The sequence below is a fragment of the Enterobacter cloacae complex sp. ESBL7 genome (assembly GCF_041679625.1).
Taxonomy (GTDB): Bacteria; Pseudomonadota; Gammaproteobacteria; order Enterobacterales; family Enterobacteriaceae; genus Enterobacter; species Enterobacter asburiae_B.
Genome location: NZ_JBGORN010000012.1, coordinates 57,672 through 99,971, shown reverse-complemented (window position 1 = coordinate 99,971; position 42,300 = coordinate 57,672). Strand labels below are relative to the sequence as shown.

Genomic DNA, 42,300 nt, shown 5'->3' with positions numbered 1-42,300 from the left:
ACACCGGCCCTGCCACGGCGCAACAAGGGCCTGCCGGGTTTTCGGGGAAATGAGGGTCGTGCCGGAAAGGGTAATGGTATCAATGGTGAAGCAGGGCCCGGTGCCGGCTGCAGGCAGAGGCCTGTCAGGCGCGGGACGAGGAATACTCCGCTCCAGCTCTTCACGCTGTTGCTGGTTCTGTAATAAAAGCTGCTGCTGTTGCTGCTGAATAGTATCGCGATCGGCTGGCGACAAGGGTGCAGCGTTAACGCTTGCTGAAAAAAGCGCACCCGATAAGATAAAAATAATATAATTTGCTAATGAAATTATTCTTCTTTCTATTTTATTGCTATTCATCCATGCCACAAAATTTATTCGCAATTAATATTTTCGAAATATAAGAGCATTCTTAATGCGAGTATATCTAATTTGCGTTAAGGCGAAGCAAATAAAATATTTTTTCAGAAAAATGAGAGGTGGATTAAGAAAAAATAAGAAGTGATTTAACTAACCCTTAAATCTTGAGTTAGCCGTAATACACTAGCTGTGAAGACGAAACGTTTTTCTCCATTCCGCAGGGCTCACCCCAAAACGCGCCTTAAACTGCTGTCGCCAGGTGACGGCGGAATTAAATCCCACCAGTTCGGCCACGCGCTCAATCGGCATATTTCCGGCTTCAAGCAGGAGCTGGCTGCGCCGCAGGCGTTCGGCGGTAAGCCAGTCGGCGACGCTCATCCCCGTGGCTTGAATAAAATGACGGGTCAGCGTGCGGCGGCTCATCGAAACCACCTCCGCCAGCGAGTCCAGGCTATGCGGTTCGGTAATGTGCTGCTGAAGATAATCGATCAGGCAGTTAATGCGTCCGTCGCGGGTATCTTTGGGTACCGGCTGGGCGATGAACTGCGCCTGACCGCCCTCGCGGTGGGGCGGAACAATCATCCGACGGGCAATCTGGTTGGCGACCACGCTGCCAAAGCGCTGACGAATGATATACAGGCAGCAGTCCAGCGCCGCCGCGGTTCCGGCGGAGGTGATGATATTGCCGTCATCCACGTAGAGCGCATTGATATCCAGCTGAACGTGCGGGAAAAGGGACTGGAACTGATGCTCGAACTCCCAGTGGGTGGCCGCACGTTTGCCGTCGAGGAGCCCCGCCCAGGCCAGCACAAACGACCCCAGACACAGCCCGACGATTTCCGCGCCGTTGTCTCTCGCCTGCACCAGGCTGTCGAGCAGCGTCTGGGGCGGGCGTTCAAGGACGTGCTGCCAGTAGGGAACGACGACAATATCGGCCTGGCCAATGGCGGTGTAATCCTGCGTAGCGTTGAGGGCAAATCCGTCTTTTGAGGTGAGGAACCCCGGCGTTTCGGCGCAGATCGTCACGTTAAAGCGCTTTTCGCCGGAGACCGAATCGCCAAACAGAATGCAGGGAACGGAGTAGTGGAACGGGCTGAACCCGTCTACCGCGACAATCGCGACGTTGATTAGCGACATCAGTTCCTCCTTTCCCTTTAATGCACTCAGAATATAACGGTTTCGCCATCCTGGGGAATGCTCACTGCGTCACTCACCTGATTGGCTTCAACGTACTCACGCAGCGCGCTGCGGGTCAACAGGCAGTGGTTAATCGCCTCCATATGGATCGCCACAATGCTGGCCTGCGGCAGCAGGAAATGAACGTTGAGCACGTCCTCCTGCCCCATAATAATGGGCCCAAAACCAATGACGTGGGCATAGCCAGCGTTCAGTACCACCACGTCCGGCTGGTGCTTTTGCAGATCGGCCGCCACCTCGTCACGCCAGACGGTATCCCCGGCAAGATAAAGTGTCTTCTCATCGGGATGACGCAGCACCACGCCGCAGGCCTCCCCCAGACGCTCCGCCAGCTCGGGCACGGCGTAAGCGCGATCGGTGCCGTGCTGCCCGCCGTGGGTTTTCGTAATCTGAATATCGCCGAAGAAGGTCGCGTCGGTCATGACCGTCAGGTTGCTGAATCCCTGGCTGCGCAGCAGCGCGGCGTCACGATCGTTTTGCACGTAGATCGGTTTGTCTTTGGCGATCAGCTCCACCGCGGTGCGATCCCAGTGATCGTCATGGGTATGGGTGACGATCACCGCGTCGGCGTCCAGCAGCGTGTTGACGTCAACGGGAAGTTCGACCGTCGGGTTACGGCGTTCGGCATACGCCGTGCCGGGAAAGCCAGGATAAGCCCCCTTCGGGGCCAGCATCGGGTCGATTAAAAGACGTTTTCCGGCGTAGGAAATCAGCTGGGTGGCGTTGCGAATATGGGTAATGTTCATGGGCTATCCTCCGGTTGGTGTGATAAGGAGGATAGCCAGCTGTCGCAATTGGCGCTGTGGGCTAAAGGGCGATTACCGATGGAATCGGGCCAATTTAAGCAACCCGTTTTCCGTCAGATCGTTTACCAGCCCGGCACTGCCCCGCCGTTAAAGATCGTCTCCGCCGCTTTCGCTATTTCAGGCGACTGATACGACTGGATAAATTCCTTCACGTTCTCCGCGTCTTTGTTGTCTTCGCGCGTCACCACGATGTTCACGTACGGCGAGTTTTTGTCTTCAATAAAGACGCTGTCATGCACCGGCGACAGCCCGGTTTGCTGAATATAGGTAGTGCTGATAATGGCGACATCCACTTTCGGGTCGTCCAGCACGCGCGGCAGCTGCGCCCCTTCCAGCTCCATAATTTTCAGCTGTTTAGGGTTGGCGGTAATATCCAGCGCCGTCGGCAGCAGCCCGGTGCCCGGCTTCAGGGTAATGAGCTTCTCCTTTTGCAGCAGCAACAGCGCGCGGCCAAGGTTGGTCGGGTCGTTTGGAATGGCAATCGTCGCCCCGTCCTTCAGGTCAGAGACGGATTTGATTTTGCGGGAATAGCCGGCCATCGGAAAAACAAAGGTGTTCGCCACGGCCACCAGCTTGTAGCCATGCGCCTTGTTATCCTCAGCGAGGAACGGGCGATGCTGGAAGACGTTGGCATCCAGTTCTCCCTGGTTGGTGGCATCGTTGGGCAACAGCGAGCCGCTGAAGCCGACCAGCTCCACGTCCAGGCCATATTTCTCTTTTGCCACCTTTTTGGCGACTTCCGCCACGTCCTGTTCAGCGCCGTTGATGACGCCCACTTTAATGTGTTTGGCATCGCTGCCACTTTGATCGCACCCTGCCAGCAGCAGGCCAGCAAGTACCAGAGCACCCAATCGACGTTTCACAAGACAGTTCCTTTTGCTAAATGTTGTAGTGACTATATCGACAACGAGGCGGTGAAATAAAAACCGAAAAAGAATCAATAAGAAGGATAAGTTATATGCGGGTTTTGCCGGGTGGCGCTGCGCTTACCCGGCATGAGGGATCACGACGTTGTCGTCCAGTCCTCAACGGTAAGCTCCTGCACCATTCTGAATGCACGATCGTTAGTCACAATCGTTGTTCTCCGACTGATAGCATGCGCAGCGATCAGTTGATCGAGATCGCCCATCACTTTTCCTCTCTTCTCCATTGCTGCGCGGAGTTCGCCGTACGTTGCGGCGGCGTCACTGTCCCAGTCGCAAATCGTAATGGTTTTAAGAAATTCCAGTATGGTTTTTTGTAATGTGTCGTTTTGCTTTTTGGCTATCCCATAAAGCAATTCAGCCTCCGTTACGCTTGAAATACACATTTTTTCAGTTGGGGTGCGAGAATATTGTTCCAACACCCCAGGATGTTGTCTCACGAGATGGCTTACCATGTTTGTATCCAACATATGCAGCATATTCTAGAGTCCTTCAAAGGGATCTCTTGTTGTATAGCTCTGATTACGTTCCTCTTTGCTGAGGAATGAATCAGGAACATGGGTCTGCTTCAATAAACGTAAAAAGTTATCTCGATGCCGTTCTTTCTCCGATCTCGCAGTCAAAACGACATTCCCCTCCTCATCCCGCCGGATGTAGACGCTCTCCGTATCAAACGCGAATTCAGCAGGTAGCATTACGGCCTGATTCCGCCCCTTCTTGAAGAGTTTTGCTGTGCGTTCCATTGCCATCTCCATGGTTTACTTGACCAGGCCAAAGCATGCGCCAGGGCCTGAAAAGAAGACAAGCAACACGCTTCAAATTAGGAATGCGACTCGCAATAAATAGCTGAATCCCTAATCACAGAAAAGGATTTAAAGCGCTTTCGCCAGATAATGCCGCTGCATGCCCGGATAAGGATAATCCTGCAAAGACATTTGCAGCTGGTACCCCTGTTTTTCATAGAACGGGCGCGCCTGGAAGCTGGCGGTATCGACCAGCGCGTGCTTGCAGCCTTTGCGTCTGGCTTCCTCTTCGGCCGTTTTGATGAGCTGGCTGCCCACGCCGGATCCGCGCACGGTCTCGCTGACCCAGAGATAGTCGATATTCAGCCAGTCGCCTTTACGCACCCCAATTAGCCCGCCGAGCATGACGCCTTTATCGTCTCGTACGTAAACGCCAATGTCGCCGCTAAAGGTCGCCATATCCAAAAATTGCCCGTTATAGGCTCTTAACCCCACAAATAACTCTTCTTTTTCAGCGGGCGTTACATTATTTGTTATGCTCAGGTGCATTTTTCTCTCCTTATTTTCTATGCAATCTGAATATCTCACAGCTTAACCTCCACAAAAACTCCTCATTCCCTCCATTTTTTAAATACGGAAACATTCCCTCAATATCTAAATAAAAAAGGCCTTTCCAATACGCACCCAAAACGTATACTGAGAACGATCATTCTCACTTTTACACGGTAGCCGACGATGAGTACGAAACTGGAAGAACGACAAAAACAACGTCAGGGCGAGATCATCACCGCCGCGCGTCGCTGCTTTCGCGCCAGCGGATTTCACGCCGCCAGCATGTCGCAGATAGCCAGCGAAGCGAAGCTCAGCGTCGGGCAAATTTACCGTTATTTCAGCAACAAAGACGCGATTATCGAAGAGATGATCCGCCGCATCATCGACTCGCGCATTGAGGAGATGCAGGGTAAAACCCTGGTGGAAGGGATGCCGCAGGCGCTCGCCTGGCGACAGACCCTCAACGAAGATGACGATGCGCTGATGCTGGAAATGTCCGCTGAGGCCACGCGTAATCCGCAGGTGGCGACGATGCTGATCGAAGCCGAATCGCGCATGTTCGCCAACGCCTGTGCGCACCTGAAAAAGCAGTTTCCCCACCTGCGCGACGAGCATATTCGCTGCTGCGTGGAGATTACCGCCGTGATGATTGAGGGAACGATTTATCGTCGATTAACCCCCTTAAAAGTCCCGTCAGAACAATTAGAACCCCTTTATCAGGATATTTTAAATATGCTTTTCTCTGCGAAGTAATCGCATAAGAATAATTAGCGGGAATAAGTAATTCCCCTTTTTTACATCTCTGGCTCAGCCGGAGATGCGGTATCGCTGTGCCTTTAAATAGCCCTCCTCCCCGTTAAGCCATTAACGGGGCAGGCGTCGTTCACCCTGGAAAAAGATTATGAAAAACATAACAACCTCCATCGCGGCATTATTTCTCCTGACCGGGTGCGATAATGCGCAAACATCTGCTCCCCAGCGTCCTCTTCCGGATGTGGGGATTGTCACCCTCATGAGCCAGCCGGTGTCCGTCGTCAGCGAACTGACCGGCCGCACCACCGCCGCCATGAGCGCCGAAGTGCGCCCGCAGGTGGGCGGCATTATCCAGAAGCGGCTGTTCACCGAAGGCGATGCCGTGAAAGCCGGACAGGCGCTGTATCAAATTGACCCTTCCAGCTACCGCGCGGCGTTTGATGAAGCCGCCGCGGCGCTGAAGCAGGCTCAGGCGCTGGTAGCGGCCGACTGCCAGAAGGCCCAGCGCTATGCGCAGCTGGTGAAAGACGACGGCGTGTCGCGCCAGGACGCAGAGGACGCGAAGTCCACCTGCGCGCAGGACAAGGCCAGCGTCGAGTCAAAGAAGGCCGCGCAGGAGAGCGCGCGCATTAACCTTAACTGGACCACCGTTACCGCGCCGATTGCCGGACGCATCGGCATCTCCTCCGTCACGCCCGGCGCGCTGGTGACCGCCCAGCAGGATACCGCGCTCGCCACCGTTCGCGGGCTGGACAGTATGTACGTCGATCTCACGCGTTCCAGCGCCGATCTGCTGCGTTTACGCAGGCAAACCCTTGCCACAAATAGCGATACGCTAAGCGTGTCCTTAATCCTCGAAGACGGCAGCACCTACGGCGAGAAAGGCCGTCTGACGTTAACCGAAGTGGCGGTGGATGAATCAACCGGCTCGGTCACGCTACGCGCCGTCTTCCCGAACCCGCAGCATCAGCTCCTGCCGGGGATGTTCGTTCGCGCCAGGGTGGATGAAGGCGTCATGAACGACGCGATCCTCGCCCCGCAGCAGGGCATCACCCGCGACGCCAAAGGCACCGCCACCGCGCTGGTGGTGAATGCCAGCAATAAGGTCGAGCAGCGTCAGCTGGAGACGGGCGACACCTACGGCGACAAATGGCTGGTGCTGAGCGGCCTCAAGGCGGGCGATAAGCTGATTGTGGAAGGCACCGACAAAGTGACTGCCGGGCAGGAAGTGAAGGCCGAAGAGATGAAAGCCAGCGGAGGAAACGCCTGATGTTTTCCCGCTTCTTCGTGCGTCGCCCGGTCTTTGCCTGGGTTATCGCCATTCTTATCATGCTCGCCGGGATGCTGGCGATCCGTACGCTGCCGGTCGCGCAGTACCCGGACGTCGCCCCGCCGTCGATCAAAATCTCCGCCACCTACACCGGTGCCTCCGCGCAGACGCTGGAAAACAGCGTGACGCAGGTGATCGAGCAGCAGCTGACCGGCCTGGATAACCTGCTCTACTTCACCTCCACCAGCAGCTCGGACGGGTCGGTGAGCATTACCGTCACCTTCGAGCAGGGAACCGACCCGGACACCGCCCAGGTGCAAGTGCAGAACAAAGTTCAGCAGGCGGAATCGCGCCTGCCGACCGAGGTGCAGCAGTCCGGCATTACCGTCGAGAAATCGCAGAGCAACTTCCTGTTGATCATGGGCGTGTACGATAAAACCGATACCGCCAGCAGCTCGGACATAGCTGACTGGCTGGTGAGCAATATGCAGGACCCGCTGGCGCGCGTGGAGGGCGTCGGCAGCCTGCAGGTGTTCGGGGCAGAATACGCCATGCGCATCTGGCTCGACCCGGCGAAGCTGGCGTCCTACTCGCTGATGCCGTCCGACGTGCAGAGCGCGATTGAAGCGCAGAACGTGCAGGTCTCCGCCGGTAAAATCGGCGCGCTGCCCTCGTCGAACGTCCAGCAGCTGACCGCCACCGTCCGCGCCCAGTCGCGCCTGCAGACGGTCGATCAGTTTAAAAACATCATCGTGAAGAGCCAGTCCAGCGGCGCGGTGGTGCGCATCAGCGACGTCGCCCGCGTGGAGATGGGCAGCGAAGATTATACCGCCACCGCGAAGCTCAACGGCCACCCGGCGGCGGGTATGGCGGTGATGCTTTCACCGGGCGCGAACGCGCTCAACACCGCCACGGCGGTGAAAGATAAAATCGCCGAGTTCAAAAAGTCGATGCCGGAAGGCTACGACGTGGCCTACCCGAAAGACAGCACCGAGTTCATCAAGATCTCCGTTGAGGACGTGATTCAGACCCTGTTCGAAGCCATTATCCTCGTGGTGGTGGTGATGTACCTGTTCCTGCAAAACATCCGCGCGACGCTGATCCCGGCGCTGGCGGTGCCTGTCGTTCTGCTGGGCACCTTCGGCGTGCTGGCGCTGTTCGGCTACTCCATCAACACCCTGACGCTGTTTGCGATGGTGCTGGCGATTGGGCTCCTGGTGGATGACGCCATCGTGGTGGTGGAAAACGTCGAGCGTATTATGCGCGACGAGGGGCTGCCCGCCCGGGAAGCTACTGAGAAATCGATGGGCGAAATCTCCGGCGCGCTGGTTGCCATTGCGCTGGTGCTCTCTGCGGTATTCCTGCCGATGGCCTTCTTCGGCGGCTCCACCGGGGTGATTTACCGTCAGTTCTCGGTCACCATCATTTCGGCGATGTTCCTCTCCGTGGTGGTGGCGTTGACCCTGACGCCGGCGCTCTGCGGCTCGATCCTGAGCCACACGGCGCCGCACAAAAAGGGCTTCTTCGGCTCGTTTAACCGCTTCTACAGCAGGACCGAGCGCGGCTATCAGAACAAGGTGCTGCGCGCCCTGCGCCGTTCCGGCGGCATGCTGGTTATCTATGCCCTGCTCTGCGGCGCGATGGGCTTCGCCATGCTTAAGCTGCCGGGCAGCTTCCTGCCAACGGAAGATCAGGGCGAAATCATGGTGCAGTACACCCTGCCAGCGGGCGCAACGACGGTACGTACCGCCGAAGTCAGCCGCCAGGTGCGCGAGTGGTTCCTCACGAAAGAAAAAGCCAATACCAACGTGATCTTCACCATTGAAGGCTTCAGCTTCAGCGGCAGCGGCCAGAACGCCGGGATGGCGTTTGTCTCCCTGAAAAACTGGTCCGAACGTAAAGGCGATGAGAATACCGCTCAGGCCATCGCCCTGCGCGCCACGCAGGAGCTGAGCACCATCCGCGATGCGACCATCTTTGCCATGACGCCGCCCGCGGTGGACGGCCTGGGCCAGAGCAACGGCTTTACCTTTGAGCTGATGGCCAGCGGCGGCACCGACCGCGACGCGCTGCTGAAGCTGCGTAACCAGCTGATTGGCGAGGCCAATCAGGACAGCTCGCTGCACGCCGTGCGCGCCAACGATCTGCCGCAGATGCCGCAGCTTCAGGTGGATATCGATAACAACAAGGCCGTGTCGCTGGGGCTGTCCCTGAGCGACGTTACCGACACCCTCTCCAGCGCCTGGGGCGGGACCTACGTGAACGATTTTATCGACCGCGGCCGCGTGAAAAAGGTCTACATCCAGGGCGACAGCGACACCCGCGCCGTACCGTCGGATCTCAACAAATGGTTTGTGCGCGGCAGCGACAGCACCATGACGCCGTTCTCAGCCTTCGCCACCACCCGCTGGGAGTACGGCCCGGAAAGCCTGGTGCGCTACAACGGCTCGGCGGCGTATGAGATACAGGGCGAAAACGCCAGCGGCGCCAGCTCCGGCACGGCGATGGGCAAAATGGAGCAGCTGGCAAACAGCCTGCCGTCCGGCAGCACCTGGGCGTGGAGCGGTTTGTCGCTGCAGGAAAAACTGGCGAGCGGTCAGGCGATGAGCCTGTATGCCCTCTCCATCCTCGTCGTGTTCCTGTGCCTGGCGGCGCTGTATGAGAGCTGGTCGGTGCCGATTTCGGTCATCCTGGTGATCCCGCTTGGCGTGCTGGGCGCGGCCGTCGCCGCCTCCCTGCGCGGCCTGAACAACGACGTTTACTTCCAGGTGGCGCTGCTCACCACTATCGGCCTGTCGTCGAAGAACGCGATCCTGATTGTCGAGTTTGCCGAAGCCAAAGTCGCTGAAGGGTACTCTCTGACGCGCGCCGCACTGCGGGCCGCCCAGACGCGTCTGCGGCCGATCATCATGACCTCGCTGGCGTTTATCGCAGGGGTTACGCCGCTGGCCGTGGCAACCGGTGCAGGCGCCAACAGCCGCGTGGCAATTGGTACCGGCATTATCGGCGGGACGCTGGCCGCGACGCTGCTGGCGATCTTCTTCGTCCCCTTATTCTTTGTACTGGTGAAACGACTGTTCTCCGGTAAACACGCGAACCGGAGGTCATAATGTTTCGTGTATCTGTTTTAGCGCTAGCCCTGCTGAGCGCGGGCTGTGTGTCGTTAGATCCAACGTATCAACGCCCGGACGCGCCCGTCCCGGCAACCTTGCCCGGCGCGCACGGCGAAGCCACCTCCGTGGTGAGCCAGTGGCAGCAGGTAATGAACGACGCGCGGCTGAAAAGCGTGGTGACGATGGCGCTGAACAGCAACCGCGACGTGCAAAAAGCGATTGCCGATATCGACGCCGCCCGCGCCCAGTACGGTGAAACGCGCTCGTCCCTGTTCCCGACGGTGGACGCGGAGCTGAGCCACACCCGCAGCCGCACGCTGGCAAGCGGCGTCGCGACAAGCGACGAAGCCAACGGCGCGGTCTCCAGCTTCGAGCTGGATCTGTTTGGCCGCAACCAGAGCCTCTCCCGCGCCGCGCGTGAAACCTGGCTTGCCAGCGAGTTCACCGCGCAGAACACGCGCCTGACGATGGTTAGCGAGCTGACCACGGCCTGGGTGACGCTGGCGGCGGATAACAGCAACCTGGCGCTGGCGAAATCCACGATGGAGAGCGCGGCGAATTCGCTGAAGATTGTGAAGCGCCAGCAGGACGTTGGCGTGGCGGCCGCCACGGACGTCAGCTCGGCAATGGCGGTGTACCAGCAGGCGCGCGCCAGCGTCGCAAGCTACCGGACGCTGGTGATGCAGGACAAAAATGCCCTTAATCTGCTGGCGGGCGATACGGTGCCGGACAACCTGCTTCCCGGCACGCTGGAGAGCCTGAGCGACAATGCCATCACGCTGATCCCGGCGGGCGTCAGCTCCAGCACCCTGCTGCGTCGTCCGGATATTCAGGAGGCCGAGCATAACCTGCTGAGCGCCAACGCCAACATCGGCGCGGCGCGGGCCAACTTCTTCCCAACCATTTCACTGACCGCCAGCGCGGGCGTCGGCAGCGACTCGCTCTCCTCCCTGTTCAGCCACGGGATGAAGGTCTGGTCGTTTGCGCCGTCCATCACCCTGCCGCTGTTCAGCGGCGGGAACAATCTGGCGCAGTTGCGCTACGCGGAAGCGGAGAAGAAGGGGCTGATCGCCACCTATGAGAAAGCCATCCAGAGCGCGTTTAAGGACGTGGCCGACGCGCTGGCGCGGCGTGAAACCCTGAGCGAGCAGCTCGACGCCCAGCGCGAATACGTCGCGGCGGAGCAAAAAACGCTGGACGTGGCAACGCGCAGCTATAAGGCGGGCGCGGGGGATTATCTGACGGTACTGACCGCGCAGCGGTCGCTGTGGTCGGCGCAGGAATCGCTGATCGCGCTGCAGCAAACCGACCTGGAAAACCGCATCACGCTGTGGCAGTCGCTGGGGGGCGGTATTCAGTAGCGCTTGCCGGGAAGTTCATGACAGGCGGTGAAGAGAAAATTCATACTTTCGGCTGGCGTCGCTACACTGAATGTAACGATATATTTCATGGGAAGCATGTGACTTCTAAAGGGGGTTGTTGATGAAAGCTGCGCACCTGGTCTGCCTGCTGGTTTGTCTGCTCTTCGCCGCGTTTGTCCATGCTCAGGAAAAGGATGACCCCGCGAAAGAGGCGCAAATAAAGCAGCAGGTCCTTAAAGATATTAAGAAAACCTGTACGCCACAGAAAAAGCAGAGCGATAAAGCCTGGCAGGAGATGATTTTGTCGTCCGAGGCCAATCAGCTGCTGATCAAAAATGCCATCACCGCCGTGAAGCGCGACAACCTGGATGCCTACTGGGGGGCGATTGGTCAGGTGGATTGTATGGAGGATTATTGAGTTCCCGCCGGGTGGCGCTGCGCTTACCCGGCCTGGAAAACATGTTTAACGCTTCCGCATATCCGGAATGATGAGATCCCCGCGCAGAACATAGGACCCGAGCATCTGCGTTTTCTCCGTCAGCCAGCTCACAATCCGCGCCGCCATCGCGTCCATGGAATATTCAATCGCCGGGATCACCGGAATACCCGGCAGGTGCAGCGATCCGGCAAGGCTGAAGACCATAATGTCGTCCGGCACCGATTTATTAAACGCCTGCAGCTGTGGGATCACCCGCTGGGCTTCCTGCTCGTCCGCCACCAGCAGCGCGTTGAAATTCAGGGTGCTGGCGTTGTTAAGCAGCTCCTGCAGCGCAACGGATGAAGAAGTCGCGTCCATAAAGACCAGGCTGCGATTAAAGGGCAGGAAATTTTTCTCCAGCGCGTGCTTGTAGCCAAGCAGCACCTGGTCGGCAAAACCGCTGCCGTGGGGGTGGATCAGCGCAATCTGGCGACGCCCCTGGCTGGTGAGGTAGTTACAGGCGGTTTCGGCGGCAAAGGCGTGATCGAACTGAATGCTGTTGGAATTATCAGACTCCATGCAGTCTACCAGAATGACGTTGTCCATCTCCACGTCCAGCGGGAAACGAGCGCCAATCACCAGGATATCATCGCAGAGTCCGCAGGAGAGTTCTTCAAGGGCGTGCATCACTTCCGCCTTGCTGTGCGCGAAGCGCAGCAGGAGGTGTTTTTGATGCTGGCTGAGCTGTTTTTCCAGCGCGTAGAGATAACCGGTGGTCTGGTTAATATTTTCCTGCGCGCAAATGACTCCAATGCAGCCCGTCGACTGGCTCAGCAGCGACTGGGCAATCACGTTGGGACGATAGTTCAGCTCATCCACGGCCTTCAGAACGGCCTGACGGCTGGCTTCCTTAACGCCACGCGACCCGCTCAACACTCGCGATACCGTGGCTTTAGACACCCCGGCAAGACGTGATACATCATTGATTGTCGACATCTCTTTCCCCTGGCAGGCTTACCTCGCGCCTGCAAATTCCATCACCGCTTCGGCTCACATTATAGCCAGAACGGAGTATATCCGTTTCCGTTTTCCATGGAAACCGATTTTCCGTTTCCACTCAAAATGATGTCAAAACAGCCAAATTATGTGACCCACATCCGGTTAATTAGCCTCATAAGTAAGGGATCTTGATGGTTGTCACACTTCTGTCTTTTATGAATGGAAACCGGTTTCCGTATAATGTCCAATCAACCTCGCAATAACTTTTTACATTTAGAGGATGGTTGTCGATGTTCAAGATTATGCTGTGCTGCTCTGCCGGGATGTCCACCAGCCTGTTGGTCAGCAAAATGGTCGATGTCGCGAAAGAACGTGGTTTGCCGGTGAAGATTGATGCGTACGGTGTTTCCGAATTTGATACGCAGTTTCCGCAATACCAGGTTGTCCTTCTCGGACCGCAAGTGAAATACATGTTAAAGACACTCTCAGACAAGGCGGCTACGAAAGGCATTCCGGTGCAGCCCATCGATATGATGGACTACGGCATGCAGCGTGGCGATAAAGTACTGGACTATGCTCTGTCGCTCATCGAAGCGGCACACTAAAAGGTGTTCACATGAGTTCGTTATATCAATCCATGGTCGCGGTGATTGAGCAGTCAATTACCCCGCTGGCCGCAAAGCTGGGCCAGCAAAAGTATGTGATTGCCATCCGCGACGGCTTTACCGCCGCGCTGCCGTTTATGATCATCGGCTCGTTTATGCTGGTGTTCATCTTCCCGCCTTTCTCGGCGGATACCACCAACAGCTTTGCCCGCGGCTGGCTGGATTTCTCCCAGACCTATCGCGAACAGCTGATGCTGCCGTTTAACCTCAGCATGGGCGTGATGACCTTCTTCATCTCGGTGGGGATTGGCGCGAGCCTGGGGCGTCAGTTCAATCTCGACCCGGTGATGTCCGGCCTGCTGGCCTTTATGGCCTTCCTGCTGGTCGCCGCGCCGTATGCCGACGGCAAAATTTCGACCCAGTATCTCTCCGGCCAGGGCATCTTCACCGCCCTGATCACCGCCATTTACGCCACCCGCGTCTACGCGTGGCTGAAGCAGAACAACGTGACCATTCGCCTGCCGAAGGAAGTACCAACCGGCGTGGCGCGCTCGTTTGAGATCCTGATCCCGGTGATGGTGGTGATCGGCACGCTGCACCCGCTGAACCTGTTCATCGAAGCGCAGACCGGAATGATCATCCCGCAGGCGATCATGCACCTGCTGGAGCCGCTGGTGTCCGCCTCTGACTCCCTGCCCGCCATTCTGCTCTCCGTGCTGCTGTGCCAGATCTTCTGGTTCGCCGGTATTCACGGCTCGCTGATCGTCACCGGCATCATGAACCCGTTCTGGATGGCAAACCTCTCCGCAAACCAGGCGGCGCTGGCGGCCGGCGCGGCGCTGCCGCACGTTTACCTCCAGGGCTTCTGGGATCACTACCTGCTGATTGGCGGCGTAGGCTCTACCCTGCCGCTGGCGTTCCTGCTGCTGCGCAGCCGCGTTACCCACCTGCGCACCATCGGCAAAATGGGCGTGGTGCCAAGCTTCTTCAACATCAACGAACCGATTCTGTTCGGCGCGCCGATCATCATGAACCCGATGCTGTTTATCCCGTTCGTGTTCGTTCCGCTGGTCAACGCCTGCCTGGCGTACGCGGCAACCAAACTCGGCTGGCTGGCGCAGGTCGTCTCGTTAACCCCGTGGACCACCCCTGCACCGATTGGCGCCTCGTGGGCGGCAAACTGGGCGCTGAGCCCGGTGGTGATGTGCCTGGTCTGTATGGTGATGTCCGCGCTGATGTACCTGCCGTTCCTGCGCGCCTATGAGCGTACGCTCATCAAAAACGAAGAGCAGAAGGCCCAGGCAACCGTCGGCGCCGCCGAGACCGCCAGCAATTAAGTCAAAGAGGAAGAGTCATGAAATACGCATTTCCCGATAATTTCTGGTGGGGCAGCGCAAGCTCCGCTCTCCAGACGGAAGGGGCAAGAGAGGGGGAAACCACGTGGGATTACTGGTTTGCCCGCGAGCCAAACCGTTTTCACAACGGCGTGGGGCCGCAGCAGACCTCCACGTTTTATCAGCACTGGAAAACGGATATTCAGCTGTTAAAGCAGCTGAACCACAACAGCTTTCGCACCTCGATTAGCTGGGCGCGCCTGATCCCCGACGGTATCGGTGAAGTGAACCCGGAAGCGGTCGATTTTTACAATCAGGTCATTGATGAGCTGAATGAACAGGGCATCACGCCGTTTATGACCCTGTTCCATTTCGACATGCCGATGGCGATGCAGGAGATCGGCGGCTGGGAAAACCGCGACGTGGTGGACGCCTACGCCCGCTATGCGCAGATTTGCTTTGAGCTGTTCGGCGATCGCGTGCTGCACTGGTTTACCTTCAACGAGCCGATCGTGCCGGTGGAAGGCGGTTATCTGTACGACTTCCACTACCCGAACGTGGTGGATTTTCGTCGGGCAGCCACCGTGGCGTACCACACCGTGCTGGCCCATGCGAAGGCGGTCCAGGCCTACCGCGCCGGGCATTACGCGGGGGAGATTGGCATCGTGCTGAACCTGACGCCGTCGTACCCGCGTTCGCAGAACCCGGCAGACGTGAAGGCGGCGCACATCGCGGATCTGATGTTTAACCGCAGCTTCCTTGACCCGGTCCTGCGCGGCGAATACCCGGCAGATCTCGTAGCGCTGCTGAAATCCTGCGATCAATTACCCGCCTGTAAACCGGAAGACGGCTTCCTGATTGCGGAAGGGAAAATCGACCTGCTCGGCGTGAATTACTATCAGCCGCGTCGCGTGAAGTGTCGCGACAGCGCGGTGAACCCGCAGGCGCCGTTTATGCCGGAGTGGTTCTTCGATAATTACGAGATGCCGGGCCGCAAGATGAACCCGTACCGCGGCTGGGAAATCTACGAGCCGGGTATTTACGATATTCTGGTTAACCTGCGCGACAATTACGGCAACCCACGCTGCTTTATTTCTGAAAACGGCATGGGCGTCGAAAACGAGCAGCGTTTTATTGAAAATGGCCAGATTAACGATCAATACCGCATCGAGTTTATTTCCGAACATTTAGCCTGGCTGCATAAGGGTATTAGCGAAGGGTGCAATTGTCTCGGCTACCATATGTGGACGTTTATTGATAACTGGTCGTGGTGCAACGCGTATAAAAATCGCTACGGATTTATCCAGCTCGATTTAGCGACGCAGAAACGCACCATTAAGAAAAGCGGAGAGTGGTTTGCCGCTACCGCGTTAAATAATAGTTTTGAAAAAGAGTAATGATGATGATCGCATTAGAAGAAGCCGTAATGGAAATTATCGTCAATGCCGGACAGTCCCGCAGCCTGTGCTTTGAAGCACTGCACGCGGCGCGCCAGGGCAATATTGACGAAGCCAAAAGCCTGCTGCGCGAAGCCGACGGCTACGCGCGCCAGGCGCACAAGATGCAGACCAAACTGATCGAGCAGGATGCGGGCGAAGGCCGTCAGCCGATGACGTTAATTATGGTGCACGCGCAGGATCATTTAATGAACTCCTTATTAGCGCGTGAACTGTCCGAAGAAATTATTCATTTATATCAGAGATAGTCTATGGCGAAATAATTACTGTAATACCTCTGTACCCTAAATAGAGATCCACTTGTTCTGATGATAGCGACATACTCTGTCAGATCGGAGCGGGATGGTTATTGTCTGAATAAAATTAAACTATATTGAGATAACCATGAATACGATTAAAAAACTTCCATTAACCATGGCGGTTATCGCCGCGCTTTGCCCAATTTCCGTGCTCGCACAGGAATTCACCCAGGAGCAAATTGACGCCATTGTGGCGAAAGCGGTGGATAAAGCCCTGGCCGAACGTCAGGCTAAAATGGATGCGGCGGTCGCGAAAAAAGCGGACGTGGTGACCGAGCCGCAAAGCGCGGCGCAATCTCCGGATATGGCGATCCCGTTCGGAATTAAATTTACCGGCTACGCCCGCTACGGCGCGCACTTCCAGGCTGCCGATCAGAAATACGTCGCGGTGGACGGCTCGTACAACGGCGCGTCCGCCATTGGTCGTCTGGGCAACGAAGGCAACGGCGGGGAATTCCAGCTATCCAAGGCCTTTAAGGGTGAAAACGGCGCCATCTGGGACGTTAACGTGATGATCGACCACTGGGGCGACGAAGTTAACCTGAAAAAAGCCTACGCGGGGGTGACCAACATTATGGCCTCCAACCCGAACGCCTATTTCTGGGCAGGCCGTGACTTCCACCAGCGTCCGCAGCAGGGCATCAACGATTACTTCTGGATGAACCACGACGGCCAGGGCGCCGGGGTGAAGAACTTCGACATCGGCGGCGTGCAGTTCGACGTGGCCGCCGTCGCGGCGGTAGAATCCTGTAGCCCGGAAGTGATGGAAGATGAAGCCAACCCGTCGCGCATCACCTGTACCGGCGGTTCCGGCACGGGCGACAAAGGCAACTACGCCGCGACCTCAAAAATCCACGGCATGAAGCTTGGCCCGATCGACATGGAGCTGTACGCCAACTACGGCTTTGACTCCAAGGCGGTGGAGAGCGACGAGCGTCTGAACGCCTGGCAGGGCGGCGTAGTGTTGAGCCACACCAACGACAGCGGCGTGAACAAGGTGATCGCCCGCTACTCCGATAACGCGGACAACAGCGTGTTCAACAAAACCGAGGATCTGACCACGGTCTACGCCAGCTTCGAAGGGCTGTACAAATTCACCCAGGCCACGCAGGTGGAGTACATCCTCGCCTTCCACGACTACGACAACAGCCGCGATAAGACCGACAACCGCAAAAACTACAACGCCATCGTGCGACCAATGCACTGGTGGAACGACGTTCACTCCACCTGGCTGGAAGCGGGCTGGCAGCACGTGGATTACGACAACGGCGGCGACAACAAGGGCTGGAAGCTGACCCTGTCGCAGAACATGTCTATCGCCATGGGGCCGGAGTTCCGCCCGATGCTGCGCTTCTACGTGACCGGCGGCAAGGTGGATAACGAACGCACCGCGCGCGTGAACAACACCAAAGACGAAACGCTCGACGACTTCAACGTCGGCGCGATGTGGGAGGCGTGGTTCTAGGCAAGGTAGAAGCAAAACGGCAACGCAAGTTGCCGTTTTTAGTGTTTGCTCCCTCTCCCCGTGGGTGTACGGTCCGGGGTGAGGGCATCAGGCCGCACGCAAGCATGCTATGCTGTTGACCGAATTAACGACAACATCGCAGGGGAGAAAATGGGTTCCACACGTAAAGGGATGCTAAACGTCCTGATCGCCGCCGTTTTATGGGGCAGTTCCGGCGTTTGCGCGCAGTACATCATGGAGAAAAGCCACATTTCTTCGCCTTACCTGACCATGGTTCGCCTGCTGTTTACCGGCGTGATCCTGCTGACGCTCTCCTTCGTTCACGGCGATAAGATTTTCTCGGTCATCAAACATCGCAAAGACGCCCTCAGCCTGCTGATTTTCTCGCTGGTCGGCGCGCTCACCGTGCAGCTCACCTTCCTGCTGACGATTGAGAAATCCAACGCAGCCACCGCTACCGTGCTGCAGTTTCTCTCGCCGACCATTATCGTGGCCTGGTTCGCCCTGGCGCGGAAAAAGCGCCCCGGCGTGTTTGTGCTGTCGGCCATCATGACGTCGCTTGTCGGTACGTTTCTGCTGGTCACCCACGGCGACCCAACCTCGCTCTCCATCTCGCCTGCCGCGCTGTTCTTCGGCATCGCATCGGCGTTTGCCGCCGCGTTTTACACCACCTATCCGTCAACGCTGATCGCCCGCTACGGCACGCTGCCGATTGTCGGCTGGAGCATGTTGATTGCTGGGTTAATGCTGACGCCGTTCTACGCCGGACGCGGGACCACCTTTGTGATTGACGGCAGCCTGCTGCTGGCGTTTTTCTACCTGGTGGTGATTGGCACGGCGCTGACGTTCAGCCTGTATCTGAAAGGCGCGCAGATGATCGGCGGGCCGAAGGCGAGCATTCTGAGCTGCGCCGAACCCTTGAGCAGCGCGCTGCTGTCGGTGGTGTTGCTGGGGGTGGCGTTTACCCTGCCGGACTGGCTGGGCACGCTATTGATTGTGTCGTCGGTGGTGCTGATTTCGATGGATTCGAGAAGACGGGTTCAGACATCGGCGTAGCCTGATGCCCTCACCCTAACCCTCTCCCCACAGGGGAGAGGGGACGGCTCGGTGCTGTCTTTTCACCCTCGCCCCTTTGGGGAGAGGGCCGGGGTGAGGGGGGAAATTGACTTACTTTGCTTTAACCTTCCCCGCCACCAGCAGCGCCGTCAGCAGCATCAGCGTACCGGAGATCACCAGCGGTGACGTCAGCCCAAGGTGGTCGAGCGCCACGCCGCCAATGGCCGCGCCGCAGGTGTTCGCCAGCTGGATCACCGCCACCTGAATCGACCCGGCTTTTTCCGCCTGATCGGCAAGCGAGCGGGTGATCCACGTCGACCAGCCCACCGGCACCAGCGCAAAGGCAAAGCCCCAGATAATCGCGATGGCAGAGGCCACCCACTTATCGCTGCCCCACAGCACCAGCACCGCCGCGCTCGCCGCCAGCACCAGCGGCGCACCCGCCAGCGCCACCTTCAGGGAGCGTTTCAGGAACTGGGAAGACAGCGAGGTACCGACAAAACTTGCGATACCAAAGCTCAGCAGCACCAGCGTCAGGCCGTCCACGTCAAAGCCCGCCATGGTCATAAACACCGGGCGGATATAGGTAAAGAAGGCAAACTGCCCGGCAAAGGACATAAAGATGGCGGTCATCCCCGCCAGCACGCCGGGGCGCTTCAGCAGCGCGAACATGTTCTGTTTGTGGTGCGCCGCTTCGCCCGGCAGGGACGGCAGCGCCTTCCACACCCAAATGATGCAGAGCAGGCCCATCACCGCCGCCGCGTTAAAGACGTTACGCCAGCCGATAATCCCGCCGAGGAAGCTGCCGAGCGGCGCGGCAATCACCAGCGCGATAGAGACCGCACCGAAGATAACGGAAAGCGCTTTTGGCACCGTCCGTGCGGGCACCAGGCGCATGGTCAGCGAGGCCGACATCGCCCAGAAACCGCCGAGCCCCAGCCCCAGGCAGGCGCGCCCCAGCAGCAGCAGGGTGAAGCTTTCCGCGAAGGAGACCAGCACGCAGGAGAGCGTCAGCAGCACGCTGAACAGGATGACCACCTTGCGACGGTCGATGGTGCCAATCACCTGGGTGATAAACAGGCTGGCGAACATCGCCACGAAGGCGGTAACGGTGACGGACTGCCCCGCCACGCCCTCGGAAATGCCCAAATCCTGCGCCATCGGCGTCAGCAGGCTCACCGGCAGAAACTCAACGGTAATCAGGCAGGCGACGCAGAACGCCACGGCGAAAACGGCCGACCAGTTGGGGCGAGAAACCTCTTTGGTCTGCGGTCTGGTCGTGGGCTGGATATGTTCTGTCATGGCGTCACCTGAAGATAAAAACGTGCGGAAAAGTCGCGCAGTTTATCATCAAAAGTGTGACGGATTTAACGATTTGACAACTTTTGTCGTTTTTACAGGGGATCAGTGCAGGTAAAACACGCCCTCTTCCGGCAGGAAGAGCTGGTTATAGCGAAGCTGGAAAGCGTTTAGCTCCTGCGGATCGGGCTCCATCTCGCGCATGAAGCCAAGCGCCAGACGAATTTGCGCATCGGTAATGGGTGCGGCAAGGCGGGCTTTACGCAGCATGCGGTGCCAGGCGTGCAGGTTCTCCTCGCTGCCGTCGACGATGCAAACCTGCCAGATCAGCAGCACCTGCGCCGCGTTTTGCAGATGCGCCTCGTCGGGTCGCTCAAGGTAGCGGATAAACTCATTGCCGGGCGTTTTACCGAACTGGTCGATCATCGACTCGACCGGCATCGGGGTGATCCCCAGACGCTCGCTCAAACGTTTGATGGCGCGGCGGGAATCTGAGGTCAGGACGCGAAATCCCACCACAAACACCACGGCAAGCGTTGCCAGCATTATCCAGACCATGCGTTCTCCTATGAATTGCCGCTCATCATAGCGGGAAACGCAGGGCGTCAACAGCGACAGGCATAAAAAAGCCCGGCATCACACACCGGGCAAAGAAGTTACCTGCACACTCAGGCTGTTTTTAATTTCTGCACGCGATTTTCACGGCGAATTTTACGTTCTTCCAGCACCGCTACCATCGCCATCAGGACGATACAGCCGATGGCTGCCGCATCCAGCGCCGCGAAGGTGCCCGCCCAGCCGGTGAGGCCGAAAATTGGCGTGCCGTCGGCGATCATCCCCAGACCCAGCTTGGCGAAGCTGTCGCCGATCAGGTAGGCGAAGGTGCCTTTAATCCCATCGGCGGCGCCGATCGCTTTTTTCGGTACGAAGCCGACTGCCGCCACGCCGATCAGCAGCTGAGGACCAAACACCAGGAAGCCGAGCGCGAACAGGGACGCCAGGTAAATGTACTGGTTACTGGCGTGCTGGTAGACGCCGAGCGTGGCGATAATCAGCGCCAGCGCGACGCAGGCCACCAGCGCGCGACGACCGTTGGCGAGATCCGAGAGCCAGCCCCACAGCAGGGTGCCGACCAGGGCGCCCACTTCGAACAGGGTAAAGCCCTGAATCGCCACTTCTTTAGAGAGCTTCAGCTCCTGGAAGGCATACACGGTCGACCACTGGTCGATGCCAATACGCACCACGTACAGGAAGATGTTTGAGAAGCACAGCAGCCAGATCACTTTGTTTTTCAGCACGTACTCAACAAAGATCTGCCATTTGGACATCTCGTTTTCTTCGGTCTCTTTGTCCTCTTCGCTGATCTCCTCGCCGAACAGCTCTTCGGCTTTGCCGAGGCCGTAAGATTCCGGGGAGTCGCTGCCGTAGCGCAGGCCGATAAAGCCGACAATCAGGGCGATAATCGACGGGAAGATAAACATGCCGATCACGTGGCCGTCGAACAGGTAGTTTGCGCCAAACAGCGCTACGCCAGCCGCCCCCGCCCCGCCGAGGTTGTGGGAGATGTTCCACATGCCGAGGTACGAACCACGCTTGCGGCGCGGGGTCCATTTGGTGATGGTGGAATAGCTGCACGACCCGCCGGTACTCTGGAAGAAGCCGCTCAGGGCGTAGAAGGCGATCATCATGAACAGGCTGACGGAGCCCGCGCCCATGCTGGCGCTGAAGCCGAGCATACAGATGGCGGAGAGGATCAGCATAAACGGCAGGAACTGCTTGGTGTTTTTGCCGTCCGCGTAGTAGGAAACGACGGTTTTACCCACGCCGTAGGTGATGGAGAAGCCCAGGCCAATCATCCCCAGCTGCGTCATGCTCAGCCCGTAGGTTGAGATCATGTCGTTCTGCGCGATGTTAAAGTTTTTGCGGATCAGGTACATGGTCAGGTAGCCGATGAAGACCACCAGATAGGACTGCATGAACGGTTTGAACCACATCTTGCGCCGCACGTCGAGCGGCAGATCCAGGGTCGGCTTGCGCACCTGGTTGAGGAAGGCCAGCATGGTTTGCTCCTGAGCTGATTTTTACCTGCGAATGGCAGGCATTGTAAAAATCAGCCGGGAGAGATGCCTGAGACAGCGTCCAGGTAAAACCGGGAAAATTTCCTGGTTTTGCGCCACTCGGGGCGAAAAGGTGAGACGCATCACGCTTCGCTCACCTCGCGCGGCGCCTGCGCATGCAGGAAGGGCAGCAGCAGCAGCGCGGAAATCCCCGCCGCGATGGCGATCACCGCAAAGAATCCGCTCCAGTGCCAGACGTCGATCACCCGCGCCAGCGGCCAGCCGGAGAGCGATGCGCCGAGGTAGGCAAACAGCCCGACAAAGCCCGTCGCCGCGCCTGCCGCCTCTTTGTGGGAACACTCTGCCGCCGCCATGCCGATCAGCATCTGCGGGCCAAACACGAAGAAGCCGGTGGTGAAGAAGCACGCCGCCTGCATCACGTAGCTGGCGAACGGCATCAGCCACAGCGAGCCGACGGAGAGCAAAATCCCGGCGGCGAAAATCAGGTTCATCGGGCCACGGTTGCCGTTGAACAGCTTGTCCGAGCCCCAGCCCGCCACCAGCGCGCCGATAAACCCGCCCAGTTCGAACATCGTCACCGCCGAGTTGGCGGTCACCAGATCCACGCCGAGCGTCTCGGACATGTACAGGTTGCCCCAGTCGTTGATCGCCGCGCGCACCACGTAGACCAGCACGTAGCAGAGCGACAGCAGCCAGATGTAAGGGTTTTTCAGCACGTACTTGGTGAGGATCTCCCTGCGGGTCAGCCCCGCGCCCTCCTGCTGCTGGGCAATCTCCATTTCGTCGTGCCGCCAGTCGCCCACCGCAGGCAGGCCGACGGTTTGCGGCCGGTCGCGCAGGCGCCAGCAGAGAAACAGCCCGGCAATTATCGCCAGGCCACCGGCAATCATCATCCCCGCGCGCCAGCCGTAGTGCAGCGCCGCCGCCCCCACCACCATCGGGATCAGCGCCCCGCCGACGTTATGCGCGGTGTTCCAGATTGCCCACCAGCCGCCGCGTTCGTTGCGCGAATACCAGGCGGTGAGCAGGCGGGCGCAGACCGGCGCGCCCCAGCCCTGGAAAAAGGCGTTCAGCGCCCACAGCAGGGCAAAGGCCCAAAGCGACGTCGAGAAGCCAAACAGAATGTTCACCACCCCGGTGGCGATCAGCCCAACGCCCATGAAATAGCGCGCGTTGGAGCGGTCGCTGACGATGCCGGAGACGAACTTCGACAGGCCGTAGGTGATGTAAAACAGCGTCGCCAGCAGGCCGATATCGGTGCGCGTCATCACGCCGCTGGCGAGGATTTCCGGCGCGGCGGCGTTGAAGCTTTTGCGGGTGAAGTAGAACAGCGCGTAGCCGAGCCAGATGGTCATCAGGATATGGCGACGCCAGTAGCGGTAGCGGGCGTCGATTTCCGCTTTATCGCCAATCGGCGCGGCGCTGGCAGGGGTTTTAAACATGGTAACTCCGTAGCGGCAGGCTGACGCTGACGCGCGTCCCGTGGGTGCAGGAGAGGTTCAGCGTGCCGCCCAGCGCCTTCACGCGCTCGCGCATGCCCGCCAGGCCAAAGCCCTGCTGGCCGGAACCCGGCGGCAGTCCGCAGCCGTCGTCTTCGATTATCAGCTTCAGGCTGTCGTCCTGCTGCCAGCCCTGGATGGTAACCGCGCTGGCGCTGGCGTGCTTGACGATGTTGTTCAGCCCTTCCTGACAGACGCGGAACAGCGTCACGCGCTGGCCTTCGCTGAGCGTAGATTCGTTAATGCGCCAGTCGAGATGGCTGACTATTCCGCGGCTTTCCAGCTCCATCTCGCGCATCAGGGAACGCACCGCCTGCTCCAGCGTAAGGTCGTCAAGCTGGCGCGGGCGCAGCCGTCCTAACAGGCGACGAACGGAGTCATAGACGCCCAGCGAAAGCTGTTCGATATGCGCCCCGCCCTGCTTAACGCCCGCGTTTTCCGCCGCCAGGCGCTGGACAATGCCCGCCTGGGTGCGGATAGCGGTGATGGTCTGGCCGATATCGTCGTGCAGCTCGCGGGCGACCTCCTGCCGCACGCTCTCTTCGGTTTCCAGCAGACGCTCCGCCAGACGGCGGTTGCGCGCCAGCTCGGTTTGCAGGGACTGGTTCAGCTCGCGCAGGCGCTGGATGCCCGCGCCGAGCAGCAGCCCGGTCAGGCTCTGGGCCAGCAGGGAAAGCAGTAAATCAACAGGATGATCGTGCCAGGTCTGGCTGGCGATCAGCGCGATGGCGTTCATCAGCGTGGCGATCAGCGCCCCCTGCCAGCCGTAGTGCCAGGCCAGGGCGATAATCGGCAGCGCCAGACAAAACGGCGTGAAGCGTGAAAGCTCGGCGGGCAGGCCAAGCTGGAGCCACAGGCTCACCACAAACAGCAGCAGATACCAGATGAGGTGCCGGGCGCGCCAGTTCACCGGCTGGGAAACCAGCGCCGGGCCGAGCGGCTGCCAGACGGTGCTGGTGAGGTAGTGCCAGATCACCAGACAGGTTGGCGCCAGCGTCAGGCCGCCGGTGAGGGTCAGCAGCAGGGCGTTGAGCATCTCCTTCTCGCCGACCCACGGAAGCGACTGCAGCAGCGCGGCGGCCATCAGCGCCGCCCCCTGCCGCAGCAGCGTGCGCCAGTCGCGCTGGTGGCGGTAGCGGGAAATGAGGGCAACCGGGAGAAGCGTGAGCAGGCTTCCGGTCATCAATAAGGGCAGGTGCGCGAGGGCAACCTCCTGCGCCAGCCAGACCAGCATCAGCCATTCAGCACCGAGCAAAACGGGCCAGTAGGCGCGCGGACACTGGAGCATTAACCCCAGACGCAGGCCGAAGGGGAACAGCAGCACCGCCAGCTCCGGGCGTTCCACCAGGTGCAGGCTGATGCTCCACAGGCAAAACCAGGCGGCGGAGAAGATAAAAAAGCTGGCGACAACGGCGATCAGCCGTGAAAAAGCGGAACTCATTGCCAGCTGTCAAACATGCGGCGCGCCAGCTCGACGTCGTTGCTGACGTTGAGTTTTTCCATCAGGTTGGCGCGGTGGACGTGCACGGTTTTCGGGGACAGATCCAGCTCGGCGGCAATCTCTTTTACCGACATCCCCTGCGCGAGCTTCTCAGCCACCTGGCGCTCGCGCCGGGTGAGCGGATCCTGACGTCCGGCCGCCAGCTTGATGGCGATATCCGGCGTTAAATAGCAGCCGCCGGTGGAGACGGTTCGCACGGCGGCGATCAGTTCGTCGGGGCTACAGCGCTTGGAGAGAAAGCCGCGCGCGCCCGCGTTGAGGGCCTGCTCGACCAGCGCCGGGCTGTCGTGGACCGACAGCATGATCGTCGCCATCCCTTTCGGCAGCTGGCTTAGCAGCTCCAGCCCGGAGAGATCCGGCATCGAGATGTCGCAGATACAGACCTGCACTCCGCGCCCCGGCAGGCCCGCCAGCGCCTCGCGACCGGAGCCAAACTCGGCCACGACCTGAAAATCCGGTTCGAGGTTTAAAAGCTGGGCAAAGCCGGAGCGGACGATAAGGTGGTCGTCGATGAGAGCGATGGTGGTCATGTGTGTTCCTGCGGTCTGAAAACGCCGGATGGCGCTGCGCTTATCCGGCCTGCAAGCGCGACGCCTGCAGGCCGACCAGGGCGCTTACCTTAAGCGATTTATTCGAAAAACACCGCAATTTTGTTAAACATGGTGGGATCGGACTGGTTGCGCGCCACTTTGGTGACGTCTTCCAGCTTGTCGATCTGCGCCATCATCTGCTCCAGACGCTGGTCGTCGTTGACCAGCAGCCAGATGCGGCTGTGCTCGCTGCCCTGAATCGGCAGACAGAGAATGCCTTCCACGTTAAACGCCCGGCGGGCAAAGAGCCCGCAGACGTGGGTCATGACGCCAGGGTGGTTGCGGACGGTGAGTTCCAGAATGACGTTATCATGTTGTTTCTGCATGGCTTATTCTCCCACCATCTCGGTATTTGCCGCTCCCGGCGGCACCATCGGATACACTTTTTGTTCAGGGTCGATACGCACGTGGATCAGCGCCGGGCCGGGGCGAGAAATCGCGTCCTGCAGCGCCGCGTGGGCATCCTCTTCGGCGTTCAGATCGCAGGTGTGCAGGCCAAAGCCGGCGGCAATCTGCATGAAGTTAATCATCCCCGGGTAGGTCGCGGCAAACACGCCCTGCTTGTAGAACAGGCTCTGCTGCTGGTGCACCAGCCCCAGCGCCTCGTTGTTCATCAGGATGATTTTCACGTCTAACTGGTTTTCGGCCGCGGTCGCCATTTCCTGAATGTTCATCATCAGGCTACCGTCGCCGGAGAAGCAGATGACCTTGCGGTCCGGGTTGGCGAGCGCCGCACCCACGGCTGCGGGCAGGCCGAAGCCCATGGTTCCCAGACCGCCGGAGGTCAGCCACTGGCGCGGTCGGTTCAGCGGATAGGCCTGGGCGGTCCACATTTGATGCTGGCCCACGTCGGTGGTGATAATCGCGCTGTCGTCCACGCAGGCGGCTACGGCGTTGATCAGTCCGTAGTGGCTCAGCGGGTCGCCTTCGGTTGGGATGGCGCCCGGGAACTCGCGCTGCAGATCGGCCACCAGCTGGCGCCAGTCGGCGCGGTCGGCTGCGTCCGTCTGCGGGATCAGCTGCGCCAGCACCTCGGCCACGTCGCCCTGAATCGCCACGTGCGGCTGCTTGATTTTACCCAGCTCGGCGCGGTCGATATCCACGTGAATGATTTTGGCGTTCGGGCAGAACTGCTCGGTTTTGCCGATCGCCCGGTCATCAAAACGCGCGCCCATAACAATCAGCAAATCAGCCTCTTGCAGGATGTAGTTGGTGCTGCGCGCGCCGTGCATACCCAGCATGCCGAGAGAGAGCGGGTGCGCTTTAGGCAGCATGCCCAGCGCCATCAGGGTCATGGTGGTCGGCAGGTTGGCTTTCTCTGCAAACTGGCGGATTTCATCCGCAGCGTTAATCGCTCCGCCGCCCAGATAGAGCACCGGGCGTTTGGCGGCGTTAATCATGGCGGCGGCATCGCGCACGCTCTCAGCGCTGAATTCCGGCGCGGGGGCACGCTCGCCCGGCTCCGGCAGGACGTCGATCTCGATCTCTGCGGTCTGGACATCCTTAGGAATGTCTATCCACACCGGGCCCGGGCGGCCGGACTGCGCAATGCGGAACGCATCGCTGATAACCTGAGGAAGCTCGCTGATGTCGCGAACTAAATAGTTATGTTTGGTGATGGGGATAGAGATGCCGTAGGTGTCCACTTCCTGGAACGCATCGGTGCCGATCATCGAGGACGGTACCTGGCCGGTAATGCAGATCAGCGGAATGGAGTCGAGACGCGCGTCGGCGATGGCGGTCACCAGGTTGGTTGCGCCCGGGCCGCTGCAGGCCATACAGACCGCCGGTTTGCCCTGCGTACGCGCCATGCCCTGAGCAATAAAGCCTGCCCCCTGCTCGTGGCGCGCCAGCACGTGGCGGATCTGCGTGCTTTGGCTTAACGCATCGTACAGCGGCAGTACCGTGCCGCCAGGGATACCCGCAACCGTGGTGATGCCCTGCCGTTCCAGCAGATGAACGATCAGCTGCGCGCCAGTAAAACGCGTCGTGGTGGATGTTGTGCCCGAACTTGCCATGCTCCAGTCCTTTTCTTCTGGGCCGACGTTCCGGGGAGGGTCCTAAACGAAAAACCCCGCCCGGTTTGCGCCGGCGGGGTTTTGGATTCGTGTGTTGATCCAGTCCCTACGGCGCATTGCCGACGACCACCACCACACGCACGACGACCACTGCGGCTGGTTGCGCAGTTTTTAGTAGGGTCGAAGTGAAGATGGATGAAGTCATTGGGGACCTGTGTTTGGAATCATTGATGGAATTTATACAAACACAGGTTTTCGGGCGTGACAATGGAAATATTTTCATCTGCGCAAAAATGCGTCAGGGATCACGTTTCGTTTGTTGGGTGATGAAAACAAAAAACCCCGCCGGAGCGAGGTTTTTATCAGGGTTTGCGGTTGGTCGCCGCAGAACACACTGTGTTACGTCAACGCAAAAAGTATACGCGATCGAAGACGAACGCGCAATTCCGGCACGGATTTTGACGTTTTGAGTATGGATCGCCTTCCTGATTTTGTCCAAAAAATACTGTTCATGCATACAGTGTTTATCTATAATGAGGGTGTTCGCAGTGAGCGAGGGGGCCGCAGTTTTACCGGCGCAAAGAAGTCCTGGCTGAAACGGGTGGTGCCGTCAGTGCCTTAACCCCTGAAGTGAGCACACTGTGTTACGTCAATCCAGGTGCTGGCAACAGGCGGCGGAAAGGTACGCCAGCATCGTGCTCCTTTTAACCAAAAGGAGACGCGTATGAGCGTAGTGGATATGGTGATACTTATCCTCAAACTCATTGTTGCTGTACTGCAACTGCTTGATGCTGTCCTGAAATTCCTTCGGTAATTCAGGTTCAAGTCGCACCTGAGAGGGGCGGGCAACCGCCCCTCTTTAATAACGAGGGAATGCTATGTCGCGTCTGTTAATTGAGCCCGTCACACCGGATGAGCCGGGGTATATCGCCCTGAAGGCTGAAAGTATCGCACTGAATTTCAACATGCTGCGCAGGCTGGAAGAGAACTGGCAGCGCGGCGAGAACCGCTTTAACGCGCCGGGAGAAAAGCTGCTGGGCGCGTTTCTCAACGGCAGGCTGGTCGGCGTATGCGGCCTCAACCGCGATCCGTTCAGCCAGCAGCCGCGCGCCGGGCGTATTCGCCATCTCTACGTTAGCGAGAAGTGCCGCGGGCTGGGCATTGGCAAACAGCTTTTAACCGTGGTAATGGCCGATGCCAGCATCTGGTTTGATTTTCTGAATACCCACGCGCCGGACACCGCGTATGGCTTCTATCGCCAGGCGGGTTTTACGCTGGTCTCGGACGAGCCGCGGGTGACGCACCGCCTTTTTTGTGCCGTGTAACCGGCTGGCAGCATCAGGGTGTGAATGTTACAGTTGAGTGACAATTCATCACCCGATACGCCATGACCACCACCGTTTTCTGCATTTTGCTCTTCGCCGCGCTGCTGCATGCCAGCTGGAACGCCATCGTTAAGGCCGGAACGGACAAGCTCTATTCCGCGATAAGCGTCAGCGGATCCGCCACGCTTATCGCTCTGGTCTTACTGCCGTTTTCCCCACAGCCATCTGCTGCAAGCTGGCCGTTTTTGATCGTCTCCTGCGCCTTACAGGTGGTATACACCGTGCTGGTAGCGAAGACCTATCAGGTCTCCGATATGAGCCAGACCTATCCCCTGATGCGCGGCACCGCCCCGCTGCTGGTGGCGCTGATCGGCGTGCTGGCGCTCGGCGATCGTCTCTCCTGGCTCGCCTGGTCCGGCATCGGGGTAATTTGCCTTTCGATTCTGGCGATGGCGATGCATGGCCGCATGCAGTCACGCAAAGGGATCTGGCTGGCGCTGCTGAACGCCTGCTTCATTGCCGGGTATACGCTGGTGGACGGCACCGGCGTGCGGCTGTCGGACACCGCGCTGGGCTACACGCTGTGGACCTTCTTTATGAACGGCTTCTGCCTGCTGAGCTGGGCGATGGTGGCGCGTCGGCGCGAGGCGTCCGGCTACCTGCGCCTGCACTGGAAAAAGGGGTTACTCGGCGGGGTGGGCACCATGGGCTCTTACGGTCTGGCGCTTTGGGCCATGACGCAGGCACCGCTGGCGGTGGTCGCGGCGCTGCGTGAAACCTCGATTCTTTTCGGGGCGCTGATCGCGTTTGTCCTTTTAAAAGAGAAGGTTGCGGGCCTGCGCATCGCGGCGGCGCTGGGTATTGCTGGCGGCGCCATTCTGCTGCGCCTGGCGTAAATCACTGGCAACATTAGTTGCCGTTCTTGTTTACAAATCCTGCCTTTCCCGGTTTTTTCATTCACCACGACAATGCTTAAATTGTCATCTCTCTGTGGTAGATTCCTCGCGCATTTATGGGAATGCGCAGTCACTTATTCTTCATTTTTCTCTTTTGGCAAAAGTATTCAGCGACATGAAAAAACAAAGGAACGTTAACTTATTGTTGATGCTGGTGTTACTGGTGGCCGTCGGTCAGATGGCGCAAACCATCTACATTCCGGCGATTGCCGACATGGCAAAGGAATTGAACGTCCGCGAGGGCGCGGTGCAGAGCGTGATGGCAGCCTACCTGCTGACCTATGGCGTTTCGCAGCTCTTCTACGGCCCGCTGTCTGACCGCGTCGGGCGTCGCCCGGTGATCCTGGTGGGCATGAGCATTTTCATGGTGGCGACGGTGATTGCCATTACCACGCACAGCCTGACCGTACTGATTGCCGCCAGCGCCCTGCAGGGCGTCGGGACCGGCGTCGGTGGGGTGATGGCGCGAACCTTACCGCGCGATATGTATCAGGGCACCCAGCTCCGTCATGCCAACAGCTTGTTGAATATGGGTATTCTGGTCAGCCCGCTTCTCGCCCCGCTGATTGGCGGCCTGCTGGACACGATGTGGTCCTGGCGCGCCTGCTACGCCTTCCTGCTGGTGCTGTGCGTGATTGTCACCTTCAGCATGGCGCGCTGGATGCCGGAAACGCGCCCGCAGGACGCGCCGCGCACGAAGCTTATCACCAGCTATAAAACGCTGTTCGGCAACGGGTCGTTTACCTGCTACCTGCTGATGCTGATCGGCGGCCTGGCGGGCATTGCGGTGTTTGAAGCCTGCTCCGGCGTGCTGCTGGGCGCGGGTCTGGGCCTGAGCAGCATGGTCGTGAGTATTCTGTTTATTCTGCCGATCCCGGCGGCGTTCTTCGGCGCGTGGTTTGCCGGACGCCCAAATAAACGCTTCTCCACCCTGATGTGGCAGTCGGTGATCAGCTGTCTGCTGGCGGGTCTGATGATGTGGATACCGGGGCTGTTTGGCGTGATGACGGTCTGGACGCTGCTCATCCCGGCAGCGCTGTTCTTCTTCGGCGCGGGGATGCTGTTCCCGCTGGCGACCAGCGGCGCGATGGAGCCGTTCCCGTTTCTCGCAGGCACGGCTGGCGCGCTGGTGGGCGGTTTGCAGAATATCGGCTCCGGCGCGCTGGCCTGGCTCTCGGCCATGATGCCGCAGACCGGGCAGGCTAGTTTGGGCCTGCTGATGACGCTGATGGGGCTGCTGATTTTACTGTGCTGGCTGCCGCTGGCGTCGCGTGTTCCGCATCACGAGCAGCCGGTTTAACCGCATGATGGCCCGGCTTCTCGCCGGGCTTTTCACAAACGGGCTCAATCATCGCCTGCAACAACGGCTCCGGCGCGGGCCGCCAGGCCCCCTCTTCCCCGTCGTAAAACTGGAAATCCGCGTTCAGCGCATACGGGATTTTCGCCTTTTGCAGCTCGCAGGCCATAAAGGTGGAAAACGCCATTTGCGAAGCGGTTGGCGTGAGGTGGTTTGACTCTCCCACGCCCCAGCCCCCGACCCAGCTCACGTGCCCGGTTTTTTGCTGCCAGCGCAGCGCGGTATTGATGCGATTATGGATAGCCGCTTTCTCCGCCGCCGTGCCGGACGTCCACGGATATTTACCGCTATTTTTCAGCGGCCCCCACGGGAAAATATGCCACTCCGCCAGCAGGTAGTTTTGGCTGTGCGCAGGCAGCTTCAGGCTGGATAAATCCTCCGGCGCGGCGCGCAGGCGTGGCGCAATAAAGATCATGCGCTGCGGGTCCATGTCGTGGATCGCTTTAATGGTTTTTTCATACACGCGGTTTAGCGACGCGAGGTTGTGGTTAAGCTTGTCGGCCGGCTCATAAATGAGATCAAAACCCAGCAGCGGATAGCTCTGACCGAAATAGTGCGCCACGGCAATCCACCAGTTAATCGTCTCTTTCTCGTTATCGGCTTTCGGGTCGTTTTTATACTCATCAGCCTGATAAGCGATAATCGGGATCACGCCATACTGCTCGCAGGCTTCCACCAGCTTGCGCAGGTGAATTAGCCGCGCTTCCGTCGGCTCATCGGCGACGCGAATGCGCACGTGGGTAATGCCTTTTGCACGAAAATCGCGTACTACCAGCGGGTCGAACTCGCGTATGCCGCGCTCGGTGCGCGCCCAGTCCACATCCATCCCGACGCCCAGCTGCTGCGCATAACGGGCAGCCGTCAGCGGCGGCTCAGCGGCAATCGCCCAGCCGGAAGAGATCAGTAATGCACAGGCAATAAAAGGCTTTAACACGGTTTACCCTGGATAAATCGAAAGCATTACCTGTATTTAGCACGCTTTTTCACATTTCGTGTAGAGCGAAAGCGTAATAATTCTTCAACCTGCCAGTTCTCTCAGCCAGCCGATAAAGGCGTCTATTTTCGGCCACTGTCGGCCAGAGAGCGTCGAGATATAGTAGTGCTGATGGCATTTCAGGGTCTTTTCACCAAACGGGGCGATAAGCTCGCCCCGTTCGAGCCGTTTCTGCACCAGCCGCTTTCTGCCCATCGCGACGCCGACGTGGTTGATGGCCGCAATAATCGCTAAATCAGAGCGATCGAAACCAATGCCCGACGATGGCGGCATATTCACCGCAAAATGTTGCGCCCAGCTCAGCCACTCATCCGTACCGGAATCGTTGCTCCAGGCCTGACGGTCGTGCAGCAGCGTGCAGTGGCTGAGGTTATCGGGGTTTTTCAGCAGCTCATGCTCGCTGGCATACTGCGGCGAGCAGACGGGCAAAATCTCCTCGTCCATCAGGAAGTGATGAGAGAGGTGGTTTGGCGGCGTATCGTCGAAATAGAGCGCCAGATCGACGCCCGTTCGCTGCATATTAACGTAATCATTGCCGGTCAGGATGGTGAGTGAAATCGACGGATAGCGGCGGGTAAAGTCCCCCAGCATGGGCACCAGCCAGCACTGAGCGATCGACGGCCGGGAGTAGACCGTCAGCGTGCCGGACAGCGCCTGGTTTTTGATGTCCAGGATCTCCTGATTCAGGGTGTCGAGGGACGACTTAAGCGTCCAGTAAACGCGCTTTCCCTCCTGCGTCAGCTCAACTTTACGGTGCGAGCGGACGAACAGCTGTATGCCCAGCTCCTCTTCCAGCAGGTTGATGCGGTGGCTCACCGCGCTGGGGCTGAGCGACAGCTCCTCCGCCGCCAGGGCAAAGGACTCATGCCGGGCGGCCACTTCAAAGGTGTACATTTTCGACAGCTGCCAGCCGTTTAACAGGCGGTTTCTGGCTTCATTCGCATCGGTCATCACAATTCTCGCGCATGGTTTTTGCGCTCAGCATACCGTTCAAGGGTGAATTTATGTGAACCTAATACGAATTAAGTGCGCTTTTTAGACCGCAGTCACTCAGTTGATCCAATCTGGCTCACCTGAACGCCAATTTATATCGTTTGTCAGCCCACGCCGTTTTTTCGTCCAATACCCACAGATGACATAAGGGTGAGGTGAGATATGGGATCTCAGGTCTGGGTTGTGGCAACGCTGCTGGTCAGCATTGTGTTGATTGTTTTAACCATCGTTAAGCTGAAGTTTCACCCGTTCCTCGCGCTGCTGCTGGCGAGCTTTTTCGTCGGCGCGATGATGGGGATGAGCCCGCTGGATATGGTGAACGCCATCGAGAGCGGAATTGGCGGCACGCTGGGCTTCCTGGCGGCGGTGATTGGTCTGGGCACCATTCTCGGCAAGATGATGGAAGTCTCCGGCGCGGCCGAGCGCATCGGGATTGCACTGCAGCGCTGCCGCTGGCTGTCGGCGGACGTGATTATGGTGCTGGTAGGCCTTATCTGCGGCATTACGCTGTTTGTGGAAGTGGGCGTGGTACTGCTGATCCCGCTGGCGTTTTCCATCGCCAAAAAGACCAACACGTCGCTGCTCAAGCTGGCCATTCCGCTCTGTACCGCGCTGATGGCGGTGCACTGCGTGGTGCCGCCGCATCCGGCCGCGCTGTTTGTGACCAATAAATTAGGCGCGGACGTCGGAACGGTCATTGTCTACGGTTTGATGGTGGGCCTGATGGCCTCGCTGGTCGGCGGCCCGCTGTTCCTGAAACTGCTCGGCAATCGTCTGCCGTTTAAACCGGTTCCGGCGGAATTTTCAGACCTGAAGGTGCGGGAAGAGCACACCCTGCCGTCGCTGGGCGCCACGCTGTTCACGGTGCTGCTGCCGATTGCCCTGATGCTGGTGAAAACCATTGCCGAGCTGAATATGGCAAAAGAAGGCACGCTGTATACGCTGCTGGAGTTTATCGGCAACCCGATCACCGCCATGTTTATCGCCGTGTTTGTCGCCTACTACCTGCTGGGGATCCGCCAGCATATGGGCATGGGCACGATGCTGACGCACACCGAGCACGGCTTCGGCTCTATCGCCAACATTTTGCTGATTATCGGCGCGGGCGGCGCGTTTAACGCCATCCTGAAAACCAGCGGGCTGGCGGATTCGCTGGCGCATATTCTCTCGAACCTGCACATGCACCCTATCCTGCTCGCCTGGCTGGTGGCGCTGGTGCTGCATGCCGCCGTAGGCTCCGCGACGGTGGCGATGATGGGCGCCACGGCGATCGTCGCGCCGATGCTGCCGCTCTATCCAAACGTGAGCCCGGAAATCATCACCATTGCCATCGGTTCCGGCGCCATTGGCTGCACGATCGTGACCGATTCCCTCTTCTGGCTGGTGAAGCAATACTGCGGCGCGACCCTGAATGAGACCTTCAAATACTATACGACGGCGACGTTTATCGCCTCGGTGCTTGCACTTGGCGGCACATTCCTGCTTTCCTTCATTATCTGAGCGCGAAGAGACGTATTATGGAAAACGCAACTATCACTACTTTAACCGCACAGTTTCCTCTGGTTGAGGATCTGATCGCCCTGAAAGAAACTACCTGGCTTAACCCGCGCACCACGACGCTTGCAGAAGGGTTGCCCTATGTCGGGCTGACCAAAGCCGACGTGGACGACGCGCACGCGCGCCTCAACCGCTTCGCGCCGTATCTGGCGAAAGCCTTCCCGGAAACGGCGGCAACGGGCGGGATTATCGAATCCGAACTGGTCGCGATCCCGGCGATGCAAAAGCGGCTGGAGAGAGAATCTGGTAAGCCTATTCCCGGCACGCTGCTGCTGAAAAAAGACAGCCATCTGCCGATTTCCGGCTCGATTAAAGCGCGCGGCGGCATCTATGAGGTGCTGACCCATGCGGAAAAACTGGCGCTGGAAGCCGGGTTGCTGAGCGTTGAAGACGACTACAGCATTCTGCTGGAGCCACGCTTTAAGGACTTCTTCAGCCAGTACAGCATTGCGGTAGGCTCAACCGGCAACCTCGGGATGTCTATCGGCATTATGAGCGCACGCATCGGCTTTAAGGTGACGGTGCATATGTCCGCCGACGCCCGCGAGTGGAAGAAAGCCAAACTGCGCAGCCACGGCGTCATCGTCGTGGAATATGAGCAGGATTACGGCGTGGCGGTGGAGCAGGGACGAAAAGCGGCGGAAAGCGATCCGAACTGTTTCTTCATTGACGATGAAAACTCCCGCACCCTTTTCCTGGGCTACGCCGTTGCAGGTGAGCGCCTTAAGGCGCAGTTTGCCGAACAGGGCCGCGTGGTGGATGCGGACCATCCTCTGTACGTTTACCTGCCGTGCGGCGTTGGCGGCGGCCCTGGCGGCGTGGCGTTTGGCCTGAAGCTGGCCTTTGGCGATAACGTCCACTGCTTCTTCGCGGAGCCAACGCACTCCCCGTGCATGCTGCTCGGCGTCTATACCGGCCTGCACGATGAGATCGCGGTGCAGGACCTGGGCATTGATAACGTGACGGCGGCGGACGGTCTGGCGGTAGGACGCGCCTCCGGCTTCGTGGGCCGTGCGATGGAGCGCCTGCTCGACGGGTTCTACACCCTTTCCGACCAGAGCATGTACGACATGCTCGGCTGGCTGGCGCAGGAGGAAGGGATCCGCCTGGAGCCGTCGGCGCTGGCGGGGATGGCCGGGCCGGTGCGCGTTCATTCGCATACCAACGTTACCCATCTGGTGTGGGCGACCGGCGGCGGGATGGTGCCGGAAGACGAGATGGCGAAGTATCTGGCGAAAGGGAAGTAATTATGCCGGGTGGCGGCTGCGCCTTACCCGGCCTACAACTGCAAAATTTGTTGAATGTGGGTGACCGCAAACAACAATGACAACGAGAGAACAGCGAGCGCGATCAGGAACTTATCGCGCACCGCTTTCGGCTGCACAAAATCGTTCTGCGCCACGTCCATCAGGTTACGGCTGCGGGTATAGCGCCATAAAATAATGGCCACCAGCGCCAGCACGACAATAGAAACCCAGAATGGCACCCCCGTGCGGTGCCAGTTGTGCTTAATCGCCAGGGCAATCAGCGCGCCATACCCCAGCAGCGTGCGCAGCCAGGCGAGTGACGTCCGCTCCGGCTGCAGGCCGGGGTCCGCTTCGCGCCGCGCTTTGCGGCTATCCGCCATAGAACACCAGCACCATTACCACGCCCGCCACCGTCAGCAGAATCGTGCTGATAATCAGCAGCCCGCGCGTATAGGGCAGATCCTGCTTCAGACGCATCGCCTTCTCATTGCGCAGCCAGCGCAGGTAGCCGTAAATCGCCAGCACGCCCGCAAACAGGCACAGCAGCAGCGCCAGCACTTCACGGATCAGCGGCGTGGCGAAATCGGGCGCGAGCTGATCGAGACCGACCCCTGCGGCAAGAAAGCCCAGCGCGGTGCGGATCCACGCTAAAAAAGTGCGTTCATTGGCCAGAGAAAAGCGGTAGTCCGGCGCTTCGCCGAGGCGGGAAATTTTCATGAAGGTTCCTTGTCGTGCTCCAGGCAGGCTTCAGCATAGCGTAAATCGACAAGGACAAGGAGACCGGCATCGGGCGATGCCGGTCAGGACGATTAGTGCAGCGCTGGCCAGAAGTCCTTATTGGCCTCGATCAGGTCATCCAGAATCGCTTTCGCGACGGACGCGCTCGGCACGGTTTTCGACAGGGTGATCGCCTGCCAGAGTTTCTGGTACGAGCGCTGCTCCCAGGCATCCACCACCAGTTTTTCCACCGCCACCTGCTGGCTCATCAGCCCTTTCTGGAAGTGTGGAATATCGCCCACCGTAAGCGGCTCTGGGCCGTTATGGCCTACCAGGCAAGGGATCTCCACCATCGCGTCGGCATCAAAGTTATGGATGGCCCCGTTGTTAGGCACAATCAGCAGCATCCGCTCCTGGGTGTTGAAGGCAATCGCCGTCGCCAGATCGACGATGTACGACGCATGTTCGTCGATTTCCAGCTCACCGGCGGCGGAGTGACCGGCTTCAATAATCGCCCGGCAGGCGCTGAACACGTGCTTTTCACGGTGATCCATGACCTCATTGGCGCGGGTGCGTTCCGGGTTGGAGTGCGCGACCACGTAGTCCGGGAACAGATAATACTTCAGGTAGGTGTTCGGCATGGTATCAGGATCCAGCGCCTGTACGTCTCTGGCTTTGGCAAAGGTATCGTTCCAGCTCGCTTCGGTATGCGCATCTTCCGAAGGCGGAACATAGCCGTTTTTCGCCACGTATTCGCGCAGTTTCGGCATCAGATCGTTGCCGTTGAGATCTTCAATCGACGTCCACCAGCCGAAGTGGTTCAGGCCGTAGTAGCGCACGCGCATCTCTTTGCGGTTTTTCAGGCCGACAATCTGCGCCATGCGCCCTTCAATGCCGATCGGCATATCGCAGATGTTGAGGATTTTGGCGTTCGGACGCAGGCGACGCGTGGCTTCCGCGACAATCGCCGCCGGGTTGGAATAGTTCAGCATCCACGCGTTCGGGGAGTACTGCTGCATATAATCCACCAGCTCCAGCACGCCGCCGATAGAGCGCATACCGTAGGAGATGCCGCCCGGTCCGCAGGTTTCCTGGCCCAGCACGCCATGGCGCAGCGGAATTTTTTCATCTTTTTCACGCATCGGGTATTTGCCCACGCGGATATGCGCCATCACAAAATCCACATCGGTAAACGCCGCTTTAGGGTCGGTGGTGTAGCTGAATTCAATCTCCGGCGCCTGCTCCCTGAGGATGATTTTGCACGCTTCGGCGATGGTTTCCTGACGTGCGCCGTCGTTGTCATAGAACTTCAGCGCGCGCAGCGGGAAACGGTCGCGGTTGGCTAACAGCATCAGGACGATACCAGGCGTAAAGGTACTGCCGCCGCCTGCAATAACAACTGAGAATTTTTTCATGATATAGCCTCTGTCAGGGTGGTTTGTTCATTCGTTAAAGGGGTTTTCATCAGCGATTCCAGCTGGTCGCGCACCTGAGGAACGTGCAGGCCGACAATCACCTGAATGCCGTTGCCGCGTCGCACCACGCCGTGGGCGCCGAGGGCTTTGAAGACGTCATCGCTTTGGGTTTTCGCCATATCCACCAGCGCAATGCGCAAGCGGGTGGCGCAGTTGTTGATGCTTTCGATGTTGGCCGCGCCGCCGAGCGCCTGCAGGAATCCGGCGGCCTGCCCTACCTGCTGGCTGGCCGCCGCCGGGGCGGTGGTTTGCCCGCGCGCCGCCTTATAGTCGGCCTTGCTGTAGAGTTTGATTTCGCTCTCTTCCCGGCCCGGCGTTTTCAGGTTCAGACGTTCGATCAGCGTTTTGAAGACCACGAAGTAAATCCCGGTGAAGCAGACGCCAATGCCGATCTGGGTGAATACCGTCGAGGCGTGGTTGTGGAACATTGGGATCCAGTTTTGCGGCAGGAACTGGTCCAGCAGGCCGCCGCCCATGTTCCCCACGACGCCAAAGGCGTACATCACCGTTGCCATGGTGGCCGCCAGCACGGCGTGCACGGCAAACAGCAGCGGCGAGATAAACAGGAAGGTGAACTCAAGCGGTTCAGTGATGCCCACCAACACGGCGGTGAGCGTGGCCGGGACCAGCAGCCCCGCCACCTTGACGCGGTTTTCCGGCGACGCGGTATACCAGATCGCCAACGCAATCCCGATCGAGCCAAATACTTTTGAGTTGCCGTGCAGCGCGAATCCGCCTTCCGGGAAGAGGGTTTTCAGCGGCAGGGTGCTCTGGCTGAATTCCTGCAGGTGCTGTGCCCAGTAGACCTGAATGCCGCCTTCCACCGCCGCCGGGCCGAAGATGAACGGACCGTAGACGAAGTGGTGCAATCCGGTTGGGATCAGAATGCGTTCCAGGAAGGTATACACCCACACGCCCAGCGCACCGGCGGAGCGCAGGAACGCCTGCAGGGACTCGATGCCCATCTGCACTTTCGGCCAGCCCAGCAGCGTCAGCCATGCGCAGGGGATCATGACGAAGAACGCGAGGATAACGACAAACGAGCTGCCCTGGAAAATCCCCAGAAACACCGGCAGCGGCTTGTCGAAGTAGCGGTTGTGGATGGCGGTGACGATGCCTGAGATCACAATGGCACCGATGATGCTGGTATCGAGCGTTTTGATACCGGCAATCATCGCCAGCCCGCTTCCCGCCGTCGGTTCTGCGGAGAAGTCGACGCCAAAGAAGTGGCCCCAGGTCATCCCCATCGCGTTAATGAAGTAGTTCCAGGTCAGGAAGCTAATCAGCACCGCAAGACAGGCGCGGCCCTGCGCCTGCTTCGCCAGGCCAATCGGTAAGCCAACGGCAAAAATCAGCGGCATATTGCGAAACACCGCCCAGCCGCCCTCTTCAATGATGTGGACAATCTGCGCGAAAAGATGATCGGGGGCGGTTAAGGCTTCGCCGACAAACAGCGGGTTGCGAAGCATGATAGCGATTCCCACCACGATCCCGGCGAACGGAAACAGCAACACCGGGGTAAACATGGCACCGCCAAAACGTTGTATTTGACTGAGCATTTTTAAATCCTCATGAAACAACCTGTAGGGGTAGAGGCCTTTATGGTTTTTTGCTGGCCTGAGGTGAGCATAAGAAGTTACTGATGCGCGAACATGGCGTGCCGCTGCGATTCGTGATCGCATTCATGGTTTTATTTTGACCAATCAGGTCTACTTTTTGCGGTAAATATGGACATGTCAGAACGCAATCCACGTCCTGATAACGGCAGAGAGGTCTACTGGTGATCTACAAATCCATTGCTGACAGATTGCGGCTGCGGCTGAATTCGTCGGACTACAACGTCGGCAGCCCGCTGCCCGGCGAAAAAGCGCTGGCGCAGGAGTTCGGCGTGGCGCGAATGACCATCCGCAAGGCGCTGGATCTGCTGGTGAGCTGGGGGCTGGTTGAGCGTCGACACGGCAGCGGAACCTTTGTCTCACGCAAAGATGTTCACCACGAAACCACCAACCTGACCGGGCTGGTGGAGGTGCTGCGTCAGCAGGGAAAAGAGGTGCAGAGTAAGGTCTTACAGTTTGAAGTGATGCCCGCCCCGCCTGCCATCGCCAGCCAGCTGCGGATTCAGGTAGATGAGCGGATCTACTTTTCCCGACGGGTGCGCTACGTGGACGGGAAGCCGCTGATGCTGGAGGACAGCTTTATGCCGGTGAAGCTGTTCCGCAATCTGTCGCTGGCGCATCTTGAGGGGTCTAAGTTTGATTACATCGAGAAGGAGTGCGGGATCACCATCAGCGGCAACTACGAGAGCCTGACGCCGGTGCTGGCAGATAAAACGCTGGCCGGTTATATGAACCTGCCGGAACAGACGCCGCTGCTGCGAATTACCTCTCTCTCCTACAGCGACAGCGGCGAGTTCCTCAATTATTCCGTGATGTTCCGAAATACCAGTGATTACCAGGTGGACTACCATCTGCGGCGCATCCACCCGGATGACCTGCTAGCTCATCCCCCAGAACAGCACCGCCAGTAGCTGCGGGGTGATGATGCGCAGGAACATCACCAGCGGATAGACGGTGGCATAGGAGAGCGCGGCCGCACCGCTGGTGGCGTGCAGGTTGTTGGCAAAAGCCAGCGCGGGCGGATCGGTCATGGAGCCCGCCAGCATCCCGCACAGCGTCAGGTAGTTCATTTTGGCGAACATCCGCGCCAGTATTCCCACCGTCAACAGCGGGATCGCCGTGATAAAGATGCCGTAGCCTACCCAGCTCATCCCTTCGCCCTTGACCAGGGTATCGACAAAATCACCGCCGGATTTCAGGCCGACCACCGCCAGGAACAGCACGATGCCCAGCTCGCGCAGCGCCAGGTTGGCGCTCGGCGGCATAAACCAGTAGAGCTTGCCGATACAGCCGATACGCCCGAGGATCAGCGCCATAATCAGCGGCCCGCCCGCCAGGCCCAGCTTGAGCGCCACCGGGAAGCCCGGCACGTACACAGGAATAGAACCGAGCAGCACGCCGAGCCCGATACCGATAAACACCGGCAGCATCTGCACCTGCTGCAGTTTTTGCTGGGCGTTACCCACCATATCCGCCACGGCGTCGATGGACGACGGGCGCCCGACCAGGTTGAGGATATCCCCGAACTGCAGGCTGGCCTCCGGGCTGGCGACCAGTTCAACACCCGCACGGTTAAGGCGAGAGATCACCACGTCATAGCGCTCTTTTACCTGCAGATCGCGTATTTTCTTGCCAAGAACGTGTTCGTTAGTCACCACAACGCGTTCCACGCGCATATCGGTGCCGCGGGTTGAGAGTGAAGTATCCACTTCTTGGCCAATCACCAGCCGCGCGTTGTTTAAATCCCCGGGCTGCCCGACCAGGTGCAGCAGATCGCCCTGCCGAATGACGGTGCCGGGCGCGGGCACCATCAGCATATCGTCACGCTTGAGGCGGGAGCAGATGATATTGGCGCTGTTGAGGATCGGCACGGCCTGAATCGCCATATTGTTCAGGTTGGGGTTATCGACCCGAATGTTGATGGTTTTAATTGGCATATGGCCGTTGGTGAGCGTGGTTTCGTGGTCCTTCGCCTCTTTGTCGACGTTAATGCGAAACAGGACGCGTACCAGCCACATGGAAAGCAGAATGCCGCAAATCCCAAACGGGTAGGCCATGGCGTAGCTCATCCCCATCTGGTCGACGATGCCGGGTTCGATACCCAAATCGCGCAGGATTTGCTGCCCGGCGCCGAGCGCAGGCGTGTTGGTAACCGCCCCGGAGAAAATGCCCAGCACCACGGGGAGCGGGATATCGAAGATTTTGTGCAGAATTGCGGTGACCAGCCCGCCCATCACCACTATGCCGAGGGCAAACAGGTTGAGCCGTAATCCGGAGACCCGAAGTGAGGCGAAAAAGCCCGGTCCCACCTGAATACCGATGGTATAAACGAAGAGGATCAGGCCGAACTCCTGAGTGAAGTGGAGCATTTCGGCGCTGAGGACCAGCCCG

At 58.8% G+C, this 42,300-nt stretch carries 42 protein-coding genes and 1 pseudogene (1 of these 43 cut by a window edge); 19 read left to right on the top strand and 24 right to left on the bottom strand.

The annotated features are described in order from the left end of the window. The 7 genes and pseudogenes from ACERY3_RS22965 to ACERY3_RS22935 form a co-directional block, all read right to left on the bottom strand. Window positions 1–336, bottom strand: a pseudogene (locus ACERY3_RS22965) (ShlB/FhaC/HecB family hemolysin secretion/activation protein); the annotation flags it as partial. A 183-nt stretch (window positions 337–519) separates the two neighbouring features. Next, on the bottom strand, window positions 520–1,473 hold the full coding sequence (locus ACERY3_RS22960; protein ID WP_033144318.1) for a GlxA family transcriptional regulator: 954 nt from the start codon (window positions 1,471–1,473) through the stop codon (window positions 520–522). 26 nt (window positions 1,474–1,499) lie between these two features. Next, on the bottom strand, window positions 1,500–2,279 hold the full coding sequence (locus tag ACERY3_RS22955) for an MBL fold metallo-hydrolase (RefSeq protein ID WP_058842039.1): 780 nt from the start codon (window positions 2,277–2,279) through the stop codon (window positions 1,500–1,502). A 122-nt stretch (window positions 2,280–2,401) separates the two neighbouring features. Then, entirely contained in the window at window positions 2,402–3,202 is an 801-nt protein-coding gene (gene nlpA / locus ACERY3_RS22950; protein WP_058842038.1) for a lipoprotein NlpA, read from the bottom strand. A gap of 140 nt (window positions 3,203–3,342) precedes the next feature. Continuing rightward, entirely contained in the window at window positions 3,343–3,741 is a 399-nt protein-coding gene (locus ACERY3_RS22945; protein ID WP_176686521.1) for a type II toxin-antitoxin system VapC family toxin, read from the bottom strand. 3 nt (window positions 3,742–3,744) lie between these two features. Then, a complete protein-coding gene (locus ACERY3_RS22940) occupies window positions 3,745–4,005 on the bottom strand; it encodes an antitoxin (protein WP_039260382.1) in 261 nt (86 codons plus the stop codon). A gap of 129 nt (window positions 4,006–4,134) precedes the next feature. After that, a complete protein-coding gene (locus ACERY3_RS22935; RefSeq protein WP_039260381.1) occupies window positions 4,135–4,554 on the bottom strand; it encodes a GNAT family N-acetyltransferase in 420 nt (139 codons plus the stop codon). A 186-nt stretch (window positions 4,555–4,740) separates the two neighbouring features. Between ACERY3_RS22935 and ACERY3_RS22930 the strand changes: the two genes are divergently transcribed. From ACERY3_RS22930 to ACERY3_RS22910, 5 genes are all read left to right on the top strand, one after another. After that, a complete protein-coding gene (locus ACERY3_RS22930; protein WP_058842037.1) occupies window positions 4,741–5,310 on the top strand; it encodes a TetR/AcrR family transcriptional regulator in 570 nt (189 codons plus the stop codon). Between the two features lie 148 nt (window positions 5,311–5,458). After that, the gene (locus ACERY3_RS22925; protein WP_058842036.1) at window positions 5,459–6,580 is read left to right on the top strand and encodes an efflux RND transporter periplasmic adaptor subunit; all 1,122 of its coding nucleotides are present in this window, start codon (window positions 5,459–5,461) and stop codon (window positions 6,578–6,580) included. Next, window positions 6,580–9,690 carry an efflux RND transporter permease subunit gene (locus ACERY3_RS22920; protein WP_058842035.1) on the top strand — a complete coding sequence of 1,037 codons (3,111 nt, stop codon included), beginning with the start codon at window positions 6,580–6,582 and terminating at the stop codon, window positions 9,688–9,690. The genes ACERY3_RS22925 and ACERY3_RS22920 overlap by 1 nt, the downstream gene beginning before the upstream one ends. Beyond that, window positions 9,690–11,054 carry an efflux transporter outer membrane subunit gene (locus ACERY3_RS22915; RefSeq protein ID WP_058842034.1) on the top strand — a complete coding sequence of 455 codons (1,365 nt, stop codon included), beginning with the start codon at window positions 9,690–9,692 and terminating at the stop codon, window positions 11,052–11,054. The genes ACERY3_RS22920 and ACERY3_RS22915 overlap by 1 nt, the downstream gene beginning before the upstream one ends. Before the next feature lie 121 nt (window positions 11,055–11,175). Continuing rightward, window positions 11,176–11,472, top strand: a complete 297-nt coding sequence (locus tag ACERY3_RS22910) for a YicS family protein (RefSeq protein WP_023309843.1) — start codon at window positions 11,176–11,178, stop codon at window positions 11,470–11,472. A gap of 45 nt (window positions 11,473–11,517) precedes the next feature. On the opposite strand, the gene ACERY3_RS22905 is transcribed toward ACERY3_RS22910, so the two are convergent. Continuing rightward, window positions 11,518–12,468: a LacI family DNA-binding transcriptional regulator gene (locus tag ACERY3_RS22905; RefSeq protein WP_033144326.1), complete on the bottom strand. Its 951-nt coding sequence runs from the start codon at window positions 12,466–12,468 to the stop codon at window positions 11,518–11,520. A gap of 293 nt (window positions 12,469–12,761) precedes the next feature. Here ACERY3_RS22905 and ACERY3_RS22900 point away from each other — a divergent pair, with 293 nt between their 5' ends. From ACERY3_RS22900 to ACERY3_RS22875, 6 genes are all read left to right on the top strand, one after another. Further along, window positions 12,762–13,076 carry a PTS sugar transporter subunit IIB gene (locus ACERY3_RS22900; protein ID WP_039260376.1) on the top strand — a complete coding sequence of 105 codons (315 nt, stop codon included), beginning with the start codon at window positions 12,762–12,764 and terminating at the stop codon, window positions 13,074–13,076. Window positions 13,077–13,087: 11 nt separating this feature from the next. Further along, the gene (locus ACERY3_RS22895; protein ID WP_023309840.1) at window positions 13,088–14,413 is read left to right on the top strand and encodes a PTS sugar transporter subunit IIC; all 1,326 of its coding nucleotides are present in this window, start codon (window positions 13,088–13,090) and stop codon (window positions 14,411–14,413) included. A gap of 17 nt (window positions 14,414–14,430) precedes the next feature. After that, the gene (locus ACERY3_RS22890; protein WP_058842033.1) at window positions 14,431–15,807 is read left to right on the top strand and encodes a glycoside hydrolase family 1 protein; all 1,377 of its coding nucleotides are present in this window, start codon (window positions 14,431–14,433) and stop codon (window positions 15,805–15,807) included. Between the two features lie 5 nt (window positions 15,808–15,812). After that, window positions 15,813–16,115 carry a PTS lactose/cellobiose transporter subunit IIA gene (locus ACERY3_RS22885; protein WP_029741865.1) on the top strand — a complete coding sequence of 101 codons (303 nt, stop codon included), beginning with the start codon at window positions 15,813–15,815 and terminating at the stop codon, window positions 16,113–16,115. Window positions 16,116–16,251: 136 nt separating this feature from the next. Beyond that, window positions 16,252–17,631 (top strand): carbohydrate porin, encoded by a 1,380-nt coding sequence (locus ACERY3_RS22880; RefSeq protein WP_033144328.1) that lies wholly within the window; start codon window positions 16,252–16,254, stop codon window positions 17,629–17,631. A gap of 150 nt (window positions 17,632–17,781) precedes the next feature. After that, window positions 17,782–18,687: a DMT family transporter gene (locus ACERY3_RS22875; protein ID WP_048981411.1), complete on the top strand. Its 906-nt coding sequence runs from the start codon at window positions 17,782–17,784 to the stop codon at window positions 18,685–18,687. 111 nt (window positions 18,688–18,798) lie between these two features. Here the strand turns inward: ACERY3_RS22875 and nepI are convergent, their stop codons facing one another. The 9 genes from nepI to ivbL form a co-directional block, all read right to left on the bottom strand. Further along, window positions 18,799–19,989, bottom strand: a complete 1,191-nt coding sequence (nepI, locus tag ACERY3_RS22870) for a purine ribonucleoside efflux pump NepI (RefSeq protein WP_058842032.1) — start codon at window positions 19,987–19,989, stop codon at window positions 18,799–18,801. A gap of 102 nt (window positions 19,990–20,091) precedes the next feature. Then, complete coding sequence (locus ACERY3_RS22865; protein WP_021242696.1) at window positions 20,092–20,544, bottom strand: DUF1198 domain-containing protein; 453 nt, start codon at window positions 20,542–20,544, stop codon at window positions 20,092–20,094. Window positions 20,545–20,654: 110 nt separating this feature from the next. Beyond that, window positions 20,655–22,046 carry a hexose-6-phosphate:phosphate antiporter gene (uhpT, locus tag ACERY3_RS22860; RefSeq protein WP_373226572.1) on the bottom strand — a complete coding sequence of 464 codons (1,392 nt, stop codon included), beginning with the start codon at window positions 22,044–22,046 and terminating at the stop codon, window positions 20,655–20,657. Between the two features lie 140 nt (window positions 22,047–22,186). Continuing rightward, window positions 22,187–23,506, bottom strand: a complete 1,320-nt coding sequence (locus tag ACERY3_RS22855; protein WP_236902755.1) for an MFS transporter — start codon at window positions 23,504–23,506, stop codon at window positions 22,187–22,189. Then, window positions 23,499–25,004 carry a signal transduction histidine-protein kinase/phosphatase UhpB gene (gene uhpB / locus ACERY3_RS22850; RefSeq protein WP_373226571.1) on the bottom strand — a complete coding sequence of 502 codons (1,506 nt, stop codon included), beginning with the start codon at window positions 25,002–25,004 and terminating at the stop codon, window positions 23,499–23,501. The genes ACERY3_RS22855 and uhpB overlap by 8 nt, the downstream gene beginning before the upstream one ends. Beyond that, a complete protein-coding gene (gene uhpA, locus ACERY3_RS22845; protein ID WP_022646555.1) occupies window positions 25,001–25,594 on the bottom strand; it encodes a transcriptional regulator UhpA in 594 nt (197 codons plus the stop codon). Before uhpA ends, uhpB begins: the two co-directional genes overlap by 4 nt. Window positions 25,595–25,692: 98 nt before the next feature. Then, entirely contained in the window at window positions 25,693–25,980 is a 288-nt protein-coding gene (gene ilvN / locus ACERY3_RS22840; protein ID WP_010426528.1) for an acetolactate synthase small subunit, read from the bottom strand. A 3-nt stretch (window positions 25,981–25,983) separates the two neighbouring features. After that, complete coding sequence (gene ilvB, locus ACERY3_RS22835; protein ID WP_039260372.1) at window positions 25,984–27,672, bottom strand: acetolactate synthase large subunit; 1,689 nt, start codon at window positions 27,670–27,672, stop codon at window positions 25,984–25,986. Window positions 27,673–27,778: 106 nt separating this feature from the next. Further along, on the bottom strand, window positions 27,779–27,877 hold the full coding sequence (gene ivbL / locus ACERY3_RS22830) for an ilvB operon leader peptide IvbL (RefSeq protein WP_057979964.1): 99 nt from the start codon (window positions 27,875–27,877) through the stop codon (window positions 27,779–27,781). On the opposite strand from ivbL, the gene ACERY3_RS22825 reads away from it, so the two are divergent. The 5 genes from ACERY3_RS22825 (at window position 27,864) to emrD (ending at window position 31,253) form a co-directional block, all read left to right on the top strand. Beyond that, a complete protein-coding gene (locus ACERY3_RS22825; protein WP_176686520.1) occupies window positions 27,864–28,142 on the top strand; it encodes a hypothetical protein in 279 nt (92 codons plus the stop codon). The genes ivbL and ACERY3_RS22825 overlap by 14 nt on opposite strands. Window positions 28,143–28,396: 254 nt before the next feature. Then, window positions 28,397–28,486: a type I toxin-antitoxin system toxin TisB gene (gene tisB, locus ACERY3_RS22820; RefSeq protein ID WP_023309830.1), complete on the top strand. Its 90-nt coding sequence runs from the start codon at window positions 28,397–28,399 to the stop codon at window positions 28,484–28,486. A 64-nt stretch (window positions 28,487–28,550) separates the two neighbouring features. Then, window positions 28,551–28,997, top strand: coding sequence for a GNAT family N-acetyltransferase (locus tag ACERY3_RS22815; protein WP_047059212.1), 447 nt, complete (start codon window positions 28,551–28,553; stop codon window positions 28,995–28,997). Window positions 28,998–29,059: 62 nt separating this feature from the next. Next, entirely contained in the window at window positions 29,060–29,893 is an 834-nt protein-coding gene (locus tag ACERY3_RS22810; RefSeq protein ID WP_045888268.1) for an EamA family transporter, read from the top strand. Window positions 29,894–30,068: 175 nt separating this feature from the next. After that, entirely contained in the window at window positions 30,069–31,253 is a 1,185-nt protein-coding gene (gene emrD / locus ACERY3_RS22805; protein WP_029741426.1) for a multidrug efflux MFS transporter EmrD, read from the top strand. Here the strand turns inward: emrD and ACERY3_RS22800 are convergent. After that, complete coding sequence (locus tag ACERY3_RS22800; protein ID WP_058842029.1) at window positions 31,156–32,244, bottom strand: cellulase family glycosylhydrolase; 1,089 nt, start codon at window positions 32,242–32,244, stop codon at window positions 31,156–31,158. The two genes, emrD and ACERY3_RS22800, sit on opposite strands and share 98 nt — an antisense overlap. An 84-nt stretch (window positions 32,245–32,328) precedes the next feature. Continuing rightward, on the bottom strand, window positions 32,329–33,255 hold the full coding sequence (gene dsdC, locus ACERY3_RS22795; RefSeq protein ID WP_058842028.1) for a DNA-binding transcriptional regulator DsdC: 927 nt from the start codon (window positions 33,253–33,255) through the stop codon (window positions 32,329–32,331). 204 nt (window positions 33,256–33,459) lie between these two features. On the opposite strand from dsdC, the gene dsdX reads away from it, so the two are divergent. Beyond that, window positions 33,460–34,797 carry a D-serine transporter DsdX gene (dsdX, locus tag ACERY3_RS22790; RefSeq protein WP_023309824.1) on the top strand — a complete coding sequence of 446 codons (1,338 nt, stop codon included), beginning with the start codon at window positions 33,460–33,462 and terminating at the stop codon, window positions 34,795–34,797. A gap of 17 nt (window positions 34,798–34,814) precedes the next feature. Next, on the top strand, window positions 34,815–36,101 hold the full coding sequence (gene dsdA / locus ACERY3_RS22785; RefSeq protein ID WP_058842027.1) for a D-serine ammonia-lyase: 1,287 nt from the start codon (window positions 34,815–34,817) through the stop codon (window positions 36,099–36,101). 32 nt (window positions 36,102–36,133) lie between these two features. Here the strand turns inward: dsdA and ACERY3_RS22780 are convergent, their stop codons facing one another. From ACERY3_RS22780 to ACERY3_RS22765, 4 genes are all read right to left on the bottom strand, one after another. After that, window positions 36,134–36,481, bottom strand: coding sequence for a DUF202 domain-containing protein (locus ACERY3_RS22780; protein WP_058842026.1), 348 nt, complete (start codon window positions 36,479–36,481; stop codon window positions 36,134–36,136). After that, window positions 36,471–36,818: a YidH family protein gene (locus ACERY3_RS22775; protein ID WP_023309821.1), complete on the bottom strand. Its 348-nt coding sequence runs from the start codon at window positions 36,816–36,818 to the stop codon at window positions 36,471–36,473. The genes ACERY3_RS22780 and ACERY3_RS22775 overlap by 11 nt, the downstream gene beginning before the upstream one ends. A gap of 92 nt (window positions 36,819–36,910) precedes the next feature. Then, window positions 36,911–38,233, bottom strand: coding sequence for a 6-phospho-alpha-glucosidase (locus ACERY3_RS22770; RefSeq protein WP_033144346.1), 1,323 nt, complete (start codon window positions 38,231–38,233; stop codon window positions 36,911–36,913). Then, a complete protein-coding gene (locus ACERY3_RS22765) occupies window positions 38,230–39,852 on the bottom strand; it encodes an alpha-glucoside-specific PTS transporter subunit IIBC (RefSeq protein ID WP_094935445.1) in 1,623 nt (540 codons plus the stop codon). The genes ACERY3_RS22770 and ACERY3_RS22765 overlap by 4 nt, the downstream gene beginning before the upstream one ends. A gap of 221 nt (window positions 39,853–40,073) precedes the next feature. On the opposite strand from ACERY3_RS22765, the gene ACERY3_RS22760 reads away from it, so the two are divergent. Beyond that, a complete protein-coding gene (locus tag ACERY3_RS22760) occupies window positions 40,074–40,820 on the top strand; it encodes a GntR family transcriptional regulator (protein WP_033144348.1) in 747 nt (248 codons plus the stop codon). Here ACERY3_RS22760 and ACERY3_RS22755 read toward each other — a convergent pair. Next, on the bottom strand, window positions 40,788–42,300 hold the 3' portion of the coding sequence (locus ACERY3_RS22755) for a putative transporter (RefSeq protein ID WP_373226570.1). The gene runs 149 nt beyond the window's last position; the window shows 1,513 of its 1,662 coding nt (coding positions 150–1,662); the start codon falls outside the window, past its right edge; the stop codon is at window positions 40,788–40,790. The genes ACERY3_RS22760 and ACERY3_RS22755 overlap by 33 nt on opposite strands.

Coding starts and splice junctions, on each gene's coding strand:
- ACERY3_RS22960 (WP_033144318.1), bottom strand. CDS start 1,473: ATGTCGCTAATCAACGTCGCGATTGTCGCGGTAGACGGGTTCAGCCCG.
- ACERY3_RS22955 (WP_058842039.1), bottom strand. CDS start 2,279: ATGAACATTACCCATATTCGCAACGCCACCCAGCTGATTTCCTACGCC.
- ACERY3_RS22945 (WP_176686521.1), bottom strand. CDS start 3,741: ATGCTGCATATGTTGGATACAAACATGGTAAGCCATCTCGTGAGACAA.
- ACERY3_RS22940 (WP_039260382.1), bottom strand. CDS start 4,005: ATGGAACGCACAGCAAAACTCTTCAAGAAGGGGCGGAATCAGGCCGTA.
- ACERY3_RS22935 (WP_039260381.1), bottom strand. CDS start 4,554: ATGCACCTGAGCATAACAAATAATGTAACGCCCGCTGAAAAAGAAGAG.
- ACERY3_RS22930 (WP_058842037.1), top strand. CDS start 4,741: ATGAGTACGAAACTGGAAGAACGACAAAAACAACGTCAGGGCGAGATC.
- ACERY3_RS22925 (WP_058842036.1), top strand. CDS start 5,459: ATGAAAAACATAACAACCTCCATCGCGGCATTATTTCTCCTGACCGGG.
- ACERY3_RS22920 (WP_058842035.1), top strand. CDS start 6,580: ATGTTTTCCCGCTTCTTCGTGCGTCGCCCGGTCTTTGCCTGGGTTATC.
- ACERY3_RS22915 (WP_058842034.1), top strand. CDS start 9,690: ATGTTTCGTGTATCTGTTTTAGCGCTAGCCCTGCTGAGCGCGGGCTGT.
- ACERY3_RS22910 (WP_023309843.1), top strand. CDS start 11,176: ATGAAAGCTGCGCACCTGGTCTGCCTGCTGGTTTGTCTGCTCTTCGCC.
- ACERY3_RS22905 (WP_033144326.1), bottom strand. CDS start 12,468: ATGTCGACAATCAATGATGTATCACGTCTTGCCGGGGTGTCTAAAGCC.
- ACERY3_RS22900 (WP_039260376.1), top strand. CDS start 12,762: ATGTTCAAGATTATGCTGTGCTGCTCTGCCGGGATGTCCACCAGCCTG.
- ACERY3_RS22895 (WP_023309840.1), top strand. CDS start 13,088: ATGAGTTCGTTATATCAATCCATGGTCGCGGTGATTGAGCAGTCAATT.
- ACERY3_RS22890 (WP_058842033.1), top strand. CDS start 14,431: ATGAAATACGCATTTCCCGATAATTTCTGGTGGGGCAGCGCAAGCTCC.
- ACERY3_RS22885 (WP_029741865.1), top strand. CDS start 15,813: ATGATCGCATTAGAAGAAGCCGTAATGGAAATTATCGTCAATGCCGGA.
- ACERY3_RS22880 (WP_033144328.1), top strand. CDS start 16,252: ATGAATACGATTAAAAAACTTCCATTAACCATGGCGGTTATCGCCGCG.
- ACERY3_RS22875 (WP_048981411.1), top strand. CDS start 17,782: ATGGGTTCCACACGTAAAGGGATGCTAAACGTCCTGATCGCCGCCGTT.
- nepI (WP_058842032.1), bottom strand. CDS start 19,989: ATGACAGAACATATCCAGCCCACGACCAGACCGCAGACCAAAGAGGTT.
- ACERY3_RS22865 (WP_021242696.1), bottom strand. CDS start 20,544: ATGGTCTGGATAATGCTGGCAACGCTTGCCGTGGTGTTTGTGGTGGGA.
- uhpT (WP_373226572.1), bottom strand. CDS start 22,046: ATGCTGGCCTTCCTCAACCAGGTGCGCAAGCCGACCCTGGATCTGCCG.
- ACERY3_RS22855 (WP_236902755.1), bottom strand. CDS start 23,506: ATGTTTAAAACCCCTGCCAGCGCCGCGCCGATTGGCGATAAAGCGGAA.
- uhpB (WP_373226571.1), bottom strand. CDS start 25,004: ATGAGTTCCGCTTTTTCACGGCTGATCGCCGTTGTCGCCAGCTTTTTT.
- uhpA (WP_022646555.1), bottom strand. CDS start 25,594: ATGACCACCATCGCTCTCATCGACGACCACCTTATCGTCCGCTCCGGC.
- ilvN (WP_010426528.1), bottom strand. CDS start 25,980: ATGCAGAAACAACATGATAACGTCATTCTGGAACTCACCGTCCGCAAC.
- ilvB (WP_039260372.1), bottom strand. CDS start 27,672: ATGGCAAGTTCGGGCACAACATCCACCACGACGCGTTTTACTGGCGCG.
- ACERY3_RS22825 (WP_176686520.1), top strand. CDS start 27,864: ATGGATGAAGTCATTGGGGACCTGTGTTTGGAATCATTGATGGAATTT.
- ivbL (WP_057979964.1), bottom strand. CDS start 27,877: ATGACTTCATCCATCTTCACTTCGACCCTACTAAAAACTGCGCAACCA.
- tisB (WP_023309830.1), top strand. CDS start 28,397: ATGAGCGTAGTGGATATGGTGATACTTATCCTCAAACTCATTGTTGCT.
- ACERY3_RS22815 (WP_047059212.1), top strand. CDS start 28,551: ATGTCGCGTCTGTTAATTGAGCCCGTCACACCGGATGAGCCGGGGTAT.
- ACERY3_RS22810 (WP_045888268.1), top strand. CDS start 29,060: ATGACCACCACCGTTTTCTGCATTTTGCTCTTCGCCGCGCTGCTGCAT.
- emrD (WP_029741426.1), top strand. CDS start 30,069: ATGAAAAAACAAAGGAACGTTAACTTATTGTTGATGCTGGTGTTACTG.
- dsdC (WP_058842028.1), bottom strand. CDS start 33,255: ATGACCGATGCGAATGAAGCCAGAAACCGCCTGTTAAACGGCTGGCAG.
- dsdX (WP_023309824.1), top strand. CDS start 33,460: ATGGGATCTCAGGTCTGGGTTGTGGCAACGCTGCTGGTCAGCATTGTG.
- dsdA (WP_058842027.1), top strand. CDS start 34,815: ATGGAAAACGCAACTATCACTACTTTAACCGCACAGTTTCCTCTGGTT.
- ACERY3_RS22780 (WP_058842026.1), bottom strand. CDS start 36,481: ATGGCGGATAGCCGCAAAGCGCGGCGCGAAGCGGACCCCGGCCTGCAG.
- ACERY3_RS22775 (WP_023309821.1), bottom strand. CDS start 36,818: ATGAAAATTTCCCGCCTCGGCGAAGCGCCGGACTACCGCTTTTCTCTG.
- ACERY3_RS22770 (WP_033144346.1), bottom strand. CDS start 38,233: ATGAAAAAATTCTCAGTTGTTATTGCAGGCGGCGGCAGTACCTTTACG.
- ACERY3_RS22765 (WP_094935445.1), bottom strand. CDS start 39,852: ATGCTCAGTCAAATACAACGTTTTGGCGGTGCCATGTTTACCCCGGTG.